The following is a 51375-nucleotide window of genomic DNA, read 5'->3' as shown; positions in this document are numbered from 1 at the left end:
CGCAGGCACCTTCCCCAACGCCGCCGTATCCGACGCAACCGCCGGCCGAGCCCGACCCAGCACCCCAGACACCGCCACCGAACGCTCCTGAGGATTCACCACCCCAGACGGGTTGCCCGGCGCGGCATGCGCCGGCAATGCCACCAACACGGAGGCCAACAACGCACCCGCTGGCACGACGGTCAACCACCGCCACACCCGGCCACGCCCCGACCCGTGCACCGAGAATGCGCCCCGACGACCCATGCCTGCCTCCCCCGCAACGGTCATGCAGGCAGGACGATAGTGATGACCACCGATCCGGGGAAGAATTTTAAAAGATCAATTACTCGCCGTTACCAACCCGCCCACGACAGTTCCGGGCGAGAGCCACCAATGCCGAACCGCCCAAGTGACCGGCATCACATCGCCCGATCTACGCGGCGTCACGGACACATCACCAGACAACCCGCCACCATCCTCTCCAAGCGGGCTCAAACCGGCACCTCACAGCCAGCCGAGTACTCAGGCGACCCGATGCGCAGCCGATCTATGCCCGGCAGCCGCCGTCCGTCGGGGTTCAGAAGCTGTTGAGGGCGCGGATGCGGTCGGCGTAGACGCGTTTGGCGACGTCGGCGGTGAAGGCGATCCCGTCGAACTCGTGCGGTACGCCCGGATGCAGGTGGAACTCGACCGGGACGCCGGCCCGGGACAGGCGCAGCGCGTAGGTGAGGTCCTCGTCGCGGAAGATGTCGAGCTGGCCGACCTCGATGTAGGCCGGTGGCAGCCCGGTGCAGTCGGCGAGCCGGGCCGGCGCCGCGTACGGCGACACGTCCCCGCCGCCCGCGGCGTCGCCGAGCAGGGCCCGCCAGCCGGTGCGGTTGTCGTCCCAGGTCCACGTGCCCACGAACGGTTCGAGGCGCGGGTCCGGGGTGACGTTGCGGTCGTCCAGCATCGGCATGACCAGGATCTGCCTGGCGATCCGTGGGCCCTGCCGGTCCCGGGCGAGGATGGACACCGCTGCGGCGAGGCCGCCGCCGGCGCTGTCGCCGAAGACCGCCACCCTGGCCGGGTCGACGCCGAGTCCGGCGGCGTTCTCGTGCAGCCAGACCAGCCCCGCGTAGGCGTCCTCGACCGGTGTCGGGTGCGGGTGCTCGGGCGCCCGGCGGTAGTCGACCGACAGGATCGGGGTGCCGGAGGCTGACACGTACCGGGAGACGACACCGTCGAACAGGTCGAGGTGTCCGAGGATCATCCCGCCGCCGTGGAAGTACACCGCCGCCCGGCCGGACTGGCTCCCGGACTTCGTGTACCAGCGCAGCCGCATCGGGGTGCCGTCGGCGGTGGTCAGCATGAAGTCGCCGCTGGTGACGTCGGTCGGGGTGGGCTGCGCGCCGTCGATGTGCGCGATCAACTGCTCGAACGCGACCCGGCGGGCGGCCACGTCGCCGACCGGTGGCGGGATGGTGCCGGCCGCCGCCTCGGCGATCGGCGCGAGCGCGTCCGCGACCTGAGCATCCATCGTGAAACCCATGCGGTGTCCCTGCCCACCGGGCGACGTCTCGAACGTGCGACCAGAACACCAGAAGTACGCCGGCGGAATCACCCGGAGGTGTCAGGCAGCCGGTACAGGCGCCGGATGCTCGCCGCCTCGAGCGGCTGCCCGAGCCGCTCGTAGGCCCACGCCAGGAACTCGGCGCACTCCTGCGTCTCCCAGTGGTGCCGGGTCTGCCGCAGCTCGACCTCGCGCAGGCGCAGCGACTCGGTCAGCGACCCGATGGCCTCGTGGTCGCGCAGGCACGCCTGGGAGACGCCGTGCCGCATGAGCGCCAGCGGATACTCGCTGATGTGCCGCTGCTGGCGCAGCACCAGCACCTTGCCGGTCTCCTCGGCGGCCCGCTCGAACAGTTCCTTGGCGGCGGCGACGTCGCCGGCCCCCTCGCGCAGCAGCCCGCGGCGCTGCCAGATCACCGCCAGGACCAGCCGGGACCGCTGGGTCCGGGCACCGTCCACGCCGTACGCTCGGGACCACACGGTCTTCGCTTCCAGCGCCAGCTGCTCGGCCTCGTCCAGCGCGGCCTCGGTGCCCAGCCGCATGAGCCCGGCGGCCAGGTTCGTGCGGGTCGGCATGGTCGGCAGGTAGCCGGCGTCGCCGATGAGACCGATCCGCCGTCGGAGGATCTCCCGCCGGACGGTGACGGCGCCGGCGATGTCGCCGCTGCGCAGCGCGTTGTACGCGAGGCTCTCCATCACCCCGAGCGTGTACCTGTGGTTGTCGCCGAAGTGCCGCTCGCAGTGGGCGACGACGTCGCGGTAGCGGCGGGTGGCGTCGGCGCGGCGGCCCTGGATGCCGTCGGCGTGGGCCTGCATCGCCCAGAGGTCGTGGATGAGCAGCGGCGACGGGGCGTCCAGGCCGTCGGTGAGCGCCTCCGCCTCGCGGAGCAGCTCGATCGAGGCGGCGAGTTGTTCGGGTTCGGTGCGGCGCATCAGCGACCGGGCCAGCGAGATCCGGGCTCGGATCCGCAGCTCGTCGTGGGGGTCAAGGGCGTCGGCCAGGCGTAGCGCCAGACGGGCGTGCGGCTCGCTCAGGGCCAGCGTGTACTCGGCCCGGATCGCCGCCGTCAGGTCGATCCGCAGCGTGATCGCGGTCCTGCGGTCGTCGTCGTCGCCGGTGTCCAGCCACGTGACGGCCTGGTCGAGGTAGGTGATCGCGTCGAGGCGGCGGTGCTGATGGCGGGTGATCTCGGCCAGTTCGCCGGCGCTGCGCCCCGCCGACGGCAGGTCCGGTTCCACGCCGGCGCGGGCGAGACCGACGTGCAGGGCGAGCAGCACCTGCCGCGCCTCGCGGACGTCGTCGTCGAGCAGATACCGGACGGCTCGCAGCGCGCTGTACAGGATGCGGCTGCGGATACCTACGGCGAGGACGGCCGGCGCGGCGCTGCGGGCGACGTCATACCGGATGCGCTCGATGAACTCGACGATGCGGGCCCGCTCCCCGGCCAGGCGGATCCAGGCCGTCGCCAGGGTCGCGCCGAGCCCACCGGCGGGCCGGACCTCGCCGAGCGCCGCGATGAGCACGTCGTCCAACACGGACTCGCCGAGCAGCGCGGTGGTGGCGAGGGTCTGCTGCACCCCGACAGGAAGCCGGGTCCAGTGCTGGCGCAGCAGGTCGTCGAGGCCGCCCTTGAGGTCGTCGACCTCCGCGGGACGCAGTTCGATCGGGCCGTTGCGGGACGCGGCCTGCACCAGCGCGGTGTCCAGCAGCAGGCGCAGCGCGTAGGGGTTGCGGTCCGCCCGCGCGGCGAGCCGGCTCGCGACCAGCGGGTCGGTGCCGGGGAACTGGTGCAGCACGAACGCGACGAGGTCGTCGGGGTCCAGCTGGTCCAGGTGCACGACGGTGGAGCGCTCGGCGGTGGCGGCCGCGTGCAGGTACGCGCAGAACGGCGGGCCGTCCGGACCGGCGCCGACATGCTCCGGCCAGGTGGTCGCGATGAGCAGCGTCGGCAGGTCGGTGCTGATCAGGTCCTTGATGAAGTTGACCGCGGACTCGTCCAGGTCGTGGGCGTCGTCGACGACCACCACGACCGGTGTCCGCTCGGCCGGCGGCAGCGGCTGCGACAGCTGGCGCAGCAGCGCGGCCACGTCGCCGGCCACGTCCGCGGTGCCGTCGCCGGGGTCCTCCGCGGCGATCGCCCGGCCGACCTCCGGCGCCGCGGCGCTCAACGCCCGCAGGTCCCACGGCGACAGCACCCCGGCCACCGCCCGCCTGGCCGCCGCCTGGACCGGCCCGCCGCAGCCGTCGAGCCGGCCGAGCAGCTGCGGCAGGTGCGGGGTCAGCTGGACCACCAGTTGCTCCACGGCCGGCGCGGGTGACCCGTCGCCGAGCCGCGCCGACGGCAGCGTCAGCCACAGCCACGGCAGCACCGCGCCCGCCGGCGCCTGCGGCTGCCGCGGCCGGACGGCCTTGCGCCCGGTGGCGAGGTCCCCGGAGCTCACCGCACCCGCCCCGGGCTCGCCGACCAGCGACGGCGGCCAGTACCACGGCTCGGCCTGGACCGCGGCGAGCCGCAGGTACAGCTCCTGGACGAGCCGCGTCTTGCCCCAGCCGGGTGGCGCCACGTAGGTGATGAGCGCCGGCACCGACCCGGTGCGCACCGCGTCGAAGGCGGCGACCAGCCGCTCCACCTCGGCGACCCGCCCGCTGCCAACGAACATGAACCGGCTCCTCCCGCACGGTGGACGTCGTCGTGCCGGTCCATCCCAGCATCGACGCGGCGGGTCCGGCACGGCCGACCGGCCATCAATCGGTACCTGACGGACAGCGGGGACGGCGGCGCGGTTTCTGTACGATGCGGCGACGAACCGGCAGATGGAGGACCGCACGATGCCCGGGCTCCTGTCCGACAACCCGATCTCCAACAGTGACCAGGACCGGTTCGGGTACCTCCCGTACGTCGAGGAGCTGTACGCGATCGTGCGGGCCGCCGACGTGCTCCCCGTGACGGTCGGGGTGTTCGGGCCGTGGGGGTCGGGCAAGAGCAGCTTCATGCGGATGTGGCGGGACCGGCTCGGGTTCGCGCCGGAGGACCGGGCGCTGTGGTTCGACCCGTGGAAGTACGACCAGAAGGTCGAGGTCTGGGCGGCGCTGCTGCACTCGCTGCTGGCGCAGATCCAGACCGAGGAACCGGCCGGGCGCAAGGCGAAGCGGCTCGCGGCCGCGACGACGTGGCTCACCCTGCGGTTGGGGCTCGGGGCGTCGGTGTCGGCGCTCACCGGCGGTCTGGTCGGGGTCGAGGACGTGACCGCCGGCGCGGAACGCATCGCCGAGACCGACGCCGGGTACTACCGCGACCTCAACCGGTTCGAGGTGGACTTCGCCGAGGCGGTCGAGGAGTACCTCCCGGCGGGTGGACGCCTGTTCGTGTTCATCGACGACCTCGACCGGTGCACGCCGGCGGCCGCGGTGAGCGTGCTGGAGGCGATCAAACTGTTCCTCGGCGAGTCCCGCTGCGTGTTCGTGCTCGGCATGGACTACGACCACCTGGTGCGGGTCGCGGCCGCGAAGTTCGGCGACATGGGCGTGGACGGTGCCGCGTACCTGGAGAAGATCGTGCAGCTGCCGTTCTTCCTGCCGGAGGTGAGCTTCGCCGCGATCCGCCGGGCGGTCGCGCCGACCGCCGGGATCCTCGCCGACCACGAGCCGTTCTGGGCGCTGGTCCGCACCGGGTTCGGCACCAACCCGCGCCGGGTCAAACGGTTCGTCAACGTGCTCAACCTGGCGACGGCGGTGCTCGCCCGGGACGTGTCACCCGTCGGCGACCGCGACAGCCCGGCACTGCACATGCAGTTGGCCCGGCTGCTGGTGGTCCGGGCCGAGCACCGGGCGTTCTTCCGGCACCTGCGCGAGCACCCGGACGCCTGGCAGGTCATGCTCGGGCCGCCGCACATTGCCCTGCCCGCCGAGCTGCAGGAGTTTGCCGACGACACGAGGCTGCGGCGGACGCTGGGCGCGACGGGGCAGATCCTCGGGCCGGCGGCGCCGACCGCCGGTGAGGTGACCCGCCTGCTCGGCACGATTCGGATGGCCGCGCCGGACGACGCCGGGCCCTGACGGATTCACTGCTCCGGCAGCGTCATGACGGCGGCGCCCTCCACCCGGTCCGCGGCCAGGTCGGCGAGTGCCCGGTCCACACCGGACAGCGGATACGGGGTGACGGTGACCCGCAACGGGTGGTCCTGCGCGAACGCCAGGAAGTCGTGGCCGTCCTGGCGGGTGTTGGCGGTGACGCTGCGCAGGGTCCGCTCCTGGAACAGGTGGTCGGCGTACCGCAGCGGCGGGATGTCGGTCAGGTGGATGCCGGCCACCGCGAGCGTGCCGCCGCGATCCAGCGCGGACAGCGCGACGGGCACCAGGTCCCCGACGGGGGCGAACAGGATCGCGGCGTCCAGCGGCTCCGGCGGCGCGTCCGCCGCGGCGCCGGCCGACGCGGCCCCGAGGGACAGGGCCAGTCGCTGGGCCTCGACCGAGCGGGTCAGGACATGGACCGTGGCGCCCTGTGCCATCGCGACCTGCGCCGTCAGGTGCGCGGACGCGCCGAAGCCGTACAGGCCCAGCCGGCCGCCCGGCGGCAGGTCCGCCCGGCGCAACGCCCGGAACCCGATGATCCCGGCGCACAGCAGCGGGGCAGCGTGGACGTCGTCGTACCGCGGCGGCATCCGGTAGACGTATGCGGCCGGCGCGACACAGTGCTCGGCGAGCCCGCCGTCGGCGTCCCAGCCGGTGTAGCACGAGAACGGGCAGAGGTTCTCCGCGCCGGAGCGGCAGTACCGGCAGGTGCCGCACGTGTGGCGCAACCACGCCACGCCCACCCTGTCCCCCACCCGCAGGTCGCCGGTGTCGTCCCCACCCAGCTGCTCGACCTCACCCACCACCTCGTGCCCCGGCACGGCACCGGGGCGGTGCGGTGGCAGGTCGCCCTCGGCCAGGTGCAGGTCGGTGCGGCAGACGGCACACGCGCGGACCCGGACCAGCACCTCGCCCGGCCCCGGCTCGGGCACCGGCACCGACGCCATCCGCAGCGGCCGCCCGCCGATCGGCCCGGGCCGATCGACGCGCCACGCGGTCATCGTTCGCATCCGCGGCTCCTGCCCACCACGGCGCGCCCTACACGGGGTCAGGGCATTGCGGCGGCGATGGCGTCGGCCACGGCGACCCGGGTCGGGTCGGGGTTGGCCCAGCTCCAGTTGGGGTGGGCCCGGTTGGTCAGCAGCACCAGCACGAGCTTGCGGCGCGGCTCGACCACCAGCTCGCAGCCGGTGAACCCGGTGTGCCCGAACGTGCCCGGGCCGGCCAGGCGGCCCATGAACCACGGCTGGTCCAGCTCGAACCCGATGCCGTGGGTGGAGGTCCGGTTGGGCCGGTCGACGTCGGTGGCCGGCAGCCCGGCGTTCTTGTTCGTGAACATGTTGCGCACCGCACCGTCGGAGATGAGGCGTTTGCCGTTGTACTGGCCACCGCCGAGCAGCATCTGCCCGATCACGGACAGGTCGGCGGCGGTGGTGAAGATGCCCGCGGACCCGGCCACCCCACCCAGCACGTTGCAGATGTCGTCGTGGACCGTGCCGCGCAGCAGCCCGCGTGAGGTCCGCGCGTCGGTGGCGACGAGACGGTTCGCCTGGTCCGCCGCACTGAGCCACCCGAGCGGCTTGAAGCCCGTGTCGCGCAACCCCAACGGGCCGGTGAGGTCGTTCTTCACCTGCTGGTCGAGGGGTTTGCCGGTGATCTTCTCGAGGATCTTCTGGGTGAGCAGCAGGCCGAGGCTGGTGTACCGGAACAGCGAGCCGGGCGCCACACCGTCGGCGAGGGGCCGGGCGATGATGTAGTCCCAGCGGGCCGTGACGTCGGGCTGCTTGGACGTGTCCGGGATCGACGGGCCGACCGGCAGGCCGCTGGTGTGGGTCAGCAGCATCTGCACCGTGACCGCGGCCTTCCCCGGCCCGTCGAACGCGGGCAGGTACTGCGCGACCGGCGCGGACAGCTCCAGTTTGCCCCGGTCCGCCTGCTGCACCGCGAGGATCGTGGTGAAGATCTTCGTCACCGACGCGACGTCGAAGATCGAGTCGGGGCGCATCGCCACCCGCGACCTGGCCGGCAGCTCGACCGCCCCGGACCCGTACCGCAGCGCGTCGCCGACCGCCGCGTGCGTGGTCACCTTCCCGCCGACGTTGGTCAGCACGACCGCACCCGCGTAGCCGGGATGCTTGGGGTTCGCGCTGGTCGGCACCAGGTTCTGCTGCAGGATCTCCACGAGCCTGCGGCTGTACGGCGCTGCCAGCACCTGCTGTCCCGGCGCTGACGCGCTTGCCGACGCCGGCCCGAGCCCCGCGCCGCCGGCCGCCGCGTCGCCGGTCACGCCGTCGGCGGCGGTCGCCTCGGCGCTCCCGCTGGGCGTGACGCCGGCCGGGTCGGCCTTGTCGCCGCACCCGGCCAGGGCCGCGACGCCGGCGGCCAGCCCGGCGCCCAGCACGGCACGCCGGTCGAGCCGTCGGTCTGCGGACATGAGCGGCATTCTCACACGCTTCCAGCCCCGCCGCGGACCGTCGAGTCAGTAGACGACGAAGACCAGGTCGTGGGTCCGGCAGAACTCGAGCCTGGCGAGCACCTCGGTCTCGAGGAACTCACGGTCCTCCAGGTCCTCACGGTCGGCAAGTGCCTCCCGGAGGCCGGCGATGGTCAGCTCGATCGGCGTGAAGTACGACCCGTCGACCTGCAGGCCGTCGGCCTCGACGTTGCCCGCCTCACCGGCGGTGCAGTTGGGCAGGTGCAGGTCGGAGTCCAGCACCGATGGCCAGTCCCGCAGGGCGTCGCCCCAGTCGCCGCCGGCCGCCAGGATCGGGGCGGCCTCAGCGTCGCTGAGCCACCGCACGCCGACCTCACCGCCGTCGTAGGTGAACTCGACGACCCGGTCGCCGACCGTCTCCCGGAACCGCCGGCTCAGCCCGACCGCCGCGATCTCCGCCAGCCACGCCACCGCCGGACCGGACGGCCCCTCGGCCAGGTCGGCGTCGGCCATCATGTACAGCATTCCCGTCCCGAAGCTGGTCACCGTCGTCTCCTCGTCGCCCAGGCGCCTCGAACCTTAGAGCACGGCCGTCCCACGGCTACCATGCGCCGGTGGCCCTCGACCACCTGATGGTGTCGCCGTTCGGGCTCACCGAAGTACCTCGAGGACGGCGGGTTGGAGCGGCGGGCACGCGACGGCATCGTCGAGGCACACGCCGCCGACGCCGCGCTGCCCACCGTCGACGTCCTCGTCCGCTGAACCCGGCTCCTGGCTACGGGCGACCGAGCCACTGCTCGGCGCACCGCTCGAGGTCGTCGATGCTGCCGGACATGATCGTGCGGACGTGCTCGGTGATGCGCGGCAGTGGCCAGTCCCACCAGGCCACGGCGAGGAGCCGGGCGATGTCGGCGTCGCTGTGTCGCCGCCGCAGGAGCCTGGCCGGGTTGCCGCCGACGATGCCGTAGTCGGGGACATCGTCGACCACGACGGCGCCGGAGGCGACGATCGCTCCGTGGCCGATGCGCACGCCCGGCATCACCATGGCCCGGTAGCCGAGCCAGACGTCGTTGCCCAGCACCGTGTCCCCGCGTCCCGGCAGGCCGGTGATCAGGTCGAAGTGCTCGGCCCAGCCGCCGCCCATGATCGGGAACGGGAACGTCGAGGGGCCGTCCATGCGGTGGTTGGCGCCGTTCATGATGAACCGCACGCCCTCGCCCAGCGCGCAGAACTTCCCGATGACCAGTTTCTCCGGCCCGTAGTGGTACAGCACGTTGCGGGTCTCGAACGCGGTCGGGTCGTCCGGGTCGTCGTAGTAGGAGAACTCCCCCACCTCGATCAGCGGCGAGGTGACCAGCGGTTTCAGCAGGACCACCCGCGGCTGGCCGGGCATCGGGTGCAGCACGGTGGGGTCGGGCATCACGAGGCGCGTCCTTCCATAACGGCACGGACCGTGCCGATGCGATCCTGTCGAAGCGGTCATCGGTTGTCAAGAACGGCACGTGCCGTACCGATAAGGTGACGCCATGACCGCCACCCCACACCGTCGCGGGGCCGACCGGACCGAAGCCATCATGCGCGCCACGCTGGAGCTTGGTCAGGAGATCGGCTACGCCAAGCTGAGCATCGAAGGGGTCGCCGCCCGCACCGGCGCGGGCAAGCACACCATCTACCGCCGGTGGTCCTCCAAGGGCGCCCTGCTGCTCGACTCGCTGCTGTCACTGCACGAGCCCGGCCTGGACTACCCCGCCACCGGCGACGTCATCGCCGACCTGCGCACGCAGATCTACGCCGCCGTGGACCTGCTCGCCGGGCCACCCTTCGGACCGCTGTTCCAGGCCCTGGTCGGCGAGGCCCAGCACGACCGGCAGCTCGCCGCCGCACTCAACGAGCGCTTCATCACCCCGCAGGCGGACAAGACCGTCGCCCGGCTGCGGGCCGCCCGCGACCAGGGCCAGCTGTCCCCCGACTTCGACCTCGACCTGGCCATGGCGATCCTGTCCGGCCCGCTGTACTTCCAGTTCCTGATCACCCAGGAACCCCTGACCCACGGGTACGTCGACCGGATCCTCGCCGCCCTCTTCACCGGAATGGGCCGCCGCGCCTGAGCCCGGGTGTGTCCGCTATCGGACGGCACGTATCAGCGCCCCGGGCCGGTCCCGTCCTCCTGCCGTCACGCGACAGCGAACCCCGACGCAGGGAGGAAACGATGCATCACGACAGAACCCCCACGGCCCATCGCCTGCAGCCGACGTCGCCGCACTGGTTCCCGAAGGACCTGCACAACTGGTCACCGGCGACCTTGAACGACCCGTCCGCCGGACTGGACTTCACGACCCCGTGGCAGGGAGGCTCCAGCCTGCGGATCAACGGCTCGCTCAGCGCCGACAACTTCATCCGGCTCTACCAGACCGACCTGCCCGCCGGCACCGGACGGCAGATCCGCGTCGCGTGCCGCAGCAGCGTCCAGCCGAACGGGTTCGCCCTCCAGATCGGCGTCCGGTACGAGGGCAGCCAGTTCACGTACTCCACCGTCACCACGCCGTTCTCGAGCTGGGGCACCACCACCGTCGACCTCCCGGCCACCGGCCGGCCGATCGTGGAGATCGCTCTCGCGGTGCGGCTGACCGGCGCCGGCCCCCGTCCCGTCGACCTGAACGTCGGCCTGCTCGCCGTCCTCGACGCCGGCCAGTCCGGGCCGCCGGCCGCACCGACGGCGTTCACCGTCGTGCGCAGCGACATCCAGGGCAACTCCGCCGAGGTCCTGCTGCGCTGGACCGCACCGACCCGGCCGCCGTACCGGTACCGGCTGTCCAGCCGGAGCCAGGACGGCACCACGCTGACCTACCTCGGCACCACGAACGGCACCGGGTACTACCTGCCGTCCGTCCGGCGCACCACGAGCGGCACCCGCCCCGACGCCCGCACCACCCTGCTGGTCCAGGCCATCGGCCACGACCTGACCGCTTCGAAACCCGTCGAGACCACCCTGAACTGGCCCGCGTGACCCCTCCCGACCAGCCGGCCGGTGGGCGATCGTGACCGCGTTGTGGTGGGGTAAGGGCGTGGAGTCGTCAGTTGCGCGGGTGGTCGCCCGCACCGAGGAACTCGCCGTGATTCCCGCGCCCACCGGCGAGGAGCAGGCCCGCGCCGCCGTGGTCGGTGCGTGGTGGCGCGGCGACGGCCTGGCCGAGGTGCACACCGACGCCGTCGGCAACCTGTGGGGCCGGGTCCGCGAGGGCACGGGTCCCGCGATCGTCCTCGGGGCCCACCTCGACACGGTCTTCGGCGCCGACATGGACCACGCGACCCGCCGGGACGGCACCCGGCTGTGCGGACCCGGCGTCGGCGACAACACCGTGGCCGTGGCGGCGCTCGCGGAGCTGGGCGTGCTGCTGCCGGCGAGCACCCGGCGGCCCGTCTGGGTGGTGGCCACCGTCGGCGAGGAGGGCCTGGGCAACCTGGCCGGCGCGACGGAGGCGCTGCGCCGGCCGCCCGTGCCCGTCGGCGCGTTCATCGCCGTGGAGGGCAACTACCTCGACAAGATCGCGACCCGTGGGGTCGGCTCGGCCCGGTGCCGGATCACGGTGAGCGGGCCGGGCGGCCACGCCTGGGAACGGGCCGACGCGCCGAGCGCCGTGCACGGCACGATCGTGCTGGCGGCGGAGGCACTCAAGCGGCTGCCGCCCCTGCCGGACACGTCCGTCAACATCGGACGGATCGGCGGCGGCGAGGCGATCAACGCGCGGGCCCGGGAGTGCTGGTTCGACGTCGACCTGCGGGCGGTGCGGCCGGAGACCCTCGCGGCGCGGGAGACCGCCCTGCACGACGCGATCCGGGCCTGGCGGGCGGATCCGGCGTCGGCCGGGCTCGAGGTGACCGTCACCGACCTGGGACGGCGGCCCGCCGGTGAGATCCCGTCCGACGCTTCCCTGGTCCGGGCCGCGTCCGCCGCGTTGCGACAGGCGGGACGGCCGGTGCGGCTGGTCGCTGCCAGCACCGACGCCAACGCCGCCTACGCGGCGGGAGTGCCGGCGCTCGCCATCGGCGTGACCACCGGCGAGGGCGAGCACACCGAGGAGGAGTGGATCGACCTGGCCGACCTGCCGGCTGGCCTGACCGCCCTCGCGGCCACCGTGTCCATACTGGACAGTGAGCGGTGAGCCAGGTTCAGCCTGACCTCACTCCACGACCGGCGGGTGCCACGCCAGCTGGATGAGGCGCCGGCCGTCGCGGCGGGACACGTGGCGGCCGCGGCCGGGTGGCAGGGGCTCGGGGGTGGTGCCGGCGAGCACCTGGCCCTCCTCGCGGGGACCGGACAACAGGATTCCCGGCGTGGACGACTCGCGCAGCGACCGCAGCACCGGATCGGACATCGCCCGCCCCGCACCACGGACCCGGCGGGCGATCACCAGGTGCAGCCCGAGGACACCGGCGCGAGGCAGAAGTTCCGTCAGCGGGTGCACGGCATCGGCGACCAGGTCGTAGTCGTCGACGAGCACGAACAGCTGGGGCCCGCGCACCCGTGCCTCGAACGCGGCGACCACCTGCTGCATCACGTCTCCGGCGCGCTGCGGGCTGGTGCAGTACCCGATCAGATGCGGCTCACCAACGGCACCGAGCAGGCCGCGGCGGTAGTCGACGATGACGATCCGGGCATCCTCCGGCCGGTACGCGCGCTCGATCGAGCGGGCCAGGCCGCGCAGGAACGACGTCTTGCCGGAGCCCTCGTCGCCCAGGACGATCAGGTGCGGGTCGGCGGCGAAGTCCACCGCGACGGGCCGCAGCGTGACCTGCTCGACGCCGATCGGCAGCAGGCCCCGCCGCGGCTCGGGCAGCACCAAAGGTGACAGCCGTTCGGGCAGCGGCGAGACGGCCGGCACCGGCGAGAACGGCCAGGCCGCCCGGATCGCCGCGACCGCCGCGTCCAGGTCGCCGTCTGACGTCAGCCGCGGCCGGGCCACCAGCATCTGCAGGCCGTCGGCGGTGAGGCCGCGGCCGGGCAGGTCGTACGGGACCCGGCTGGCCGCCCGCCGGTCGATCTCCGACTCGGCGGGGTCGCCCAGGCGCAGTTCCAGCCGGGTGGTGCAGGTGTCCCGCATCGAGCGCCGCAGCTCCGCCCAGCGGCGGGCCGTGACGGCGAGGCGGATGCCGTGGGCGGGTCCGCGCCGGGCGAGGTCGAGCAGCAGGTCCTCGAAGTCGTCGTGCACCGCGCCCCAGTCGTCGACGAGCAGGACCACGCGGCCGGCGGGCGGGCGGTCCAGGCGGGCGTGCAGCTCGCCCAGGAGCCGCGGGACCAGGTCCCGGTCGGCGACGCCCGCGGTGTGCGGCAGGCCGGCCAGCGGGGCGAGGACCCGACCGATGGCGCACAGCTGCAGTTCCGCCGGCGTGTGGGTCTGCGCCAGCCCGAGCGCGAGGGTATGCAGCGCGGTCGACTTGCCGCTGCGCGGACCGCCCACGATGGCGATGTTGCCGTCGTCGATCGGCACGGTGAGGACGTCGTACCGCCGCTCGAAGGGCCGGTCGACGCGCGCCAGCGGCACCCCAGGGCCGGAAAGCAGCTCGCCGAGCGCCGGCGATGACGTCAGCGGCGGCAGCCACAGCGGGCGCACCGGCGGGGCGGCGGCACGCATCCGGTCGACCAGCACCTCCGCCACGTTCGGCGATCCCCAGGCGGCGAGGCCGTGCAGGACGCGCTGCCACGCCGCGCCGGCCTGCGGCCAGTACCGGTGGAACGCGGTCGGCGCACGGAACCGGACCGGCGCGTCCGAGCCGGTCCCCAGGTAGCCGACCCCGGGCGTCATGGGCAGCTCGTAGGCGTCCGGCACACCGATCACGGCGCGGCTCTCCCGTATGCTGAGCGTGCGCAACGCGACCCGCGACGACAGGTAGGTTTCCAGGCCGCGCAGCCTGCCTTCCGCGAGCCGTTGCGACGCCAGCACCTGGTGTACGCCCAGCGACCGGCCCACTCGACCGATCCGCACGAACAGGTCGATCACGTCCGGTCGGCTGGTGAGCAGTTCGGTGAACTCGTCGACGACGATGAACAGGGCGGGACCGGTCCAACCAGGCGACGCCCGCCGGGACAGCTCCCCGGCGATGGTGTCGAAGCAGCGGTCGAGGAGGTCCGGCGACCACCCGATCCCGGTCATCATCGCCGCGGTGTGCGGCAGCCGCTCGAACGGGGCGAACGTCGAGCCGCCGTGATGGTCGACGAAGACGAAGGTGACGTCCTCGGGCGAATGCGTGACGGCGAGGGCGAGGATCATCGCCCGCAGCAGCTCGGACTTCCCAGAGCCGGTCGCGCCCACGATCAGCGCGTGCGTGGCGTCCTTGAAGTCGATCACGACCGGGCTGCCGTCCTCGCCCACCCCGAGTGGCACTCGAAGCCGGTCGCCCACCGAGCTCCAGGCGGGGTCGAAGGCGCCCGGGTCGCCGAGGCCGAGCAGCGCCTCGAACCGCACCCGCTCGTCCTGGACCGCCGGCGCGGGGACGGTACTGGTGACGACCTGCAGCGCAATGCGCGCGGCGGCCGCCAGCGGTTCGGGCCCGTGGTCGGAAGCGTCGACGAGGGCCCGCGCGATGCCGAGCAGGTCGCTGCCGGGCAGCAGGGCAAGCTCGCCCAGCTCGTGGATTGCTCGTACCGCGGCCTCCACCGGATATTGACGCTCGACCGCTTCCCGCGCGTCCGCGAGACGGTCCTCAATGGCACGCACCGGCCCACCGTAGCGGGCCCGCCCCCGGCAGGGTGGGCCGGTGCCGATCGGGCTACGGACGGGCGATGCGGGCCAGTTCGTGGCCTCGGCCGTTCATGTACCACCGCTGGACCCAGGTCTTGAAGGCGGCCAGCGCCGCCGGGGACGAGTTCGGCGACCAGGCCTCCTCCTTGGTCAGGTCGAAGTACGTGAGCAGCCTGAGATCCGGGTACGCGCCCGAGCGCAGGACTGTGTCCAGGTCCTTGAGCCACTGGGCCTTGTCGCCGCCGTCCTCTGTGGACGCGAACTCGCCGAGCATCACCGGCTTGCGAGGGGCGATGGCACGGGACTTGGCGTAGGCGGCGTCGATGGTGGCGGTGAAGGTCGTCCAGTGGTCGCCGGCCGGGTCCCAGGACGGGCCGAAGCCCCAGTTGTAGCCGTCGATGCCGATCCAGTCGACGTACCGGTCGCCCGGGTAGGCGGCGGCCGGGTCGTTGTACGGGGTGTCGGGTGACGAGCCGTTGTTGTAGGCCCACACCCACTGCACGTTCCGGGCGCCGGCGGCCGACACGCGGTCGTGGACGTGCCGGTGGGCGCGCACGTACAGGGACGGGTCGGCGTTGTTGTTGGCGATGCCCCACGGATACCAGTTGCCGTTGAACTCGTGGCCCCAGCGGACCAGGATCGGCTGGCGCACGGCGGCGAACTCCCTGGCGCGTGCGGTGATGTAGGCGTCCCAGGTGCCGTCGATCACGTCCTGCAGATGGATCTGGGCGGGGTCGTTGGGGCCGAGGGCGGTGTCCCAGGGTTCCCAGGTGTAGTGCGGCATGATGCCGTGCCGCCACAGCGTCCTGGCCTCGTCCACCGGGAAGGGGCGGCCGCTGGCCCAGCTGTCGAACCACATCACGCTGGCGGGGGTGACGCCGTACAGGTGCCTGACGTTGGCGGCGGCGACGCTGGGGTCCTCCTCCCGGAACATGCCCAGGTAGCGGTTCGGTGTCGCGGCTTCGGCGGGTGTACCGGATACCGCCGGTGCCACGGCGGCGGCCGCCAACGTGCCCAGCAGTGTGCGTCTCCGCATGGTGCCTCCAGACTGGTAGCGCTTCCAGTTCGGAAGGTACCCATCCAGACCTGTCGACGTAAAGACCTGTTTGACAAGAACCGGAAATGGGCACACGATGCGCATAGCGCCGACTGGAAGCGCTTCCAGTCTGGTGCTCAAGGGATCCGCCAATCCCCAAGAACTGGAGACGCCAGTGCAGAAAACCCCGATCGCACTGCTCATCGCCACGCTCGGCCTCGTCGCCACGCTGGTCGGCACCGGTGTGCACCGGGCGGAGGCGGCCATCGGCGCCGGCTTCGTCGACAACTTCGACACGTTCGACACCGGTCGCTGGTACAAGGCCGACGGCTACAGCAACGGCAGCATGTTCAACGCCGGCTGGCGCGCCGACCACGTCTGGTTCAACGGCGGCGTCATGGGCATCAACCTGGACACCGAGTCCTGCCCGGGCGGCTGCTCAGGCAAGCCGTACGCCGCCGGCGAGCTCCGCACGACCGACCTCTACACGTACGGCCGCTTCGAGGCGCGCCTGAAGGCCGTCAAGAACCCCGGCACCGTGACCTCGTTCTTCACCTACACCGGGCCCAGCGACGGCCAGCCCTGGGACGAGATCGACGTGGAGATCCTGGGCAAGAACACCACGCAGCTGCAGACCAACTACTTCACCGGCGGCGTCGGCGGCCACGAGACCGTCATCAACCTGGGCTTCGACGCCTCGGCGGACTACCACTCCTACGCCTTCGAGTGGTGGAACGGTGGCACCATCAATTGGTTCGTCGACGGCAGGCTCGTCCACCAGGAGACCGGGTCGCGCGGGCCGCTGCCCACCCACCCGCAACGCCTCATGATGAACCTCTGGCCCGGCATCGGCGTCGACGGCTGGCTGCAGCCGTTCACGTATCCGGGCACCAAGCTGACCGCCTTCTACGACCGGGTCCAGTACACCCGGTACTGACGGCGTTTTTTGCGGCGGCTCAGGCCGACGCGCGCACGACGAGCCTCGTCGGCAGGACGGACGACGCCGGCTGGCCACCGTCCAGCAGCTCGACCAGGATGCGGGCGGCCTCGCGGCCCAGCGCCTGGACCGGTTGGTGGACGGTGGTCAGCTTCGGGTCGGTGTGCTCCGCGACCGGCAGGTCGTCGAAGCCGACCAGGGCCACGTCGCCGGGCACGGTACGACCCGCGGCACGCAGCACCCGCAACGCTCCGGCCGCCATGTTGTCGTTGGCGACGACCACGGCGTCGAGGTCCGGGTGCGTGCCCAGCAGCACGCGCATGGCCTCGGCGCCGCTGGGCTCCAGGAAGTCGCCCGCCTCGGTGGCGTAGGGCTCGAGCCCGGCCAGCCGCAACGCCTCGACAAAGCCGCGATGGCGTTCCCGGCCGACCGCGGTGTCGGGCGGCCCGGTGATCACGGCGATGCGCCGGCGACCGCCGCGCAGGAGATACTCGGTCGCCGCCCGCGACCCGCCGGCGTTGTCGACGTCGATGTAGTACGGCGGCGTCCCGTCCTTCGGCAGCCCGATGAACACCGTCGGCAGCCCCGACCGCTCGACGATGTCGACCAGCGGCTCGACGCCGCGCGTGGCCACCAGCATCACCCCGTCGGCGCCGCGGGTCTGCAGGAAGTTGCGCAGCCGCTGCCGGCCGTGGCCGGACGTGATGAGGCTGAGCATCAGGTGCAGGTCGGTCTTCTCCAGCGCGGCGGACGCCCCGACGATGAGCTGCGCGAAGAACGGGTCCGCGAACACCTCCGGCCCGTCGCCGGTGACCGCCAGCACCACCACGCCGGTCTGCCGGGTCGCGAGGGCCCGGGCACTCCGGTTGGGCGTGAACCCGAGCTCCCGGATCGCCTTCTCGACCGCGTCCCGCTTGGCCCGGCTGACGTTGGGGCCGTTGTTGATGACGCGGGAGGCGACGGTGCGGGACACCCGCGCGCGCTCGGCGACCTCGTCGAGCGTTGGTGGTCGGGACGAGGCCGGGGACGGCATTCGTGCATCGTAGGGAGACCCGCGCGGACGTGTAAAGCCACGTCAGCAACCGGGCAGCAGCGCTCCGGTGGTGCCGAGATCTATTGCGTGGGTACGGGGTGCTGGTCGATGACGATGCGAAGCATGGCCTGCAGCCCGGCCTCGGCGGGTCCGCGAGCTTCGCGGACGGGTCGCCATGCATGGACCGGAAGACTCCGCCGCACGCAGTAGAGGCAGTAGCACATTCCGGGACGGGAGGGCGGCGGCGACACGTGCTCTCGGGAGCGAGGTGACGTCAGCCCGTTCCTAGTGTGCTGAGTCGTCTATTCATTGACAGTATGCGGCGACGGTTTCGAGGACGGGGCTTGGCTACGGAAATTGGTTCCGGCGCGGCTCCCGCTGCCAATGGGCGAGGTGGTTGCGGGTGGTGAGGGTATCTGGGTGGTCTGGGCCGAGGACCCGCAGATAGTCGTCGAGCAGCTGTACGAGGGCGGTGGCTGCAGCGGCCGGGTCTCCGGCCTGACCTCGCCAGTGAGCCAGGTGGCTGCGGGTGGTGAGGGTGTGGGGGTGGTCTGGGCCGAGGACCCGCAGGCGGTCCTCGAGCAGCTGCACGAGGTCGGTGGCCGCGCCGGCCGGGTCTCCGGCCTGACCTCGCCAGCGGGCCAGGTGGCTGCGGGTGAGGAGGGTATCCGGGTGGTCTGGACCGAGCACCCGCAGGCGGTCCTCGAGCAGCTGCACGAGGGCGATGCCTGCACCGGCCGAGTCTCCGGCCTGACCTCGCCAGCGGGCCAGGTGGCTGCGGGTGGTGAGGGTGTGGGGGTGGTCTGGACCGAGGACCCGCAGGCGGTCCTCGAGCAGCTGCGCGAGTTCGGTGGCCGCGCCGGCCGGGTCTCCGGCCTGACCTCGCCAGCGGGCCAGGTGGCTGCGGGTGAGGAGGGTGTCCGGGTGGTCTGGACCGAGCACCCGCAGATAGTCGTCGAGCAGCTGCACTAGGTCGGTGGCCGCGCCGGCCAGGTCTCCGGCCTGACCTCGAGAGTGGGCGAGGTGGCTGCGGGTGGTGAGGGTGTGGGGGTGGTCTTGACCGAGGACGCGCACATGGTCTTCGAGCAGCTGCGCGAGGGCGGTGCCTGCGCCGATTGGGTCTCCGGCCTGACCTCGAGAGTGGGCCAGGTTGCTGCGGGTGAGGAGGGTGTCCGGGTGGTCTGGACCGAGCACCCGCACATGGTCTTCGAGCAGCTGCGCGAGGGCGGTGCCTGCGCCGATTGGGTCTCCAGCTCGACCTCGAGAGTAGGCGAGGTGGCGGCGGGTGAGGAGGGTGTCCGGGTGGTCTGGGCCGAGCACCCGCAGATAGTCGTCGAGCAGCTGCGCGAGGGCGGTGCCTGCGCCGGCCGGGTCTCCAGCTCGATCTCGCCAGCGGGCGAGGTTGCCGCGGGTAGTGAGGGTGTCTGGGTGATCTGGGCCCAGGCGGTGCTGGGCGGTGAGGCACAAATCCTGAAAATAGTCGACGGCGGCTGCAACGAGACCGGCTTCGCCAAAGCTGCGTCCGGTCACGAACAACACCAGGTGGATACCGGACGCGAACAGGGTGTCGCTGGTGTGGTGACGTAGGGCGGCGGCGTTGGCACGCAGGGTCTGGCCATGCGCAGGGTTGCGTTCGATGCTGGGCCAGATGGCAGCGAGCGCGTCAGCGGCGGCGTGCGCGGCTGTGGTGAGCTGGGTAGGCGCGAGGTGGTCGCGGGTGGTGCGCTGGACGAGCGCGTGCACGCGGATGCCACCGGACTGGGCGTCATGGGTGATGAGGTTGAGCCGATGCAGACTGTGTATCGCGTCAAGTGCGTTCTGCCCGTCCACGGCCTGGCCGCCAGCGGTGGCGGTGAGGTGGGCGCAGATCGGATCCGTGGTGAACAGTGCGGTGGGGATGCCGTTGGGGTCGAGGAGTGACAGCAGCTCGAGCAGAGGGCGGGCGACGCCTCGGGGTGGGGTGGTGTTAGCGGCGTCGATGGACAGAGACCAGGTCGCCGCAACGGTGGACTGGTGATCGTCGGGCAGTGCGTCGCTGGGTGGCAGCAGATCGGTGAGTTGCTGCCGGCGGCTGGAGAGCCAGCGCCGGTACTCGGCGACGTCGATGCTGCGATCGCGGATGAACGCGGCGGCCTGCGCCACCGCGATCGGCAGGTGGCCGAGGTCGCTGGCGAGCGAGCGGATTTGGTCCGAGTCGGTGGGGTTGCTGATCGCGTGAGAGAGGTAGGTGGCGGCTTCGCCGGGGGTAAACAACCCGACGTCGACCAGGGATCGGCCGTCGGTGTGCAGCACGGCGTCGCGCCGACGGGTGGTCACCACGGTCCGGCCGGCAGCGTTGGCCGGTGGCCACAAGCCGGTGGCGTGGCCGGGGATGTCGAGGTTGTCCAGCACGATCAGCCATCGCTGGTCGGTGCGCTCCAGCCAACCCAACAGCCGGTCCGCTGCGGCACGTGGCGGGGTGTCCGCGTCAGTCAGGCGCAGCTCTCGGGCGATCTCGGCATAGCCAGCGATGATTGCGTCCGGGCTCGACGCGGTTACCCACACCAACACATCGAGCTCACCGTCGGTGACCAGATTACGGGCGAACTGGGCGGCGAGTTGTGTCTTCCCGACTCCGCCCATCCCGGACAGCACCTGGGTCAGCACCGCCGTGCGCCCGGCCCGCGCGGCCCGGGCCAGGTCGATTCGGCTGGAGCGGTCTTGCAGCCAGGCTGCCGGCTGCGGCACACGCCCCACCTGGATTAGGCCTCCGGCCCGCTGCGTCCCAGGCGCGGGCTCCGGCCGGGGGCGCAGCGCCACGATCGAAGCGACGGTGCTGACCAGCGACAGCACCCCGCTGACGATCCCAGCGACCACGTTTGCCTGTTCGGTGCCCTTCCACCCGAACCGAGGTACCGGCCATCCGGACGGCCACCACCACACCGACAGAGCCAAACCGGCGAACAGCACCGCCACGACCGCCAGCGCCGTTCCAGCCCGACGCCACCACCGTGATCGGCGACGGCCGAACACCCCACGAGTCACCGCCCAATTATCAACGGTCACCGCATCCGTCATATCGACCACCTGCACCGCGGCGGACGGCTACCGGGTCGAGCCAGCTGGTCTTGAGTCCGTTTCTGCCAAACGTGATGCGCGGTGGACGCCGAGGTCGACGATAGTCATCGGGCTGGCAGGGTGTGATCATCGTGTGCCTGAACTCCCGGTTGTGCTCTCAGCTCCCACTCCAGGCGAGACTACCGCCCGAACAACTGCGCAGCGACCGGTACATTGACGCTCGTAGGGATTGACGGGTCTTGTACGGGGGTCTCATGGACGACGGCACGGTGCCGGTGTGGGTCGGGCGGGGCGCGGCCGCGGTCGCGGCGGTCGGGGCGGCGGTGGCGCTGGTCGGGTTGACCACCGGCGCCTGGGCGACGTGCACCGTGCTCGGGTTGAGCACCGCGCGCGGCAACCATGACGCCGACCCGAGCCGGCGCCTCGACGTGGACCTGTTTCCGGACGGGCGGGTCGCAGCGCACGGCGAGACGTCGATGCGGCAGCTGTTCGAGGACGGGGAGCACGCCGCGGCGCGCAGCGCGCTGAGCCACGCGATTCCCGGGGTGCTGGACGGCTTCGCGATCGCCTGTGCCGTCGCGATCGGGCTGCTGGCCGTCGTCGGCATCGGGAAGCGGCTGCCGGCGTACCTGTGGACGATCGGCTGCGCGCTCGCGGTGGGTGCGCTGACGGCGGTCGCGGTGCTGCGCTTCGAGCTGCTGGCCGCGCTCGCGGCGTTCGGCCCGCAGCTGGCATCGCACTCCCAGGTCGAGGGCGCACCGCTGGCGACGTGGACCACGGCCGCGCTCGTGGTGTATCTCGTCGCCGCCGCGGTCGCCGCGCACCCGCGGGTCCAGGCGGTCGGGGAATAGTCGGGATCGACGGGCTTTCCTGGATCACGCACAACGTTCGGCAGGCAACTCACGAGGACCAGACATTCATGCGCCACGGTTGGTCAGGAATTCCGTCGCGGTCTTGTCACGCAGCGTGCAGCCGCATAGAACTCCCTGCATGCGTGTTCCATTGCCGAGCGGCAACACCGACCACGGACGGCTCCCCCATGCCGGTGAGCTGTTCACCGACCGCGAGTCGGAGTCGCAGGCCTTCACCTCGACGCTGGCGAGCTTCCGCCAACTGCTCGACCAGGACGTCGAGGTCGGGGTCGCCCGGCACAACGTGCTGACCTTCTACGGACTCGGCGGCATCGGCAAGACCGCACTGTCGGAGCGCCTGGAAGCGTGGGTGAGCGATCGCCTGCCACCGGTCCACGACTGGGGACCGCCACCGCCGACGAAGGTCAGCGCGACCGCACGGATCGACCTGCACGGCTCCAGCGGGCGGATGGACCTCCCGGCGACACTGCTCGCGTTGCGCGCCGGCGCCGCCAAGATCCGGGATCGGTGGCCGGTCTTCGACCTCGCGTTCGCCGCGTACTGGTCAGCGGTCCGGCCCGGCGAACCGCTACCGGAGATCCACGGCAGGCGCGAGTATGCCGACACGGTCGCGAACACCGTCTCGGCGCTGCTGAGCGACCTCGGATCGGCGGCCGGCTTCATCGTCGGGACGCCGGTGGGCATGGGCGTCTGGGGAATCCGGAAGATCATCGGCATGCTGCGTCGCCGGCGGGACCTCCGGCTCGGTGTGGAGGCATTCGACGGATTCGAACAGTTCCTCGTGCGCTGCGGCGACGAGCCCAGCCCCACCGAGTCGAGACCCGCATTGGCCTGTGAGATCGCGGCGACCCTCTCGTGGGAGCTGGCGACCATGGTGCCCTCCCCGCTGCTGACCGTCTTCATCGACACCACCGAACGTCTGGCGCTCGACCCGAGGAGAGTGTCGGAGGGCCACCTGAACCGGCTGGTCCACAGCATGCCGAACGTTCTGTTCGTGATGGCCGGGCGGGAGATGCTGGACTGGTACGACGAGAGCCAGGTCGATCTACCCTATCGGGGCCGGTGGACCTGGCCCGGTCTGGTGCCGGGCACGCAGGAGTCGCCGCGGCAGCACCTGGTCGGCAACCTGTCCCCGGCGGACACCCGGCAGGTCATCGAACGCGGCCGGCGCCAGCTCGACCTGCCAATGGATGACGACGTCGTGGAGCAGCTGGCCGACGCGTCCGCCGGTCTGCCGCAGTACCTGGAGCTGGCCCGGCAGGTGGCGATGTCCGCGAAGGACGCCGGTGACGGTCGGCGGGTGCAGGTCGCCGACGTGACCGGCTCGCTCAGCTCGCTGGTGCTCCGGGTCCTGGACGACGTCCCACCGGACGAGCAGCGGGCGATCCGGGCGGCGTGCCTGTTCCGCGTCTTCGACACCACGCTCATCGCCGCGGCCGCCGACGTCGACCACGGGTGCGCCGATCGGGCCGTCGCCCGGCCGATGATCGATCGGCATGAGGGCCGCTTTCCGTACCGCATGCACGACGCCGTCCGCGAAGCTGTCCGCCGCACCGATCATCAGGTGCCCGGCGGCTGGTCGGAGCAGGACTGGGAGCTGGCGGCCAGCCGGGCGGCCGCGGCGGCGCGGGTGCTGCACGACGCGGCCAAGCTGCGCGAGGACACCCGCGAGGTGCTCGACGTGATCGGCATCGCCATCGGGCTGGTGTGCGAACAGCACACCACGCTGGAGAAGCCGGAGGACTCGCCGTACGCGGACTGGCTGACGAAGGCGATCGTGCACGGCCCCGCGTTGCAGGGGCTGCGGTCACGGATACCGGCATCGAGCCGGACCGAGTACGGCCGGCACGTGCTGAACTTCATCTCCGCGAAGTCGCTCGAGACGCCGTCGGAGGAGCGCGTGCAGGCCCTGCGCGACACGTTCGCCTCGGAGCACCCGCTGCGCAACATTGCCGGCCGGCACCTCGGGTACGCGTTCAAACTGCAGCACCGCTGGGACGACGCGCTGGCGACGTTCCAAGAGCTCGTGGCCCGCGCGCCCTCTGCGGTGAACCGCGCGCAGATCCCGCAGGTGCTGAGCATGGCGCGCCGGTTCGTCGATGCGCGGGACGCGGCGGCCGGCCTGCCCTCCGAAGTACTGATCACCCGGGTCCAGGAGTACGCCCACGGCGTTCCGGACCGGTACTTCGCGGAAATCGACGAGAAGGTGACCACGCTCCGTCAGGCGGGCCGGCAGCGTGAGTACCTCGAGGAGATGGGCGACTACCTGGTGCGCCGGGCGTTCTTCCGCGGGGACCTCGGCGTCGACGAGCTCGACGGGTATCACAACCAGGTCGAGCTGGCGGGCCACATGTTCGGCATCCGCAGCGCCCTGCTGGCCCGGGTGCTCGTGCGGGGGGCCGATCGGGTGGAACGCGCCGAGGCGCTCGACCGGCTCCGGAGGTTGGACATGGCGTCCGAGCACGGCGGCACGATCGGGTTCCGGTATGCGTTCGCCGAGTTCTGCGACGCGCGGCTGGCCGGCGACCGCGATCGCCTGGTGGCGCTCCGGGAGGAGGTCGGGGGTCTGGCGGAGCGCACCAGGCCCTGGATTCCGGTGGAGTGCTTCCTCGACACGGCGGGCCTGCCGGTGCCGGCCGTCCCGACCCAATGGTTCGGGACGTACGAGATCGTCCAGCAGCGCTGGGCGGATCATCTGCAGCGGTATCTGGCACGCGGGTGAACGCCGGGCGCACCTTGACGGGTGCGCCCGGCGGACGTGTTACTGGTAGAGCACTGCGGAGATCTTGGCGTCGTCGATGTTGGTCTTGTCGTACCAGTAGAAGCCGGTGTCGATGCTCTTCGGCAGCTTCTCGCCCTTGATGGCGGCGACGGCGGCCTTCACGGTCTCGTAGCCGATGCCGACGGGGTTCTGGGTGATGGCGCCGTACATCGTGCCGGCCTTGATGGCGTCGATCTGGTCCTTGCCGGAGTCGAAGCCGACGATCGTGATCTTGCCGGTGAGGCCCTTCTCCTGGACCGCGTGCAGCACGCCGATCGCGGCGCCCTCGTTGGAGCCGTAGATGCCCTTGAGGTCGGGGTTGGCGGTGAGGATCGCCTTGGCGAGGTCGGTGGCCTTCAGCGGGTCGCCGCTGTACTGGACGTCGACGATCTGGATCTTCGGCTCGTTCTTCTTGATGTACTCCTGGAAGCCGTCGCGGCGCTGGACGCCGGTGACGCTGGTCTGGTCGTGGACGACCATGGCGATCTTGCCTTCGTGGCCGATCTTCTCGGCCATGTGCTTGGCGGCCTCGGCGGCGGCGGCGAGGTTGTCGGTGGAGGCGGTGGTGATCGGCACGTCGCTGTCGACGCCGGAGTCGAACGCGATCACCGGGATCTTCGCGTTCTTCGCCTGCGTCATGAGCGGGCCGGCGGCCTGGCTGTCGATGGCGGCGAAGCCGATCGCGCCGGGCTTCTTGTCGATGACCGTCTGCAGCAGCTGGATCTGCTGCTCGACGTTGCCCTCCTCCTGGGCGCCTTCGAAGGTGACGTCGACGTTGAACTCCTTGCCGGCCTGCTCCGCGCCGGCCTTCACGGCCTGCCAGAACTGGTGGCGGAAACCCTTGGAGATGAGCGCGACGTAGGGCTTCTTGTCCGTGCCGGGCTTCTCGGCGGCCTCGGAGCAGGCGCCGAGCGCTAAGGTGATCGCGGTCGCGCCGAGCAGCGCGACGAATGCCTTCCTGTGCATCTGGAACTCCTTGAAGGTGGGGGGGTGTTCAGTTCGCTTTTCTGCGCAGCATGTCGACGTAGACGGCGACGAGAATGACGCAGCCGACCACGACCGATTGCCACTCCTGCGGCACGGCGGTGACGCGCAGGCCGTTGGTGAGCACGGCGACGATGAGGGCGCCGACGACGGTGCCGGCGATCGAGCCGCGCCCGCCTTGCAGTGAGGTGCCGCCGATGACGACCGCGGCGATGGCTTCCAGCTCCAGGCCCATGCCGCCGACCGGTTGGGCGGAGCTGAGCCGGGACGCGGCGAGGACACCGGCGATGCCGACGAACAGCCCGGCGATCGTGTAGATGGTGAGCTTCCAGCGCACCACGTTGACGCCGGACAGGGCGGTGGCCGCCTCGTTGCTGCCGATCGAGAAGGCGTACCGCCCGACGATGGTCTTGCTGAGCACCACCGCGGCCACGACGGTGAGGACCAGGAAGATGAGCACGCCGAGGGGGAAGCGGGCGCCCGGGATCACGTCGTAGTTCATCAGGAGCTGGAAGTCGGGGTGCTCCTTGAAGTAGATCGGTTTCGTGCCGGAGATGACCAGGGACAGGCCGGACGCGACGAGCATCATGCCGAGCGTCGCGATGAACGGTGGCAGCCCCAGCACGGACACGTTGAACCCGTTGATGAAGCCGATGAGGCCGCCGAACAGGATCGCCCCGATGACGCCGGCCCAGGCGGGCCAGCCCCAGTAGGTCATGAACACGCCCGTCATCACGCCGCACAGGATCATGCCGGTGCCGATGGACAGGTCGATGCCGCCGGAGACGATGACGAAGGTGGTGCCCAGGGCCAGGATCCCGGTGACCGTGGCGGCCATGAGGATGCCGACGAGGTTGCTCGGGGTGAAGAAGTACGGGCTGGCGAACGAGAAGAACACGAGGATCGCGATGAGGCTGGCGAGCGCGAGCAGCTGCTGCACGGAGCCCCGGACCCTGGCGGGGATTGGGATCGCGGTCACGAGGTCACCGTTCCTTGGGCGCTGAAGCGGGTGGCATAGTCCATGATCAATTCTTGGGAGGCGTCGGTACTGTCGAGCACGGCGGTGATCCGCCCCTGGCACATGACGGCGATGCGGTGCGACATCCGCAGGACCTCGGGCAGCTCGGAGGAGATCATCACGATCGCCTTGCCGTCGGCGGCGAGCTCGTCGAGCAGCGCGTAGATCTCGTCCTTCGCGCCGACGTCGATGCCGCGCGTCGGTTCGTCGAAGATGAGCACGTCGCAGTCGCGGACGAGCCACTTGGCGATGACGGTCTTCTGCTGGTTGCCGCCGGAGAGGTTCTGCACCAGCTGCCCGGTCGACGGGGTCCGGATGCGCAGCTTGGCGACGTAGTCGGTGGCGGTCTTGCCGATCATCCGGTCGGCGACGAGACCGAACGCGGAGGTGAAGCGGGGCATCGAGGCGAGCACGACGTTGTCGCGCACGCTGCGCCCGAGCAGGACGCCGTAGCGTTTGCGGTCCTCGGACAGGTAGCCGATGCCGGCCCGGGCGGCGTCGGCCGGGTTGGAGATGGCGACCTCGCGGCCGTGGACGGTGACCGTGCCGCCGTCCTTGCGGTCCGCGCCGACGAGGGCCCGGGCGAGCTCGGTGCGGCCGGCGCCCATGAGCCCGGCGAACCCGAGGATCTCCCCGCGGCGCACCTCGAAGCTGACGTCGCGGAGCAGGGCCTTGGTGTGCAGGCCCCGCACGGACAGCACCGGCTCGCCGGTGACGACCGCGGCCCGGGGCCGCTGCTCGCCGGTGATCGTCCGCCCGACCATCAGCGAGATCACCTGCGGGACGGTGCTGGACGCGGTGTCGAGGGTGTCGACGTAGCGCCCGTCGCGCAGCACCGTGATCCGGTCGGTGATCTCGGCCAGCTCGTGCATCCGGTGCGAGATGTAGATGACGCCGGTCGTCGGGGTGACGAACCGCCGGATGAGCCCGAACAGCGTGTTCACCTCGACCTCGTTGAGCGCCGCGGTCGGCTCGTCCATGACCAGGACCCGGGCGTTGAAGCTGAGCGCCCGGGCGATCTCGACCATCTGCTGGCGGGCCACCGTCAGGTCACCGATGAGGTCGGTCGGTTCCAGCGGCAGGCCGAGCCGGTCGAGCAGCTCCCTGGTGCGGCGGTTGAGCGCCCGTTCGGACAGCAGCAGCCCGCCGATGCGCGGCTCGCGGCCGATGAAGATGTTCTGCGCGACGGTGAGGTCCGGCATCAGGTTGAGCTCCTGATGGATGATCGAGATGCCGAGCTCCTGCGCGTGGCGGGGGCTCGCCGGGGTGTACTGCACACCGTCGAGGAAGAACTCACCGCCGTCGGGCCGGTCGATGCCGGACAGCAGCTTCATCAGCGTCGACTTGCCGGCGCCGTTCTCCCCGACGAGGGCCAGGACCTCGCCGTGGCGCAGTTCCAGGTCGACGTCGTCCAGTGCCCGCACGCCGGGGAAGCTCTTGCTCGCGCCGCGCACCTCCAGCAGCGTCATGTCAGGCACCCCCGACCCGCGTCTGCCAGTACCCGCCGTCCGGGTAGCCGAACTCGACCAGCGACCGCTCGTGCATCTGCGCGCTGTATCCGGGCGCCGACGGCAGCACGTAGTGCCCGTCGACGACGACGCACGGGTCGGTGAAGTGCTCGTGCAGGTGGTCGACGTACTCCGTGACCCGGCTGTCCAGGGAGCCGGACACCGCGACGAAGTCGAAGATCGACAGGTGCTGGACGAGCTCGCACAGCCCGACCCCGCCGGCGTGCGGGCACACCGGGACGCCGAACTTCTTCGCCATCAGGTAGACCGCGAGGATCTCGTTGACGCCGGCGAGCCGGGCCGAGTCGAGCTGGCAGTAGTCGATCGCGCCGGCCTGGAAGAGCTGCTTGAACAACACCCGGTTCATGCCGTGCTCGCCGGTGGCGACGCCGATGGGGGCCACCGCCCGCCGGATCGCGGCGTGACCGAGGACGTCGTCGGGGCTGGTCGGCTCCTCGATCCACAGTGGACGGAACTCGGCCAGCTCGCCGACCCAGTCGATCGCCTGCGGCACGTCCCAGACCTGGTTGGCGTCGATCATGAGGTTGGCGTCCCAGCCGATCACCTCGCGGGCGATCCGCAGGCGCCGCACGTCGTCGGCGAGGTCCTGCCCGACCTTGAGCTTGACGTGCCGGTAGCCGGAGTCGACCGCCTCCTTCAGCAGCCGGCGCAGCTTGTCGTCGTCGTAGCCGAGCCAGCCCGCGCTGGTCGTGTAGCACGGGTAGCCGCCCAGCTCGCGCAGCTGCTGCAGCCGCTGGGCCCGGGTCGGCTCCATCTCCCGCAGCATGGCGAGGGCCTCGTCGGGGGTCAGGGCGTCGGTGATGTACCGGAAGTCGGTCGCGGCGACGAGCTCCTCCGGCGACATCTCGGCGAGCAGCCGCCACAGCGGCTTGCCGGCGCGGCGGGCGGCGAGGTCCCACAGCGCGTTCATCACCGCGGCGAGGGCCAGGTGCACGACCCCCTTCTCCGGCCCCAGCCAGCGCAGCTGCGAGTCGCCGCTCAGCTCCCGGTACACCGCGCCGAGGTCGCCGCACAGCTCGCCGGCGTCGCGGCCGAGCAGCGGCTGCGCGCGCTGCCGCACGGCCTCGGTGACCAGGTCGGTGCCGCGGCCGATGGTGAAGGTGAAGCCGTGCCCGGCCAGGCCGGGGGTGTCGGTCTCCAGCACCACGTACGCGGCCGAGTAGTCGGCGTCCTTGTTCATCGCGTCCGACCCGTCGAGCCTCAGCGACGTCGGGAAACGCACGTCGTGGATCCGTACTGCGGTGATCGTCGTCATGCACATACTTCCGTCCGGCGCGCGGACCATGCCTGGTGAGCAATGATCCGATCTATTGGCGTCGGACACTAGCACCGCCCGATGCGGTTCGTCTCCCCCGAAGCGCCACATTCATAGGATGTCTTTCGATAACGATTGGCCTACGACGCGATTTGTCCGGGTTGACGTTTCCAGACCTCCCATGTCTAATCCCTCCGTTGCTCCACTAGACATCCGATGGCTTCGGCGTCGGTTTTGGTTAAGGGGCCCGCCATGCTCCGACGCACCGGCACGACGATCGCGCTGCTCGCGCTGATCGGACTCACCGCCTGCAAAGGCCCCGAGGGCACCGGCACCGCCGACGACGCCACCGACTCCGGCGGCCGCATCACCGTGTGGGTCGACCCGCCCCGATTACCCGCGGTGAACGCCTTCCAGCAGGCCCACCCCGAGATCCCCGTCGACGTGATGACGATCAACGGCAACGTCGGCAGCACCGAGCTGCAGCAGAAGTTCGTGCTGTTCAACCAGGCCGGCACCGGCTGGCCGGACGCGATCTTCTTCCCGTCCAACGACGACATCGCCTGGGCCGCCAACTCCAAAATCAACTACGTCCGCGACCTCACCGACGACCTCGCCGACGTCATCGCCCAGTACGCACCCAGCTCCATCTCCCAGTGCCGCATCGACGGGCTGTTCCGCTGCCTGCGCAACGACGCCGCACCCGACGTGCTGTGGTACGACAAGCAGCTGATGGCCGCCTGGGGCTACCAGCCGCCGACCACCTGGGAGGACTACGAGAAGCTCAGCCTGCGCATCGCCGCCGAACACCCCGGCTACGTCACCGGCTTCCTCGGCGACGCCTACGCCCCCGACCGGTACCTGTGGGCCAGCGGCTGCCCCACCAACGACCGGCTCAGCGAGCGGCAGGTGCACATCAACCTCGGCGACCCCCGCTGCACCCGCGTCCGCGACCTGCTCGACCACCTCGTCGCCGCCGACGTCGTCTCACCCGCCGGCATCTTCTCCCCCGACGCGACCGCACTCGGCAAGCGCCTCGTCATGAGCCCCGGCGCGGTGTGGTGGGGCAGCTTCCTGTTCCGCGACACCTGGAAGGTCCCGCCCGGCCGCATCGCCGCCGCCGCCCCGCTGCGCTGGACCGCCGACCCCACCCCGTTCACCAGCTCCGAGGGCGGCGGCCTGTGGGGCTTCTCCCGCCACATCAAAGGCACCCAGCTGCAGAACACCCTGACCTTCGCCCGGTTCGTCGCGACCGACCCGCGCTGGCAGGTCGACCTCAGCGTCGGCCTGCCCGGCGTCGGGCCGCTGCAACAGCCGTGGCTGACCAGGCAGCGCGAGACCGGATACCTCGCCGACTTCGACGCCGCCGCGGCCGCGTTCGTCCTGGCCAGCACGATCGTGCGACCGGAACGCGACTACACCCGCTACAACACCGGCACCGTGTGGACGCACACCGTCACCCCGGCGCTCACCTCGGGCCGGTCCTTCGCCCACGCCTGGACCGTCTTCGGCGAGCGACTCGTCGGCGAGGCACGGTCCTTCGGCTACACCGTCCACAACAGTGCGTGAGGGCCACCGTGACGACGTACCGGAGCATCCAGACCGAACCATGGACACCCCGCCACCAGGTCCACCCCCAACCGGTGCCGGCCCGCAAAGTCAGGCGGACCGGAAAGACCGGACGAGCCGTGCGGACGGGACGCCGCGCCGCCGCGGTCCTCGTCCTGCCCTACGTCGCGCTGCTGCTCGTCGGCGGCCTCGTGCCCGCCGGGTACGCCGTCGTCAAGAGCCTGCAGAACGAGTCCGAGACCGGCTTCGGCGGGATCAGCAGCTACCAGCGGGTCGTGTCGGACCTGCGCTTCGCCGAGACCTTCGGCAACGTCGCGCTCACCCTGCTGATCTGGCTGCCGCTGATGCTCATCGGCGTCGTCGGGCTCGCACTGCTCGTCGACGCCAGCCCCGGCCGGTTCGGCACCACCATGCGCTTCATCTACTACCTGCCCGGCGCCCTCGCCGGCGTCGCCAACTTCATGCTCTGGCTGTTTCTGCTCGACCCCGGGCAGAGCCCGATCGCCTTCCTGTGGCACGGCTTCGGCTACGGCACCCTCAACGAGGTCGCCCAACCCGGAAACCTGCCCTACATCCTCGCCGCGATGCTGTTCTTCCAGGGCGCCGGCACCTGGGTCGTGGTGCTCAGCGGCGGCCTGCACAGCATCCCCGACCACGTCCTGGAGGCGGCACGGATCGACGGCGCCGGCGCCTGGGACACCGCGTGGCGGGTCAAACTGCCGATGATCCGGCCGTGGCTGGGATACCTGACGCTGCTCAACCTCGCCTACGGCTTCCAGCTGTTCCTGGAGCCGCAGGTCCTCAGCCAGGTCACACACGGGCTGATCGCACCGCAGTGGACGCCGAACCAGCTCGGCTTCTCCTACGCGTACCAGATCCTCGACACCCCGATGGCCGCCGCCATGTCGGTGATCCTGCTGGCCATCACGCTCGGCGTCGGCCTGCTGGTCGTGCGCCGCAGCGGCCTCTTCGACGACGGACGGTGACCCGAACATGTCCCCAGCCCTCGGCCGCACCGGCCGGATCGTGACCCTGCTGCTCGTCGCCACCGGCTTCGCCTACCCCGTCGCCGCCTTCGCCGTGGTCGGCCTGCGCCGCGACGACGGCACCGGACCCACCGGCCTCGCGCTGCGCAACGCCTGGGACAGCTGGCAGACCGTGCTGCGGTTCAACGACGGGGTCGTGCTCAGCTGGCTCGGCAACTCGCTGATCGTGGCCACCGGCGGCGCGCTCGTCGCCGTCGCGGTCGGCATCCCGGCCGGCTACGCCCTCGCCCGGCTGCGCTTCCCCGGCCGGCGCCTGCTGCGCTTCTGCACCCTGCTGACGATGGTCGTGCCGAACACCGTGCTGGTGATCCCCCTCTACCTGGAGGTCAGCGCCGTCGGCGCGGTCAACAACATCTGGGTCGTCGCCCTGCTCATGGGCTTCCACCCGTTCGGCGTGTACCTCACCTACATCCACTTCCGGACCACCCTGCCGGCGCCGGTGCTCGAGGCCGCCCGCATCGACGGGCTGTCGGAGACCGACATCTTCCGCCGGGTCGCGCTCCCCGCGTCGAAGCCGGCGGTCGCCCTGGTCGGCTTCTTCAGCTTCGTCGCCAACTGGACCAACTTCTTCCTGCCCCTGGTCCTGCTGCCGCTGTCCTCCAGCACCACCATCTCGGTCGGCCTGCCCCAGCTGGTCTCCTCCAGCCCGCTGTTCGACCCGACCAACGCCGCCGGCCTCGACGTGCGCCTCTACGCACCCCAGCTGGCCGTCGCCACACTCGTCACGGTCGCACCCGTGCTCGCCGTCTTCGTGATCGCCCAGCGCGCGCTCACCCGCGGCCAGATGCTCGGCGCCACCCGCTAATCCTTCATGCCGTCTCCTTCATGCCGGCGCTGCCCTGCCGATCTGCCGGGTGACGTCGTCGACGCCGGAGGAGGATGGCTGCCGTGATCGTTCGGGCGGTCGGGCGCGCCGCCGCGATGGCGTTCCGGCCGGCGGCCGCGCTGACCGGCCGGCTCCGCTACGCCCAGAAGTTCGTCGTGGTGGGCCTGGTGCTGGTGGTGCCACTGTTGGCGGTGGCGCTGCTCTACGTCGACGAGCAGCGTGCCGACATCGCCGCGACCGCGCGGGAGCGGCACGGCGTGCAGTTCATCGGCCCGCTCACGATCCTGACGACCCACCTGGTCAACGCCCGGCACGAGGTCGCGCTGTCCAACGGCACCGCCAGGCCGGACCTGTCGGCCGACCTGACCCGGATCGACCAGCTCGACCGGCGGCTCGGAGCGACGCTCGGCATCAGCGCCGACTGGCACTCGGTGCGCCGGTCGACCGAGGCAGCCGGGCAGTCCTCGGGCGGCGCGCTGGAACGGGTGCGGATCTACGACTCCGCGGTCGACGCCGTGCTCGCCTTCATCGTCAAGGTCGGCGACCAGTCCGGGCTCACCCTCGACCCCGACCTCGACTCGTACTACCTGGTGCAGATCGTGCAGAACGAGCTGCCGCTGCTGCTCGACGCCGTCGGCCGGGCCACCGACCGGGCCTCGTTCGCCGACCCACGGTCGCTGTCTCCCGACGCGGACGCCTTCATCGAGCTCGGCGTCTACAACGGCGTCGTGGCCAGCGCCCACAAGGCCATCAAACGGGCGTCGCGGTCCGTCGAGGACCTGACCGCCGACGAGGCCGTCCGGCGCACCGTGAAGAGCCACTTCGCCCGGCTCGACGTCGTGACCGCGGCCTTCGACCGGCAGCTGCAGGAGGCGGTCGGGACCCGGCGGGTCGGCGCCGCGCTGGCCAACGGCGCCGACAGCGTCCGGTCCGAGGCCACCTACTTCGCCACCGACTCCGCGACCGCGCTGGACCGGCTGCTGCTCACCCGGATCGACACGCTGACCACCCGCACGCAACGGGTCCAGCTCGGCGCCGGGATCGCCGCCGCGCTCGCGGTGTACCTGTTCGTCGGCTTCTACCTGTCGGTGATCTCGCCGATCCGCCGGATCGTGGCGGTCCTGCACGACGTCGCCGACGGCGACCTGACCAGCCGGGTCACCGTCGACACCCACGACGAGCTCGGTTTCGTCGCCCGCGCCCTCAACGACACGATCGGCAAGACCGAGATCGCCACCGGCCGGCTCGGCCGGCAGGCCAGCCACGACACGCTCACCGGACTGCCGAACCGGGCGTTCGCCCTGCGACGGCTCGACGAGGCCCTGCAACGCTCCCGGCACGGCGACCGGTCCCCGATGGCCGTGCTGTTCATCGACCTCGACAAGTTCAAAATCATCAACGACACGCTCGGGCACGCCGCCGGTGACACCGTGCTGCGCACCGTCGCCGAACGCCTCGCCGGCACCATGCGCCCCACCGACCTGGTGGCCAGGCTCGCCGGCGACGAGTTCGTGGTGATCATCGAGGGTCTGGAGCGACCGGACGAGGCGGTCCACGTCGCCGAACGCATCGTCGAGGAGGTGAGCCGGCCCATCACGATCGCCACCCAGAACGGCGAGCGGGACGTCGCGGTCGGCGGCAGCGTCGGGATCGCCTTCCCGGACGGCACCCGCACCGCCTCCCCCGACGACCTGCTCCGCGACGCGGACGTGGCGATGTACCAGGCCAAGGCGCACGGCCGCGGCCGGGTCGAGATCTTCGACGAGGACATGTACAGCGCCATCGAGGCCCGCATGGAGATCCAGGACGACCTGCGCGCCGCGATCGAGACGGACCAGCTCCAGATCCACTACCAGCCGATCGTCAACCTCACCGACGGAGAGGTCGTGTGTTTCGAGGCGTTCGTGCGCTGGGACCACCCGACCCGCGGCACGGTCGAGGCCCGGGAGGTCGTCGCCCTGGCCGAGGAGACCGGCCTGATCGGCGGCCTCGGCGCCGCCGTCCTGTCCCGGGCCTGCCAGCAGGCCGCGCGCTGGCGCACGACCCGCGCCGGCTGCGCCGATCTGCGGATCTCGGTCAACGTCTCCGGCAAGCAGTTCGGCGAACCGGCGTTCGTGCCGGCCGTCGCCGCCGCGCTCACCGCCAGCGGCCTGGACCCCGACGCGCTCTGGCTGGAGATCACCGAGACGTCGATCATGTCCGACACGGCGACGACGCGAGCGACGGTTGAGGCCGTCCGGGCGCTCGGCGTCCACCTCGCCATCGACGACTTCGGCACCGGGTACTCGTCGCTGGCCTATCTGCGCCGGTTCCCGGTCGACGTGATCAAGATCGACCAGTCGTTCACCTCCGCGCTGGGACACGATCCGGAGGCCGAGGCCATCGTCGCGATGATCGTGCAACTGGCCGCCACGCTGCACATCCACGTGGTGGCCGAAGGGGTGCACGGCGCGGAGCAACTGGACTGCCTGCTCCGGCTGGGCTGCAGCGCCGCCCAGGGGTTCCACCTCGGCCCGCCCGCCCCCGCCGACGAGGTCTGGGACCACATCGGGGACCCGGCCCGACCATCCGCCGTTGGAGGACGACGATGAAGAGCGCCAGGGGCATCACCGCGTGCCTGCTCGGCCTGCTGCTGCCGGTGCAGACCGCCGCCTGCGCCGAGGACCCCGAACCCGGCCGGGCCGCGACCGGACCCGTCACCATCGGCTTCATCACGAAGTTCCCGGGCGACTTCTACGACACGATGGTCGAGGCCGTGCGCAAGTACGACGCCGGTCACGACGACGTCGAAGTCGTCTACGGCCAGGGCAAGAGCGGCACCGACGACGAGAGCGCGATCGGCTTCATCGAGAACATGATCGCGAAGAAGGTCGACGCGATCGCGATCACCCCCACCAGCCCGAACGTGCAGACCTCGCTCGACAAGGCGGTCGCCGCCGGGATCAAGGTCGTCCTCATCGACAACGACCTGCCCGGCTGGACGGGCAAGTCGACGGTCGTGGCCACCGACAACCTCGCCGGCGGCAAACTCGCCGGCGCCTGGCTCGCCGACCGGTTCCCCGCCGGCTCGACCGTCGGCCTGCTCCAGGGCCGGCTCGGCAACCCCTCGCTGGACGACCGGATCAACGGGATGAAGGCCGGCCTCGGCGACAAGCTCACGGTCGTCTCGGAGGTCGCCACCGACTGCGACCAGACGAAGGGCTTCAACGCCGCCCAGGACATCCTGGCGACCCACCCCGACGTCGTGGCGATCTACTCGGCCTGCGGGCCACCCGCCCTCGGCGCGCTCGAGGCGATCAAAGCGGCCAACCGGCAGCAGCAGGTCACACTGCTCGGCTTCGACGCCAGCACCGGCGAGATCGCCGCCATCGCCGCGGGCGACCAGGCCGGCTCGGTCGCGCAGTTCCCGGCCCGGATGGGCACGATGGGCGCCGAGGCGGCCGTCGCAGCCGCCCGCGGCAAGCCGGTCGCACCCAGCATCGACACCGGCACCGAACTGGTCACCAAGTCCAATGTGGACAACTTCAGGTAGCACCACCGTTCACTGCCGACCGTCGCGGTGCCGGTAGCGCTCCCCCTCGGCGGCGCAGTGCTCGGCCCAACGGCGCAGCAGGCCCGCATCGCCCACCGGCTTTCCAGGCATGAACCGGATGAACGGGTCCATCTCCGGTGGATGGTCGAGGTCGTCGTAGAGCAGCTCCAGGACGGCGAGCGGCTCGGTGTACCGGTCGCGGTGCTCATACAGCCAGGCGAGCGCGAGAAACGTCCACACCGCGCCCGGGTCCGGCTCGCCGGGCAGCTGCCCGGCGAGTTGTTCGACGAGATCACCGACGCGTTCCAGGTCCGTGGCCAGCAACAGGGCCAGCTCCTCCGCCGCCGGCGGCAGCGCGGCTCCGGCCGAGGAGGCGGCGAGAGCGAGCGCCACGACGTCGGCGTCACGCAGCCATCCCCGCCGGTACCCGTCGACCAGCTCACCGGGGCGCAGCATCACCCGGTCGTTGATGAACGCAGCCCGGATCGAGACGTGCAACAACGTTGGCCTCTCCGCCTCTGGCCTACGCCTCGTCGGGTCCGTGCGCGCGGTGCGCGTCGAGGATCGTGTTGAGCTCGCGCCGGTAGTCCCCGGCCGCCGCCGGGTCGCCGTCGAAGTAGGACTCCCAGAATCCCGGGGCCAGCCACTCACGGTAGGGACGGAAGCCGGGGCGCACTGTCCGGTCGCACGGCACCCGGGGCCGCCGATCTGATGACGTCGCACGGCGGTGGTGAGGCGGCTCACGTGGTGCCGGACCTCCGACAGCACCCCCTGCCCGGACCTGCCGGCCGCGTACTGTGGGCCGTCGGAGGGCTGGGGGAGCCATGGATCTGCTGGAACGGGACGCCGCGCTGGCGTCGCTGGGCGAATACGCGCAGCAGGCGCGGGCCGGGCAGGGGTGCCTGGTCCTCGTGGCGGGCGAGGCGGGCGTCGGCAAGTCGACGCTGGTCGAGGTCCTCGCCGAACGCCTCGCCGACGCGCGGTGGGCGTGGGGGCTGTGCGACGGCCTGTTCACGCCCCGGCCGCTCGGGCCGCTGTTCGACATCGCCGCCGAGCTCGGCGGGGAGCTGCTGGAGCTGTCCCGGTCCGGCGGCTCCCGGGAGGAGCTGTTCGGGGCGCTGCTGCGGCAGCTCGGCGCTCCCGGCACCCTGCACGTCGTCGTGATCGAGGACCTGCACTGGGCCGACGAGGCGACGATCGACCTGGTGCGGTTCCTGGCCCGCCGGGTGCGAAACGTCCCCGTCCTGCTGGTCGTGACCTACCGCGACGACAGCCTGGCGCCCGGGCACCCGCTGCGGATCGCGCTGGGCGACCTGGGCCGGCAGCGCTCCACCCGCCGGATCGGGCTCGCGCCGCTGTCCGCGGACGCGGTCGCGGTCCTGGCCGGGGACCACGGTCTGGAGCCGGTCGCGCTGCACCGGCTGACCGGCGGCAACCCCTACTTCGTGAGCGAGGTCGTGCGGGCCGGTGCAGCGACGGTGCCGGCGTCCGCGCGCGACGCGGTGCTGGCCAGGGTGGCGGAGCTGTCCGGCGACGCCCGCGGGGTGCTCGACGCGGCGGCGCTGATCGGCACCCGGATCGAGCCTCGGCTGCTGGCCGCGGCCACCATCGCCTCGGCCACCGTCCTGGATGAGCTCGTCGACTCGGGGCTGCTCGTCGGCGACGGGCCCGGCCTGCGGTTCCGGCACGAGCTGGGCCGCCTCGCCGTGGAGCAGGCCGTGCCCGCGCACCGGACCGGGCTCATCCACGCCCGGATCCTCGCGGCGCTGCAGGACCTCGGCAGCGACGACGACGCGGGCCTGGCGCACCACGCCGAGGCGGCGGGTGACACCGCGGCGGCGCTGCACCACGCGGTCCGGGCGGCCAGACGGGCGGCCGGGTTCAAGTCGCACCGGGAGGCGGCGGCGCAGTATCAGCGGGCGGTGCGCTGCGACCCCGACGATCCGCGGCTCTACGACGCGCTCGGCGTCGAACTGTCCTTCGTGGACGGCTGGGCGGGAGTGGCCGAGGCCGCGGACCGGGCGCGGACGCTGTGGCGGGCCGCCGGCGACCCGCTGCGGGAGGGCGCGGCGCTGCGGCTGCACTCCGCCGCCATGGTCAGCCTGTGCCGGGGCCGGGAGGCGATCGGCGACGCCGAGGCGGCCATCGCCGTGCTCGAGCCGCTGGGGCCCGGCGTCGAACTGGCCCGCGCGTACGGGCACCTGGCCAAGCAGCGGCTGCTCGCCGACCGTAACGCCGAGGCCGTCGAGCTGGCCGGCCGCAGCCAGGACATCGCCGCGCCGCTCGGCCTGGTCGACGTGCTCAGCGACACCATGAACACCGAGGCGGTGGCGCGCCGCATGCTCGGCCAGGACTGGACCGGGCTGATCCGCCGCGCGCTGGACATCGCCGTGGCGAACCGGCTCGACGGGCAGGCCGGCCGGGCGTACACCAACCTGTACGGCATGCTGTGCCGGGAGCGTCGCTACCCCGAGGCGGACCCGGTGTACCAGGAGGCCATCGCCTACTGCGACGAGTTCGACGTCGACACGTTCGGCACCTGCCTGCGCGGCGAGCGGGCCAACTCGCTGGCGCGGATGGGACGCTGGGACGACGCGCTGGCGCTGTGCCGCGAGGTGCTGACGCGGGTCGAGGAGGCGTCCCCGATCAACCGGATCTACGTGCTGTACTGCGTCGCGACGGTCCGGGCCCGGCGCGACGAGGACGGCGTCTGGGCGGCGCTGGACGAGGCGGCCGCCTCCGCCGACGGCTGCGGCGAGCCGCAGTGGATCGTCAAGTCGCGGATCGGCCGGGCCGAGGCGTTCTGGCTGGCGGGCAAGGTGCAGGACGCCCGGGTCGAGGCCGAACTCGCCGACGACGTGGTCGGCGACGCCGACGGGTGGATGCGCGGCTGGGTCGCGGTCTGGCTGCGCCGCACCGGCTCCGACCGGCCCGCACGCGGCGAACTGGCCGAGCCGTTCCGGCTGGAGATCGGCGGTGACTGCGCCGGTGCGGCCGCGGCCTGGCTCGACCTGAGCTGCCCGTACGACGCGGCGCTGGCGCTGCTGGGTGCCGCCGACGAGCAGTCGCTGCGCCGGGCGGTGGGGATGCTCGGCGACCTGGGTGCGACGGCCGCGGTGCGGGTGGCCCGGCAGCTGATGCGCGACCGCGGGATCCGGTCGGTCCCCACCGGCCCGCAGACGGCGACGCGGGCCGACCCGCACGGCCTGACCCGGCGCGAGCAGGAGGTGCTGCACCTGATCTGTGCCGGGAACACCAACGCCGAGATCGCCGCCAACCTCGTGCTGTCGGTGAAGACCGTCGACCACCACGTGTCCGCGGTCCTGTCCAAGCTCGGCGTGTCCACCCGGGCGAAGGCGATCCGGAAGGTGCAGGGCTCCGCGGCCCGGTTCTAGGTACCGGCGTTTCTGGGTACCGGTGCGGCAAACCTCAGGGTCGGCTACCGATCCGCGGCGGGCGTTCGGTTCCGTACGGTCAAGGCACGTCACGACCGAGGAGGCAGCACCGATGCCGCTGTACATGGACATTCACAATATCGGCGGGGGTGTCTCCGTCGACGACGTCGTCAAGGCGCACATGGCCGACCTGCGGGTGCAGAGCAAATATGACGTCAGCTACCTGCGGTATTGGGTCGACGAGGACCGCGGCAAGATCTTCTGTCTCGCCGAGGCGCCGTCGGCCGAGGCGGCACACGCCGTCCACCGCGAGGCGCACGGCCTGGTCGCCGACGAGATCTACCAGGTCCAGGAAGGCTCATAGCCCCACATGCAACCCTGCCCACCGAGGGAGGCAGGGTCCGGCCGGGCGGTGGTCACGCGGGGGGCGTGACCACCGCCACGGTGTCAGGGCTACATCGGACGGTAGGTCGGCGACCGGTCGCCGACCCGCAGGAACCACGGCACCAGCTCATACTCGGCGGGCAGCGCGACACCGGCCGCCGCCTCCCAGGCGTCGGCCTCCTCGTCGTGGCAGCCCGACGCCGTCTCGCCGATCACCGTGCCGCCGGCCCGGCGCAGCGGCCAGCGCGGCACCTGCGCCACCGGCCAGCGCGTGGTGTCCCGCACGTCCGCATCCGGGTGCAGGAACAGCAGCGGCGGGTGGAAGTCCAGTTCCGTGCCATCCGCGTCGACGACCCGCTCGCCCGGCGTCAGGTACGCGTACCCGCGGTGCACCAGCACGACCCGCAGCGGCAGTTCGTACGGATCGAGAGGCTCGTCGTACCGGCCGTACCCACCCAGCGGCTGCACGCCCACCGGCCACGCCGCCATGCACGCGAGCGCACGGGTCGAGCGGCGCGGCGTGGACGTGTACGCCTCGACCAGGTAGACGGCGGTGTCGTCGATGCCGACCCGGCACGCGTCCCCGGCCCCGAGCGTCGCCGGATCAGGCTCGATGCGCACCGGCGTCCAGTTGTCGCCGCTGCTGGACGTGTTCGGGCGGCGGGGCAGCGACCACAGCATCCCGGGCTGCCACGGGTGCTCGACGGTCAGCCGGTCCTCGTGCTCCGCCGTGACCACCGTGTCCGCCGGCGGGCAGTCCAGCCGCAGCACGTCCCCGGAACGGAACGGCGGGCGCCCGTCCGGGCCGGGATCGAACGCCGGCGCGTCCGCCGCCACCAGCACGGTCGGCTCCTGCGGCTTTGCGGGTACGGCGCCACCCGCCGGATGCCCCAGGTGCCGGACCCGAGGACCGGGGCGCGGCCCCAGCGGACCGGACCGCGGCAGGTCGATGCCCGCCAGGACCGGCCCGAGGTCCAGCGCCACCGCCCGCACGGCCGCGGTCGCCTCATCGAAAGGCAGCCGCCGCACCAGCTCCAGGGTCTCCACCTGCGCGTCGACCTCGGCCGCGATCAGCGCCAGCGCGCCGTAGTCCTCCGCCAGGCCGGACACCACATCGCCGGCGTCGAAGCCCGCGTCCTGCGCCCCTGCCGCCGCGACCGCGGGGTCGGGGTTGCGGGTCACCAGCGCGTCGCCGATCAGGTCCAGGGCCGGACGGAACAGCGCCCGCGTTCCAGTGCGCCAGGACCGGTACACCACCCGCGGGTCGAACGCCGCGCCGGCCCAGAGCGCCGCGAGCGCCTCCCGCCACGCCCACCGCTCGGTGTCCGTGCCGAACGCCTCCACCAGCGGCGTCACCCGCTGCGCACACCCGGCCGCGAACACTCGGCTCTGCCACGGCTCCAGCCCGTCCGTCCAGCCTCTCTGCACACCGCGACGCTATGCGCACCCGCCCGGCGCCGTGGTCAGGGGGTGACTTCTCGGAGCGTCAGATCCCGTGGGTGCAGGCGTTTGTCGCGTTCGAGGATCGTTCGGCACGGGTTCTCTGCGGCGCGGGTCTGGAGTCGGGTACTGATCGCCGCCGTCGTGATCGTCGCGGCCAGCAGACCGGCGGCGCCGAGCAGGACGGGCCAGGTGATCAACTCCGCGGCGGCGTGCAGTCCAACGACGAGCACGGCCAGTCCGCTGATCACCCAGGTGGAGATCGTGAGGCCGAGGATCATATCCGTGTGGTTCGAGCGCCAGCTGGCGGTCCGCTCGGCGAGATGGCCGGACACGGCGAGGACGGGAAGCCCGGTCGCGACGATGAGCATCCAGACCGGCGTATGGTCCCGGTGCCCGACCAGGTTGCCGAGCACGGACACCGCGCCGGTCAGGAAGAGACCGATCGCAAGCAGCCCCGCGATGACGCCGAAAAGGTTCCGGAGGACCCGCGCGTCGGAAGCCCGCGGCAGATCCGCGACAGTCCGCCAGAAGAGCGCGGCGCTGCCGTCCGGTAGCCGGCCGGCGTAGACCTGGCAGGCACACTCGGTCAGCACCGCGGTCGGAAGCGTCGCCAGCAGCCGTGGCAGGGCGGCCCGGCGGCTACCGGCGACACAGATCGTGATCGCCGCGCTCCTGGCCCGCTCCTCGTCGCGCTGCGCGTGGACAGCGAATGCCTTGCGGAGCGTGGACGGGGCGACGGAGCCGGTGCCGAGGTGCCCAGAGGCCTTCGCCAGCCCCCGGACCAGTTGTCCCACCGGCGAGCCGGACGCGCGCAGGTCGGTGCCGTCGAACTGCTCGAAGTACACGAAGATCCCGACCACGATCCGTGGGTCCAGTTCGCCGCCGGCCGCCGGGGCGTCCGCCGGGTCCATGGTGTTCAACAGATAGCCGACCCGGCCCACGATCTTCCGCAGCGTTGCGGACCCCCGGAAGGGCGCGCGCAGCCATGCATACTGCGACGACCTCGACGCGTCGTGGGGCATCGCGTCGGCGGCACCGCCGAGCGTCACCTCGGTCTCGGGCGTCGTCAGCCGGTCCGCGATCCACCAGGCGGCCCGCCGAGCGACCGGGTCCTCGGCCCAGATCAGCCGCACCAGCGCGACCGACGACAGCGGGGCGGGCCGGCCGGCGATCGTGTCGACGACCTCAAGGGCCAGGTCGTGCGTGATCGGTGTGGTCACGACGCCGGAGTCGGCCTGCAGTGCGTCGGCCAGATCGACCAGCCGGTCGATCGTCAGGGCACGCAGCACCGCGTCGGACACGGCAGCGAAAGCGTCCGACGAGTCGACCGCAAGGCCCGACAACGTCCAGGCAACGCTCCGCGGGTCCCGCCCTGCCAGGGCAACGGCGAACGCCTCGCGGTCGGCGGCGCTCAGTCCCCGCACGGCCGGTGCCAGCAACGCGCCGCCTTCTCCGGGAGGCAGCCGCGACCGCAGACCGCCCAGAGCGGCCAAGATGCCGTTCGGACCGTCGGCGGACAGGCGGCGGGCGAGCAGATCCAGGACCGCGGCGCCGTCATTGATGATCGCGTGATGCACGAGCTCCGACAGCGCCTCAGGGCCACGATCGAGGACCAGGTCGACGAGCAGCCTGCGATCCGCCTCATCAGCGAGCGCGGCGAGGACGATGAGCTTCGGCAAGGGGAGCCCCAGGCCCACCCGCAGCAGGACGGTTCTTGCGTCCAGGGGACGTCCCCGCTCGCGGAGCGCCCGCACGAGCGCGACGGTGCGGGCGGCGGAGCGGTCCGCGGCCGCGGCATGGCTCATCCGTAGGGCGGCGTCCTCGTGGCCGGCCGACACGAGCATCACGACAGCGTCGAGAATGTCGTCGTCGGCGTCCATCCGACCGGCCTGCGCCAGGGCCTGGTCGGCGAGTTGCCCCTGACCGACGGCGCTCAGGGTCATCGCCAGCTCGGCCAGTTCGACCGCCGTGCGCCGGGCGGCGACCGCGGCGACGACGATCAGCTCGGCCTCCGCGCTCCTGCCGGCCTGCACCATGCTCGCCACGAGTCGGGCAATGGTGTCCGCCTCCCGTTCGGCCAGCAGCGCCGCCGCCGCCGGATACAGACCGAACGCGGACTGATCCTGCCCGACGGAGCGCAGCTCGTCGGCGATCTGCAGCGTCTGCTCCGGCGACATCCTGGCGGTGCCCCGCTGCAGCATGCCGTCGACGTCGTCGCGCAGGCCGGCCGCCCACAGCGCCCCGACCAGGTCCAGCAGCAGGTCCCGGCCCTGAGCGGCCGCCAGGGCCGCGTCGAGCACGAGGCGAAGGTCTGCCGCAGCACCGGTCAGCAGTTGCGCCAGCCCGGCTGCGGTGTCGACGGAAACGGCGGCCGCTCGCTCAAGGACGGTGTCCGCCGGCTGCGGCTGGTCGAGGGCCCGAAACGTCGCCACGACCTTGCACACGTCGGCCGGTGACCGGGAGGCCGCGGCTTCCAACACTGCCTGCCAGGAGGCGACATCGCCGAGTTCCTGCAGCTCGCCGACAACGGCGACGACGCCCTGCGGATCCCGGCGCCGACCGACCGCCGACAGCAACGCCGACACGTCGGCGCCGCGGTCCGTGCGCCGCAGGTCCGCGATCTGCGCACAGATCCGGGCCGGGGCGGCGGACAGCAGCGACCGCACCCAGTCCGGAGGCGCGGGCGCTGGGGGCGCAGCGTGGTGCGCCGGCCGCGTCCGGTGCTGTTGCCGCGCACGGTTGCGGGCCAACGCGATGCGGGCACCGTCGTTGCGGTTGCGCTGCTGGGGCCTCGGGCGTGCGCGCTGCACGAGGTCGTTGCGGACGTTGTAGTACAGCGTCTGCATGTCGAGCAGGTCCGGTCCGTCCGGCACGCCGTGGACGAGCCGGTCGATAAGGGCGCCGGAAAAGGCGGTGTGCCGCTCCCCCGGGGGTGCCAGCGCGATTGCCGTCTCGGTGGTGGCGGTCATCAGATAGGTGCCGTCGATGCCGGCGAGGTCGCCGAGCTCGATGGCGTCCGTCATGTGCCCCTTCAAGGCCCTGCCGCTGTAGCAGCAGTCGAGGATGACCACCTTGTTGTAACAGGTGGCATCGACGACCTCGTGCCGGATCTCGTCATACGGCACTGCGCTGTGGCGCTGGCCCGTGCGGGACGGCCGCAGACCGAGAAACAGCTCCAACCCCATGAGCAGGCCGTGGCCGGTGAAGTAGACGACGAGCGCGTCAGTGGCCGCCTGCGCCGCGGCGCTGATCGCCTCCAGCACGAGGCGCGGTTCTTCCGGATCGGCAAGGACCTGGCAGTGCGCCGGCGATAATCCCCAGAGCTCAGGGTCGGTGAGCGCGGCTCGCATGTCGCTGAGGTTGTTGGCAACCGACGGGAGGTCCTCGAGGTGCTCGTATGACGCGGTACCGATCAGCACGGCGCGGGACTTCAGAGGGTCTGGCAGATGCGCGGGCGGCTCGGCGTCGCTCATCGCGATCTGCATTGCCGCAGCCTAAAGACATCGACAAAAGGAACTCTTCCTACGATCGGTCACGTTGCCGAGTCTCTGCGGTTCGGATCTGCGTGCACCGCCGGTCAGGGCTCGTTGACGTGCCGTTATAGATGGGCCGTAATTCGTTCGGGAGGTTGACAAACCGGGGCGTAGCTTGCAAAGGTCCAGGTGAAGACGGCCTGCTCCTGCGCACCCTCACCGCGGGACGCCGTTCCTCCAGGTGCGCTCGGCGCGCTCCTCCGTGAAGTGCCGGAGTCCGCCCGATGTCCGCGCGCCGCTGTCGCTCGCCGCCGCCTGCCCACCCGCGTGGGCCAGGCACGTCCCTGTCCTCGCGCACGACGCGGAAGCCTGCGATGCGGCAGGCGCCCACCGCCATGTGGCATTCCACCCGCGTTCCCGTCTGAAAGGACACCTCATGAGTCTCTCAAGGCGCCAGGTCCTGGCCGCCGGAGTGGCCGCGGCCGGGCTCGGTGCGACCGCGTACGTCGCCGGTAACGCCGAGGCCGCCAGCGCTCCTGGCGATGTGGTCGGGAAGATCTCCGTCGGTTACCAGGGCTGGTTCTCCTGCCTCGGCGACGGGTCACCGATCAACCAGTGGTGGCATTACAGCGCCAACGGCAGTCAGCCGCCGTCGCCGAGCAACACGACGTTGGTGTCGTGGCCGGACATGCGCGAATACACCAAGAGCTACACGACCGCGTACGCCAACCTCGGCAACGGGCAGCCCGCCAAGCTGTTCTCGTCCTACGACCAGCAGACCGTCGACACGCATTTCAAGTGGATGCGCGACTACGGCTGTGACACGGCCGCGTTGCAGCGGTTCAACCCGGTCGGCGGGGAAGGGCCGATCCGCGACGCGATGACCGTCAAGGTCCGCCAGGCCGCGGAGGCGTACGGGCGCAAGTTCTACATCATGTACGACGTCACCAGCTGGACGAACATGCAGTCGCAGATCAAGACCGACTGGACGACGAAGATGTCGGCGTACACGGCGTCGCCGGCGTACGCGCGGCAGAACGGCAAGCCGGTCGTGTGCATCTGGGGCTTCGGGTTCAACGACGCCGGGCGCCCGTTCACGCCCGGGCCGTGCCTGGACGTCATCAACTGGTTCAAGGCCCAGGGCTGCTACGTGATCGGCGGTGTGCCGACGTGGTGGCGCACCGGCATCAACGACTCGCGGCCCGGGTTCCTGGACGTGTACCACGCGTTCAACATGATCTCGCCGTGGATGGTCGGGCGGACCGGCGACGTGGCCGGGCTCGACTCGTACTACAACAACGTCAACGTCGGCGACCAGGCCGACTGCAACGCCAGGGGGATCGACTACCAGCCGTGCGTCATGCCCGGTGACCTGTCCAACGGTGCCCGCGCCCACGGCGACTTCTACTGGCGGCACATCTACAACATGACCCGGCTCGGCGCGCAGGGCCTGTACGTGTCCATGTTCGACGAGTTCAACGAGGGCAACCAGATCGCGAAGACGGCCGAGAACGCGTCGATGCAGCCGACGAACTTCGGCCATCCCGCGCTCGACGCCGACGGGGTCGCCTGCTCCTCGGACTACTACCTGCGGCTCACCGCCGACGGCGGCCGGATGTTCAAGCGGGAGACGCCGCTGACCGCGACCCGGCCGACCCAGCCGATCGCCGGCGGCCCGACCAACCCGCCGAGCACCCCACCGACCGGCACCTCGTTCGCGTTCCGGTCCCGGGCCAACAACCGCTACGTCTCGGCGCCCAACAGCGGCAACTCGCCGCTGATAGCCTCCGCCACCGCGGTCGGCACCGCGGAGCGGTTCGAGGTGGTCGACCTCGGCGGCGGCAACGTCGCGCTGCGCGCCAGGGTCAACAGCCGGCTGGTGTGTGCGGAGAACGCGGGCGCCGCGGCGCTGATCGCCAACCGTACCGCCGCCGGACCGTGGGAGACGTTCAAGCTGATCCGCAACAGCAACGGCACGGTCAGCCTGCTCGCCACGGTCAACAACCAGTACGTGTGCGCGGAGAACGCCGGCGCCGCGGCGCTGATCGCCAACCGCGCGGCGATCGGCGGCTGGGAGCAGTTCGACCAGGTCCAGGCGTAGACCGAAGGCGCGGGAGGGGGTGCCGGCACTCCCTCCCGCGCCATTCTCGACGATCATGTGCACAAAACTTGGTAATGCGTTGCAAATTCCAAACGATCTCTATTAGCTTCACGACTCATGACCACTGCGCCACTCATCGAGGCCCGCGACCTGACGAAGACCTACGTGACCTCGGAGCCGTACACCGCGGTCAAGGGCATCGACTTCGAGGTGCGCCCGGGAGAGGCCTTCGGCGTGCTGGGCGCCAACGGCGCGGGCAAGTCCTCGACCATGCGGATGATCGCCTGCGTCTCCCCGGTCACCAGCGGCACGCTGCGCATCCTCGGCATGGACGCGGCCCGCGACGGCGAACGGATCCGCGCCCGTCTCGGCGTCGTGCCGCAGGACGACACCCTCGACACGGAGCTCACCGTCCGGGAGAACCTGCTCATCTACGGCCGCTACTTCGGCATCCCGTGGAAGGCCCTGCGGGAACGCTGCGACCAGTTGCTGGCCTTCAGCCGCCTCGAGGACAAGGGCAGCCAGGCCGTCTCCACCCTGTCCGGCGGCATGCGGCGGCGGCTCACCATCGCCCGGGCGCTCATCAACCAGCCGGAGATCCTGCTGCTCGACGAGCCGACCACGGGTCTGGACCCGCAGGCGCGCCACCTGCTGTGGGAGCGGCTGTTCCAGCTCAAGGAGGACGGCGTCACGCTGCTGCTCACCACGCACTACATGGACGAGGCCGAGCAGCTGTGCGACCGCCTGGTGGTGATGGACGCCGGGAAGATCGTCGCCGAGGGCTCACCCGCCGACCTCATCGAGCGGCACAGCACCCGCGAGGTGCTCGAGCTGCGCTTCGCCGCCCACGAGCGGCAGCTGATGATCGACAAGTGCGCCGGGGTGACCGAGCGGGTGGAGGTGCTGCCGGACCGGCTGGTGCTCTACACCGGCGACGGCGAGTCGACCCTGGCCGCGGTCCACGCGCTCGGCGTGCGCCCGGCCGGCGCCTTCGTGCGGCGCTCGACGCTCGAGGACGTCTTCCTCACCCTCACCGGCCGCTCGCTCGTCGAATAACGGGGGCACCACCGATGACCACCACCGCCGCCGTGCGCGGGCTCACCTACTGGCTGTTCCGCTACCGCCGCACCTGGCGCGGCAGCATCGTGATCAGCGTCGTCAACCCACTGTTCTTCATGATCGCCCTCGGGCTGGGCCTCGGCAAGCTCATCGACGACCGCCCCAACCCGCAGCTGCACGGGCACACCTACGCCGAGTTCATCGTGCCCGGGCTGCTCGTCGCCGCCGTCATGCAGACGGCGTTCCTCGAGGCGGCCGGCCCGGTGTTCCAGAGCACCCGCCCGACCGGCAACTACCGCTCGGCCTCGGCCACCCCGCTGCGGCCCGCCGACATCTTCCACGGGCACCTGCTGTTCTGGCTGCTGCGCGCGGCACAGAACGCGATCCTGTTCATCGCCGTCTGCGCGTGCTTCGGCGCCGTCGACCTCGTCCATGCCACGCTGCTGGTCCCGATCGCGGTCCTCGTCGCGGTGGCGTTCTGCGCTCCCGCGTCGGCCTGGGCGGTGACCGTCGACCGCCCGGCGAAGCTGAACATGATGTTCCGCTTCGTGATCCTGCCGCTGTACATGTTCTCCGGCACGTTCTTCCCCATCGAGCAGCTGCCGTCGTGGCTGCAGCCGGTCGCCTGGGCGACCCCGCTGTGGCACGGCATCGACCTGGCCCGCGGCGTCGCGCTCGACACCGCGACGCTGCCCCTGACGCTCATCCACGTGGCGTATCTCGCCGCGTTCACCGCCGCCGGCATCGCCTTCGCCCGGCGCAACTACCGGAGGCAGCTGTATGTCTGAGCTGACACTGCGCCCCGGCCGGGCGTTCTCGATGGTCGAGCGCAACCTGCTCATCTACCGGCACACCTGGCCGGTCCTGCTGGCCGAGATCTTCGAGCCGATGATGTACCTGCTGGCGTTCGGGGTCGGCATCGGCGTCCTCGTCGGCAACGTGCCCGGCCTCGCCGACACCACCGTCAGCTTCCCCCGCTTCGTGGCGCCCGCGCTGCTGGCCACCGCGGCGATGAACGGCGCCATGAACGAGACGACGTTCAACATGTACGCCAAGCTCGCCACCGAGAAGACCTACCAGGCGATCCTCACCACCCCGATGTCCAGCCGCGCGGTGGCGCTGGGCGAGGTCACCTGGGCGCTGCTGCGCGGCACCATCGTGTCCACCACGTTCCTGGTGGCGGTGAGCCTCATCGGCCTCACCGGCACGTGGACCGCGCTGCTGGTCGTCCCGGCCGCCCTGCTCATCGGCGCGACCTTCGCCTCGCTCGGGCTGGTCGTGGTGACCCTGCTGCGCAGCTGGCAGGACACGCAACTGATCCAGCTGGTGATGCTGCCGATGTTCCTGTTCTCCACGACGTTCTTCCCGCTGTCGGTGTACCCGAAGCCGGTGCAGTGGCTGGTGGAGGCACTGCCGCTCTATCACAGCATCGAGCTGGTCCGCGCCTGCTTCCTCGGCACCGGTTGGCGGCACGCGCTGATCGCGATCGCCTACCTGGTGGTGCTGGGCCTCGCCGCCCTGCTCGTCGCCGTGCGCCGCCTGGACCGGACGCTGCGCACCTGATCCTCGCGGGCGTTCATCGATGCCCTCATGACGACGCGGTAGGGATGCCGATGGCGGCATCCCTACCGTTGAACCTGAGGTGGAGGGGCGGTCAGGGGTGGGCGGCGATATTGGCGCGTCGACGCCGGGCACGCGGGGCGTGGATGTCGGCGGATCGGGGATGCCACGGACGACACGCAGCGGCATGAAAACAGCCGCCCACCCGCATCAGCGGTCAGCGGGTGGCGAGCGCGGAGCGCAGGGGTGGTGCCGTGGTGGCGCGGACGGTGAGCTGGACGTCGACATGGGTGATGCGGCGGGGCAGGTCCGGTTGCCGGATGCGCTGAACCAGATGCCAGAGGCCCTGCGCGCCGAGCAGCGGGCGGTTGACGTGCACAGTGCTCAGGGCCGGCGTGGACACGGCCGCCATGTCGATATCGTCGTAACCGATTACTGAGCACTGCCGCGGCACCGCGACCCGGCGCTCGCGCAGCGACTGCAGCGCGCCGAGAGCGGCGGTGTCGCTCCAGCAGTAGACCGCCGTGGGTGGTTTGGGCAGGTCGAGCAGTTGCCGCATGGCCTGCCGGGCGCCGAAGACGTCGGCGCCCGGCACCTGACGGATGTACTGCGGGTCGGGCTGCAGCCCGTGCGCGGCCAGGGCCGCGCGGTAGCCGGCGTTCCGGTCGGCGGCCGGCGCCAGATCGTGCGGGCCGGTGATCAGCGCCGGCACGGGTTCGCGGTGGCCGAGCTTGATCAGGTGTTCGGTGGCGAGCATGGCACCGAGGCGGTCGTCGGCGCGGATGCTGTCGACCGGCAGCTCGCGGATCGTGTGGTCGACCAGCACGCAGGCGACGCCGGTCGCCAGGATCCGCTCCATCAGGCGCGGACTGATCCGGCCGAAGACCAGGACGCCCTCGACTGCCTCGCGCCGCAGCAGCAGCAGCGGGAGCTTGTCGGTCCCGTTCATCGCCGACGTGCCCGCGCTGTTGAGCGCCTCGAGCTCGACGGTGATGCCGAGCTCCGCCGCCGCGCGCCGCACCCCGAGCAGCACCTGCGAATAGAACGGGTTGGCCTCGGCCGGGAAGTGCACCGGCCGAGCGAGGACCGCCACCGAGGTCAGGCCGGGGACCGATGAGCCGGCCGGCCGGCTGCGCGGCTGGTAATTCAGCTGGGCGGCGGCGCACAGCACGGCTTCACGGGTGCGCGGGGCGACCGGCTGGTGGCGTGAGAAGACGCTCGAAGCCGTGCCTATCGACACCCCGGCCCGGCTCGCCACGTCCTGCAGGGTCGGCCGACCGGTACGCGCCATGGTCACTCCGCGAGGGCGATGAACGTTTCAATACTGTTTCACCAATATATTCTGAACAATATTGAACGTCAATCGGCAGCGTTCAGTGCTGCAACCGCCGGGCGTACAGCTCCGCTCGACCAGGCCGAGGTGGCCGAGGCCGACGTGCACGACCGCGTCCGGGCCCGCCCGGGGGTGCGCCGGACGGGCGGACGCGGTCGAAGAACGTCATGCCGCGGGCTGTCCGTACAGGAAGCCGTTGCCGGTGAAGCCGACGTAGACGCGCCCGGCGACGTTCATGTCCCCGGTCACCACGTTGACTCCGGTGTAGTAGCCGCCGGGGTACTGCGCCAGCAGCGTCCAGGTCTGAGCCTGGTCGGCCGAGCGCCAGACGCCCCACGTGCCGCCAATCCGTGCCCAGGCGTAGACCGCAGGGTGGTCACCCGAGACAGCCTT

Annotated in this window: 38 protein-coding genes (1 of these 38 only partly in view); 18 read left to right on the top strand and 20 right to left on the bottom strand. The window is 71.5% G+C overall.

From position 1 onward, the window contains the following. Positions 1-559 precede the first annotated feature (559 nt). Entirely contained in the window at positions 560-1513 is a 954-nt protein-coding gene (locus Dsi01nite_RS33325; protein WP_203850297.1) for an alpha/beta hydrolase, read from the bottom strand. 68 nt (positions 1514-1581) lie between these two features. Further along, the gene (locus Dsi01nite_RS33320; RefSeq protein WP_203850296.1) at positions 1582-4194 is read right to left on the bottom strand and encodes a hypothetical protein; all 2613 of its coding nucleotides are present in this window, start codon (positions 4192-4194) and stop codon (positions 1582-1584) included. A gap of 154 nt (positions 4195-4348) precedes the next feature. Here Dsi01nite_RS33320 and Dsi01nite_RS33315 point away from each other — a divergent pair, with 154 nt between their 5' ends. Further along, positions 4349-5590 (top strand): KAP family P-loop NTPase fold protein, encoded by a 1242-nt coding sequence (locus tag Dsi01nite_RS33315; protein ID WP_203850295.1) that lies wholly within the window; start codon positions 4349-4351, stop codon positions 5588-5590. Between the two features lie 5 nt (positions 5591-5595). Here the strand turns inward: Dsi01nite_RS33315 and Dsi01nite_RS33310 are convergent, their stop codons facing one another. From Dsi01nite_RS33310 to Dsi01nite_RS33295, 4 genes are all read right to left on the bottom strand, one after another. Further along, positions 5596-6615: a zinc-dependent alcohol dehydrogenase family protein gene (locus Dsi01nite_RS33310; protein ID WP_203850294.1), complete on the bottom strand. Its 1020-nt coding sequence runs from the start codon at positions 6613-6615 to the stop codon at positions 5596-5598. A 38-nt stretch (positions 6616-6653) separates the two neighbouring features. After that, complete coding sequence (locus Dsi01nite_RS33305) at positions 6654-8039, bottom strand: serine hydrolase domain-containing protein (RefSeq protein ID WP_203850293.1); 1386 nt, start codon at positions 8037-8039, stop codon at positions 6654-6656. A 45-nt stretch (positions 8040-8084) separates the two neighbouring features. After that, entirely contained in the window at positions 8085-8585 is a 501-nt protein-coding gene (locus Dsi01nite_RS33300) for a hypothetical protein (RefSeq protein WP_203850292.1), read from the bottom strand. Between the two features lie 229 nt (positions 8586-8814). Beyond that, a complete protein-coding gene (locus tag Dsi01nite_RS33295; protein WP_373318883.1) occupies positions 8815-9459 on the bottom strand; it encodes a CatB-related O-acetyltransferase in 645 nt (214 codons plus the stop codon). A 106-nt stretch (positions 9460-9565) separates the two neighbouring features. Between Dsi01nite_RS33295 and Dsi01nite_RS33290 the strand changes: the two genes are divergently transcribed. From Dsi01nite_RS33290 to Dsi01nite_RS33280, 3 genes are all read left to right on the top strand, one after another. Further along, entirely contained in the window at positions 9566-10147 is a 582-nt protein-coding gene (locus tag Dsi01nite_RS33290; RefSeq protein WP_203850291.1) for a TetR/AcrR family transcriptional regulator, read from the top strand. A gap of 101 nt (positions 10148-10248) precedes the next feature. Continuing rightward, positions 10249-11046 carry a GH85 family endohexosaminidase C-terminal domain-containing protein gene (locus Dsi01nite_RS33285; RefSeq protein WP_203850290.1) on the top strand — a complete coding sequence of 266 codons (798 nt, stop codon included), beginning with the start codon at positions 10249-10251 and terminating at the stop codon, positions 11044-11046. Between the two features lie 31 nt (positions 11047-11077). Next, positions 11078-12202, top strand: a complete 1125-nt coding sequence (locus tag Dsi01nite_RS33280) for a M20/M25/M40 family metallo-hydrolase (protein ID WP_239136347.1) — start codon at positions 11078-11080, stop codon at positions 12200-12202. A gap of 18 nt (positions 12203-12220) precedes the next feature. Here Dsi01nite_RS33280 and eccCb read toward each other — a convergent pair whose 3' ends face one another. Then, on the bottom strand, positions 12221-14755 hold the full coding sequence (eccCb, locus tag Dsi01nite_RS33275) for a type VII secretion protein EccCb (protein ID WP_203850289.1): 2535 nt from the start codon (positions 14753-14755) through the stop codon (positions 12221-12223). Positions 14756-14807: 52 nt separating this feature from the next. Beyond that, the gene (locus Dsi01nite_RS33270; protein WP_203850288.1) at positions 14808-15815 is read right to left on the bottom strand and encodes a glycoside hydrolase family 26 protein; all 1008 of its coding nucleotides are present in this window, start codon (positions 15813-15815) and stop codon (positions 14808-14810) included. A gap of 175 nt (positions 15816-15990) precedes the next feature. On the opposite strand from Dsi01nite_RS33270, the gene bglS reads away from it, so the two are divergent. Next, positions 15991-16752 carry a beta-glucanase gene (gene bglS, locus Dsi01nite_RS33265; RefSeq protein WP_203850287.1) on the top strand — a complete coding sequence of 254 codons (762 nt, stop codon included), beginning with the start codon at positions 15991-15993 and terminating at the stop codon, positions 16750-16752. A gap of 19 nt (positions 16753-16771) precedes the next feature. On the opposite strand, the gene Dsi01nite_RS33260 is transcribed toward bglS, so the two are convergent. Both Dsi01nite_RS33260 and Dsi01nite_RS33255 read right to left on the bottom strand, forming a co-directional pair. After that, positions 16772-17785 carry a LacI family DNA-binding transcriptional regulator gene (locus tag Dsi01nite_RS33260; RefSeq protein WP_203850286.1) on the bottom strand — a complete coding sequence of 338 codons (1014 nt, stop codon included), beginning with the start codon at positions 17783-17785 and terminating at the stop codon, positions 16772-16774. Between the two features lie 348 nt (positions 17786-18133). Next, positions 18134-20740: a tetratricopeptide repeat protein gene (locus Dsi01nite_RS33255; RefSeq protein WP_203850285.1), complete on the bottom strand. Its 2607-nt coding sequence runs from the start codon at positions 20738-20740 to the stop codon at positions 18134-18136. Positions 20741-21096: 356 nt separating this feature from the next. Here Dsi01nite_RS33255 and Dsi01nite_RS33250 point away from each other — a divergent pair, with 356 nt between their 5' ends. Then, the gene (locus Dsi01nite_RS33250; RefSeq protein ID WP_203850284.1) at positions 21097-21693 is read left to right on the top strand and encodes a hypothetical protein; all 597 of its coding nucleotides are present in this window, start codon (positions 21097-21099) and stop codon (positions 21691-21693) included. Between the two features lie 139 nt (positions 21694-21832). After that, entirely contained in the window at positions 21833-24436 is a 2604-nt protein-coding gene (locus Dsi01nite_RS33245; RefSeq protein WP_203850283.1) for a hypothetical protein, read from the top strand. A 39-nt stretch (positions 24437-24475) separates the two neighbouring features. Here the strand turns inward: Dsi01nite_RS33245 and Dsi01nite_RS33240 are convergent, their stop codons facing one another. The 4 genes from Dsi01nite_RS33240 to Dsi01nite_RS33225 are packed head-to-tail and all read right to left on the bottom strand — an operon-like array spanning position 24476 to position 29261. After that, complete coding sequence (locus tag Dsi01nite_RS33240; protein WP_203850282.1) at positions 24476-25441, bottom strand: ABC transporter substrate-binding protein; 966 nt, start codon at positions 25439-25441, stop codon at positions 24476-24478. A 28-nt stretch (positions 25442-25469) separates the two neighbouring features. Next, positions 25470-26438 carry an ABC transporter permease gene (locus Dsi01nite_RS33235; RefSeq protein WP_203850281.1) on the bottom strand — a complete coding sequence of 323 codons (969 nt, stop codon included), beginning with the start codon at positions 26436-26438 and terminating at the stop codon, positions 25470-25472. Continuing rightward, on the bottom strand, positions 26435-27946 hold the full coding sequence (locus Dsi01nite_RS33230; protein ID WP_203850280.1) for a sugar ABC transporter ATP-binding protein: 1512 nt from the start codon (positions 27944-27946) through the stop codon (positions 26435-26437). Before Dsi01nite_RS33230 ends, Dsi01nite_RS33235 begins: the two co-directional genes overlap by 4 nt. A gap of 1 nt (position 27947) precedes the next feature. Beyond that, complete coding sequence (locus tag Dsi01nite_RS33225) at positions 27948-29261, bottom strand: L-fuconate dehydratase (RefSeq protein ID WP_203850279.1); 1314 nt, start codon at positions 29259-29261, stop codon at positions 27948-27950. 252 nt (positions 29262-29513) lie between these two features. Here Dsi01nite_RS33225 and Dsi01nite_RS33220 point away from each other — a divergent pair, with 252 nt between their 5' ends. The 5 genes from Dsi01nite_RS33220 to Dsi01nite_RS33200 all read left to right on the top strand — a co-directional run bounded on the left by Dsi01nite_RS33220 (position 29514) and on the right by Dsi01nite_RS33200 (position 36234). Next, positions 29514-30830, top strand: a complete 1317-nt coding sequence (locus Dsi01nite_RS33220; protein ID WP_203850278.1) for an extracellular solute-binding protein — start codon at positions 29514-29516, stop codon at positions 30828-30830. Positions 30831-30949: 119 nt separating this feature from the next. Next, the gene (locus Dsi01nite_RS33215) at positions 30950-31816 is read left to right on the top strand and encodes a carbohydrate ABC transporter permease (RefSeq protein WP_203850277.1); all 867 of its coding nucleotides are present in this window, start codon (positions 30950-30952) and stop codon (positions 31814-31816) included. Between the two features lie 7 nt (positions 31817-31823). Further along, positions 31824-32681: a carbohydrate ABC transporter permease gene (locus tag Dsi01nite_RS33210; RefSeq protein ID WP_203850276.1), complete on the top strand. Its 858-nt coding sequence runs from the start codon at positions 31824-31826 to the stop codon at positions 32679-32681. Positions 32682-32764: 83 nt separating this feature from the next. Then, entirely contained in the window at positions 32765-35293 is a 2529-nt protein-coding gene (locus Dsi01nite_RS33205) for a putative bifunctional diguanylate cyclase/phosphodiesterase (protein WP_203850275.1), read from the top strand. Beyond that, positions 35290-36234 (top strand): sugar ABC transporter substrate-binding protein, encoded by a 945-nt coding sequence (locus Dsi01nite_RS33200; protein WP_203850274.1) that lies wholly within the window; start codon positions 35290-35292, stop codon positions 36232-36234. The genes Dsi01nite_RS33205 and Dsi01nite_RS33200 overlap by 4 nt, the downstream gene beginning before the upstream one ends. Positions 36235-36243: 9 nt before the next feature. On the opposite strand, the gene Dsi01nite_RS33195 is transcribed toward Dsi01nite_RS33200, so the two are convergent. Then, positions 36244-36735, bottom strand: coding sequence for a DUF2247 family protein (locus Dsi01nite_RS33195; RefSeq protein WP_203850273.1), 492 nt, complete (start codon positions 36733-36735; stop codon positions 36244-36246). 22 nt (positions 36736-36757) lie between these two features. Further along, entirely contained in the window at positions 36758-36910 is a 153-nt protein-coding gene (locus Dsi01nite_RS33190; protein WP_203850272.1) for a hypothetical protein, read from the bottom strand. A gap of 148 nt (positions 36911-37058) precedes the next feature. On the opposite strand from Dsi01nite_RS33190, the gene Dsi01nite_RS33185 reads away from it, so the two are divergent. Further along, the gene (locus Dsi01nite_RS33185) at positions 37059-39629 is read left to right on the top strand and encodes a helix-turn-helix transcriptional regulator (RefSeq protein ID WP_203850271.1); all 2571 of its coding nucleotides are present in this window, start codon (positions 37059-37061) and stop codon (positions 39627-39629) included. A gap of 124 nt (positions 39630-39753) precedes the next feature. After that, positions 39754-39993: a DUF4242 domain-containing protein gene (locus Dsi01nite_RS33180; RefSeq protein WP_239136346.1), complete on the top strand. Its 240-nt coding sequence runs from the start codon at positions 39754-39756 to the stop codon at positions 39991-39993. 89 nt (positions 39994-40082) lie between these two features. Here the strand turns inward: Dsi01nite_RS33180 and Dsi01nite_RS33175 are convergent, their stop codons facing one another. Both Dsi01nite_RS33175 and Dsi01nite_RS33170 read right to left on the bottom strand, forming a co-directional pair. Then, the gene (locus Dsi01nite_RS33175) at positions 40083-41441 is read right to left on the bottom strand and encodes a hypothetical protein (RefSeq protein WP_203850269.1); all 1359 of its coding nucleotides are present in this window, start codon (positions 41439-41441) and stop codon (positions 40083-40085) included. A gap of 35 nt (positions 41442-41476) precedes the next feature. Further along, entirely contained in the window at positions 41477-44941 is a 3465-nt protein-coding gene (locus Dsi01nite_RS33170; RefSeq protein WP_203850268.1) for a caspase, EACC1-associated type, read from the bottom strand. A gap of 424 nt (positions 44942-45365) precedes the next feature. Between Dsi01nite_RS33170 and Dsi01nite_RS33165 the strand changes: the two genes are divergently transcribed. The 4 genes from Dsi01nite_RS33165 (at position 45366) to Dsi01nite_RS33150 (ending at position 49652) form a co-directional block, all read left to right on the top strand. Beyond that, positions 45366-47030 (top strand): glycoside hydrolase family 99 protein, encoded by a 1665-nt coding sequence (locus Dsi01nite_RS33165; RefSeq protein ID WP_203850267.1) that lies wholly within the window; start codon positions 45366-45368, stop codon positions 47028-47030. Between the two features lie 117 nt (positions 47031-47147). Further along, the gene (locus Dsi01nite_RS33160; protein WP_203850266.1) at positions 47148-48086 is read left to right on the top strand and encodes an ABC transporter ATP-binding protein; all 939 of its coding nucleotides are present in this window, start codon (positions 47148-47150) and stop codon (positions 48084-48086) included. Positions 48087-48100: 14 nt separating this feature from the next. Beyond that, positions 48101-48877 (top strand): ABC transporter permease, encoded by a 777-nt coding sequence (locus Dsi01nite_RS33155; RefSeq protein WP_203850265.1) that lies wholly within the window; start codon positions 48101-48103, stop codon positions 48875-48877. Further along, a complete protein-coding gene (locus Dsi01nite_RS33150) occupies positions 48870-49652 on the top strand; it encodes an ABC transporter permease (RefSeq protein ID WP_203850264.1) in 783 nt (260 codons plus the stop codon). The genes Dsi01nite_RS33155 and Dsi01nite_RS33150 overlap by 8 nt, the downstream gene beginning before the upstream one ends. 214 nt (positions 49653-49866) lie before the next feature. Here Dsi01nite_RS33150 and Dsi01nite_RS33145 read toward each other — a convergent pair whose 3' ends face one another. Then, positions 49867-50940, bottom strand: coding sequence for a LacI family DNA-binding transcriptional regulator (locus Dsi01nite_RS33145; RefSeq protein ID WP_203850263.1), 1074 nt, complete (start codon positions 50938-50940; stop codon positions 49867-49869). Positions 50941-51147: 207 nt separating this feature from the next. Beyond that, a protein-coding gene (locus Dsi01nite_RS33140) for a sialidase family protein (RefSeq protein WP_203850262.1) crosses the window boundary here: on the bottom strand, positions 51148-51375 show its end. The gene runs 2040 nt beyond the window's last position; the window shows 228 of its 2268 coding nt (coding positions 2041-2268); the start codon falls outside the window, past its right edge; its stop codon occupies positions 51148-51150.

The sequence above is a fragment of the Dactylosporangium siamense genome (genome assembly GCF_016862795.1).
Lineage (GTDB): Bacteria > Actinomycetota > Actinomycetes > Mycobacteriales > Micromonosporaceae > Dactylosporangium > Dactylosporangium siamense.
The sequence above is the reverse complement of the archived record's forward strand: the minus strand, read 5'-3'. Positions and strand labels throughout refer to the sequence as shown.

Bases quoted from the DNA above. Each gene is read 5' to 3' on its own strand.
- Dsi01nite_RS33325 (WP_203850297.1), bottom strand. From the start codon at position 1,513: ATGGGTTTCACGATGGATGCTCAGGTCGCGGACGCGCTCGCGCCGATC.
- Dsi01nite_RS33320 (WP_203850296.1), bottom strand. From the start codon at position 4,194: ATGTTCGTTGGCAGCGGGCGGGTCGCCGAGGTGGAGCGGCTGGTCGCC.
- Dsi01nite_RS33315 (WP_203850295.1), top strand. From the start codon at position 4,349: ATGGAGGACCGCACGATGCCCGGGCTCCTGTCCGACAACCCGATCTCC.
- Dsi01nite_RS33310 (WP_203850294.1), bottom strand. From the start codon at position 6,615: ATGCGAACGATGACCGCGTGGCGCGTCGATCGGCCCGGGCCGATCGGC.
- Dsi01nite_RS33305 (WP_203850293.1), bottom strand. From the start codon at position 8,039: ATGTCCGCAGACCGACGGCTCGACCGGCGTGCCGTGCTGGGCGCCGGG.
- Dsi01nite_RS33295 (WP_373318883.1), bottom strand. From the start codon at position 9,459: ATGCCCGACCCCACCGTGCTGCACCCGATGCCCGGCCAGCCGCGGGTG.
- Dsi01nite_RS33290 (WP_203850291.1), top strand. From the start codon at position 9,566: ATGACCGCCACCCCACACCGTCGCGGGGCCGACCGGACCGAAGCCATC.
- Dsi01nite_RS33285 (WP_203850290.1), top strand. From the start codon at position 10,249: ATGCATCACGACAGAACCCCCACGGCCCATCGCCTGCAGCCGACGTCG.
- Dsi01nite_RS33270 (WP_203850288.1), bottom strand. From the start codon at position 15,815: ATGCGGAGACGCACACTGCTGGGCACGTTGGCGGCCGCCGCCGTGGCA.
- Dsi01nite_RS33260 (WP_203850286.1), bottom strand. From the start codon at position 17,785: ATGCCGTCCCCGGCCTCGTCCCGACCACCAACGCTCGACGAGGTCGCC.
- Dsi01nite_RS33250 (WP_203850284.1), top strand. From the start codon at position 21,097: ATGGACGACGGCACGGTGCCGGTGTGGGTCGGGCGGGGCGCGGCCGCG.
- Dsi01nite_RS33245 (WP_203850283.1), top strand. From the start codon at position 21,833: ATGCGTGTTCCATTGCCGAGCGGCAACACCGACCACGGACGGCTCCCC.
- Dsi01nite_RS33240 (WP_203850282.1), bottom strand. From the start codon at position 25,441: ATGCACAGGAAGGCATTCGTCGCGCTGCTCGGCGCGACCGCGATCACC.
- Dsi01nite_RS33230 (WP_203850280.1), bottom strand. From the start codon at position 27,946: ATGACGCTGCTGGAGGTGCGCGGCGCGAGCAAGAGCTTCCCCGGCGTG.
- Dsi01nite_RS33225 (WP_203850279.1), bottom strand. From the start codon at position 29,261: ATGACGACGATCACCGCAGTACGGATCCACGACGTGCGTTTCCCGACG.
- Dsi01nite_RS33220 (WP_203850278.1), top strand. From the start codon at position 29,514: ATGCTCCGACGCACCGGCACGACGATCGCGCTGCTCGCGCTGATCGGA.
- Dsi01nite_RS33210 (WP_203850276.1), top strand. From the start codon at position 31,824: ATGTCCCCAGCCCTCGGCCGCACCGGCCGGATCGTGACCCTGCTGCTC.
- Dsi01nite_RS33200 (WP_203850274.1), top strand. From the start codon at position 35,290: ATGAAGAGCGCCAGGGGCATCACCGCGTGCCTGCTCGGCCTGCTGCTG.
- Dsi01nite_RS33185 (WP_203850271.1), top strand. From the start codon at position 37,059: ATGGATCTGCTGGAACGGGACGCCGCGCTGGCGTCGCTGGGCGAATAC.
- Dsi01nite_RS33180 (WP_239136346.1), top strand. From the start codon at position 39,754: ATGGACATTCACAATATCGGCGGGGGTGTCTCCGTCGACGACGTCGTC.
- Dsi01nite_RS33170 (WP_203850268.1), bottom strand. From the start codon at position 44,941: ATGCAGATCGCGATGAGCGACGCCGAGCCGCCCGCGCATCTGCCAGAC.
- Dsi01nite_RS33165 (WP_203850267.1), top strand. From the start codon at position 45,366: ATGAGTCTCTCAAGGCGCCAGGTCCTGGCCGCCGGAGTGGCCGCGGCC.
- Dsi01nite_RS33160 (WP_203850266.1), top strand. From the start codon at position 47,148: ATGACCACTGCGCCACTCATCGAGGCCCGCGACCTGACGAAGACCTAC.
- Dsi01nite_RS33155 (WP_203850265.1), top strand. From the start codon at position 48,101: ATGACCACCACCGCCGCCGTGCGCGGGCTCACCTACTGGCTGTTCCGC.
- Dsi01nite_RS33150 (WP_203850264.1), top strand. From the start codon at position 48,870: ATGTCTGAGCTGACACTGCGCCCCGGCCGGGCGTTCTCGATGGTCGAG.
- Dsi01nite_RS33145 (WP_203850263.1), bottom strand. From the start codon at position 50,940: ATGGCGCGTACCGGTCGGCCGACCCTGCAGGACGTGGCGAGCCGGGCC.